Origin of the sequence: Nitrosovibrio sp. Nv17 (assembly GCF_900119085.1) — a bacterium.
Taxonomy (GTDB): Bacteria; Pseudomonadota; Gammaproteobacteria; order Burkholderiales; family Nitrosomonadaceae; genus Nitrosospira.
In genome coordinates, this window is record NZ_FPIQ01000020.1 from 1 (window position 1) to 53,753 (window position 53,753).

Below are 53,753 nucleotides of genomic sequence, written 5' to 3' on the forward strand. Positions count from 1 at the left end.
TGCCACCAGAACCTGGTGCACAAGGAGGTCGCCGAGACCGACCTCAATGCCAGCCTCAAGGAGGGCAAGATGGTGCTCAAGTCCTCCAAGGAGGAGGACGACGACGACGATGAGGACGACGACGACGAGGATTCCTCCAGCAGCCCCTCCCAGGAAGAATCCGACGAGCCCGCAGACGATGAGCAGGAATGAGTGGAGGACAGCTTTTCCGAAGTATTGATCATGAATTCCATGCGGCCTAGCGATGGCCCCGGTTCTGAACGGAATCCGGGGCCATCGCCGTTTGGGCAGAAGCGATTCCGCTCCTCCAGAGCCCCATCTGCATGCGTGCGAGGCCCTCGTTTCTACCTGGACCTGTTCCTGCATGTCACGAAAATGTAATATGGTCATCGTAGTATCGAGCCTCCAAGAAAGGTACTCTTCCCGGAAGGCATTTTTTTGACCGCACACTCTCCTGCAGATACCTCTCATCCCGGGAAGCTTGGGTACAGCTATCGCCGCCACCTGGGCGAGCGCCTCATCGAGGCGATACTGTTCCTGATGGCCTTTGTGTCGGTGATGATCACCCTGGCCATCGTGATGATGCTGGTGAAGGAGTCGGTCGTTTTCTTCGAGCATGTTCCCCTCTGGGACTTCCTGACGGATACCCAGTGGACGCCACTGTTCGACGATGCGCACTACGGGATACTTCCCCTGATCTCCGGCACCGCAGTCAGTTCGGCTGTGGCGCTGCTGGTGGCGATCCCGATGGGCACCATCACCGCCATCTATCTCTCGGAGTTCGCGCCCTTCACGGTGCGTGAGGTCGCCAAGCCGTTCCTGGAGCTGCTGGGTGGCGTGCCGACCGTGGTCTACGGCTATTTCGCGCTGCTGTTCGTCACGCCCCTGTTGCAGGTCATTTTCCCCGAACTGCCCGGCTTCAATCTGCTTTCCGCAGGGCTGGTGATGGGTGTCATGATCATTCCCTACGTCAGCTCGATGGCCGAGGACGCGATGCGTGCGGTACCGATGCACCTGCGCGAGGGGTCCTATGCGATGGGTGCCACCCGGTTGCAGACCGCGCTGCGAGTGGTCATGCCGGCCGCCATCTCGGGCATCGCCGCAGCCTACATCCTCGGTATCTCGCGCGCGGTGGGGGAGACCATGGTCGTGGCGGTGGCGGCGGGCATGCAGCCCAACCTGACCTGGAATCCGATGGAGCCCGCGGCCACCATCACCGCCTACATCGTACAGGTGAGCCTGGGCGACCTGCCGCATGGCAGCATTGGCTATCAGACCATCTTCGCGGCCGGGCTGACGCTGCTCCTGCTGACACTCGCGTTCAACGTGATCGGCCATCTGCTGCGCAAACGCTACCGTGAAATCTACTGAACGGACCGCGATGAAGCCGCCATGCTTGTGTTGCCCGATCCCGCTGCCTGAACCGCGATCTTGTTGTCATGCGATTCGCTCCATGGATGCGATCGATGCAGAATGAAAAGGATCTGAGCGTCATCCGTGCCATCATCGCGCGCCACAAGATGCTGGACGTGGTGTTCATGACCGTCGGGGTGTTCGTTCTGATGGTCGCGATACTGACATTCATGGCGCTGTTCTCGCACATGCTGGTCGAGGGAATGCCACGCCTCTCCTGGGATTTCTTCAGTTCTTTTCCGTCGCGCCGGCCCGAGTCGGCGGGCATCCTGTCGGCATGGGTGGGAACCACGCTTGTCATGGTGGTGACGGCGTTTGCCGCTGTACCCATGGGAATCGGGGCCGGCATCTACCTGGAGGAATATGCGGCCAAGAATCTCCTGACCGAGATCATCGAAGTCAATGTGACCAATCTTGCCGGCGTGCCGTCCATCATCTACGGATTGCTGGCGCTCAGCCTGTTCGTGCACCAACTGGAATTCGGGCAGAGCATTCTCTCGGCGGGCCTTGCGCTGGCATTGCTGATACTCCCGATCGTGATCGTTGCGACACGGGAGGCCATCCGCGCGATTCCCGTCACCATCCGCGAGGGCGCGTATGCCCTGGGAGCAACCCGATGGCAGACCGTGTCCGACCACATTCTTCCCTATTCTGCAGCGGGCATCCTGACGGGGGTCATCATCGGTCTGGCGCGCGCGATCGGAGAAACGGCGCCCATCATCACCATCGGGGCGCTGACGTTCATCGCGTTCCTGCCACCATCCCCGATCAAGGCAGAGTTTCCCTATCTGTCGATGGAGTGGCTGATGGCGCCGTTCACGGTGATGCCGATCCAGATGTTCAACTGGGTTTCCCGACCGGAGGAGGCGTTCCAGGTCAACGCGGCGGCGGCAGGACTGGTGCTGGTGATGATGACGCTCACCATGAATGCCCTGGCCATCTATCTGCGTTACCGCATGCGCAAGAACATCAAATGGTAGAGGGGCTGGTACGAAACCACACGACTCCCGACGTTGCGCCGATTCCACGCAAGTCCGAAGTCAGGGATCTGAGCTTCTATTACGGGGCATTCAGCGCGCTCAAGAACATCAACATGGTGCTGCACGAGAAGCAGGTCACTGCGCTGATCGGACCTTCCGGCTGTGGGAAGTCCACCTATCTGCGCTGCTTCAACCGCATGCACGACCTTTATCCGGGAAATCGCTATGTGGGCGAGATCATTCTCTATCCGGACAATGTCAACATCCTGTCGCGTACCGTGGACCCGATCGAGGTACGCATGCGCGTCAGCATGGTGTTCCAGAAACCCAATCCCTTTCCGAAATCCATCTATGAGAACGTGGCGTACGGCCTGCGGGTGCGAGGGGTGCGGCAGCGCGCAGTGCTCGACGAGAAGGTGGAGGAGGCGCTGCGCGACGCCGCCCTGTGGGATGAGGTGAAGGATCGCCTGAATCACCTCGCTTACAATCTGTCGGGTGGTCAGCAGCAGCGCCTGTGCATCGCGCGGGCGCTGGCCACCGATCCCGAGATACTCCTGTTCGACGAACCGACCTCGGCGCTCGATCCCATCGCCACCGCGAGCATCGAAGAACTCATTGCAGATCTTAAAGACAGGGTCACCATCCTTATCGTCACCCACAACATGCAGCAGGCGGCGCGCGTATCCGACTATACCGCCTACATGTACCTGGGTGAAATCATCGAGTTCGACGTGACCGATACGATCTTCATCAAACCCAAGAACAAGCAGACGGAAGACTATATCACCGGCCGTTTCGGTTGAGGGAATCCCGATTCCACGCCTGGAGGGACCGCGGCCGGGAGTGCCGGCCTCCTGTCACCCGTCACTCCTCGCGGAGCCTCCGGCCCGCATCGTCGGTCCCGGTATCCAGTGCGCGCTTCCAGCGTATGCATAACGGTTATTCCCGGCGTTGGCCGGGCCGATCTTGCAGGTCTTCATCCAGGCGCGTACTGCCCGCCTTTTGGATTGACCGGCTACCCATTCACAGGTAACATTCGCTGCTTTCCATGATAAAGGCAGTAGCGATGACTGTGCGTCGGAAACTGGTTGCAGGCAACTGGAAAATGCACGGCGGCATTGCGCAGAACCGGGAATTGCTGGCTGCGATCGTTGCCGGGACGAAAACGGTACAAGATGCCGATTTCGCGGTGTGCGTACCCTACCCCTACCTGTTCCAGGCGCAGTCCCTGTTGCGCGACACGTCTATCCAGTGGGGCGCCCAGAACGTCAGCCAGCATGAGAAGGGTGCATACACCGGTGAAGTGTCCACAGCGATGCTGCTGGACTTCGGTTGCCGCTACGCCATCATCGGCCACTCTGAACGGCGTGCGCTGTACGGTGAAAATGATGATACGGTGGCGCTCAAGTTCGCTGCGGCCCTGCAGGCGGGGTTGACGCCCATCCTCTGTCTAGGGGAAACCCTGGATCAGCGCGAAGCCAACGTGACCGAACAGGTCGTGGCGCGGCAGCTGGATGCGGTCATCGAATCGGTCGGCATCGCCGCCTTGTCCAGGGCGGTATTGGCCTACGAACCGGTATGGGCCATCGGTACCGGAAGGACCGCCACGCCAGGCCAGGCCCAGGAGGTGCATGCCTTCCTGCGCGGCAGGATCGCCGCCCATGATGCGGGAGTGGCGGCGCCGGTGAAGATTCTGTATGGCGGCAGCGTCAAGGCGGACAATGCGGCGGAACTGTTCGCCATGCCGGATATCGATGGCGGGCTGGTCGGCGGCGCCTCACTCGTCGCCGACGAGTTCATCGCGATCTGCCGTGCGGCAGGCGCGGGCTCACGCTGACATTGGAGTAGGTGCGTTGGAGACATTCATCTGGATCGTGCACGTGCTGTCGGCGATCGCCGTGATCGTCCTGGTGTTGCTCCAGCATGGCAAGGGTGCCGACATGGGCGCCGCGTTCGGCAGCGGCTCTTCGGGCAGCCTGTTCGGTGCCAGTGGCTCGGCGAACTTCCTGAGCAGGGCCACGGGCATCCTGGCGACGGTGTTCTTCATCACCAGCCTCGGCCTGACCTATCTTTCCAACCAGAAGACGGATGGGGGGGGTGTCATGGACAAGGTGGCACCTGCCCAATCCGTCAAACCGGTAGAGCCGGTACCACCGGTACCGGACGCAGCAGGAGGGTCCAAGGCAGCGGAAATACCGGAGTAGCACGCCCGGTTGAACAATCGACCGGCCCCGCGTTCTAATATGATTGCGCCGGACCGAGACTCAGTTTAAGCCGCCGACGTGGTGGAATTGGTAGACACGCCGTCTTGAGGGGGCGGTGGCGCAAGCTGTGCGAGTTCGAGTCTCGCCGTCGGCACCAGTGATGGAACAAGGTTGGGGTCTGCGTGACGATGGATACGCAGGGCATAAACGGTAGGCAGGTTCTTCGTCCTATATTATTTGATCATACCGATGCTCGAAAACTATTTCCCCATTCTGCTGTTCATTCTGCTTGGCCTCGCCATAGGAGTGGTTCCCATGGCGCTGGGCTGGCTGTGCGCCCCCAATCGTCCCGACAACGAGAAGCTTTCTCCCTACGAATGTGGCTTCGAGGCGTTCGAGGATGCGCGCATGAAATTCGATGTGCGCTACTACCTGGTCGCCATCCTGTTCATTTTGTTCGACCTGGAAATCGCCTTTCTGTTTCCGTGGGCGGTGGTGCTGAACGAAATCGGGACCTTCGGGTTCGTGGCGATGATGGTGTTTCTGGGCATACTGGTCGTCGGTTTCATCTACGAATGGAACAAGGGTGCCCTGGAATGGGATTGATGCGATGAGCACAGGCGGCGTGATGGAAAAGGGCTTCGTCACCACGGGCCTGGACAACGTGATCAACTGGGGTCGCACCGGATCCATGTGGCCGATGACCTTCGGTCTGGCGTGTTGCGCGGTGGAGATGATGCAGGCGGGTGCCTCGCGCTATGATCTCGACCGCTTCGGTATCGTTTTCCGTCCAAGCCCGCGACAATCGGACGTGATGATCGTCGCCGGCACACTGTGCAACAAGATGGCTCCGGCATTGCGCAAGGTCTATGATCAGATGGCCGAGCCGCGCTGGGTCATTTCCATGGGTTCCTGCGCCAATGGCGGCGGCTACTACCATTATTCCTACTCCGTCGTTCGCGGCTGCGATCGCATCGTGCCCGTCGACATCTACGTGCCCGGCTGTCCCCCCACGGCGGAAGCGCTGCTCTACGGCATCATCCAGCTCCAGAACAAGATCCACCGCACCAATACCATTGCCCGCTAGTTCCGCCATGTCTTCCTCCCGTCTGGAAACGCTCTCTCTTTGCCTGAAAAACGTGCTGGACGAACGGATCGTCAGCCTGGACGAGCGGCTGGCCGAACTGACGCTGACCCTGGATTCGGCACACGCGCTGGAATCGTTGCGAGTGCTGAGGGACCATCCCGACCTGGCCCTGGACATGCTCGTCGATCTCTGTGGCGTGGACTATCTGACATACGGCAGATACGACGTCGACGATTTTCCAGCAAACGCGGCGGGCAAGCGCTTTGCCGTGGTGTATCACCTGCTTTCCATCGTGCACAATCATCGCCTGCGGGTCCGGGTGTTCGCGCCGGATGACGAATTCCCGGTGCTGGAGTCGGTGATCGGCGTATGGCCTGCCGTCAACTGGTTCGAGCGCGAGGCGTTCGATCTCTTCGGCATCGTCTTTACCGGCCATCCCGATCTGCGGCGCATTCTCACGGACTATGGTTTCATCGGCAATCCGTTCCGCAAGGATTTTCCGCTCAGCGGCAACGTCGAAATGCGCTACGATCCAGACCAGCAGCGAGTGATCTACCAGCCTGTCACCATCGAACCGCGCCAGATCACGCCGCGCGTGATTCGTGAAGAGCATTATGGGGACAGCGAATGACAGTTTCGCGACAGGCATTCGTCTGATATGGCCGAGATACGCAACTACACCATGAATTTCGGTCCGCAGCACCCGGCGGCGCACGGAGTGCTGCGCCTGGTGCTGGAACTCGACGGCGAAGTGGTGCAGCGTGCCGATCCGCACATCGGCCTGCTGCATCGCGCCACCGAGAAATTGGCGGAGAACAAGACCTACATCCAGTCGGTGCCGTACATGGATCGCCTGGACTACGTTTCCATGATGGTCAACGAGCATGCGTACGTGATGGCCATCGAAAAGCTGCTGCAGATCGAAGTGCCCGTGCGTGCGCAGTACATCCGCGTGATGTTCGACGAGATCACGCGCATCCTCAACCACCTGCTATGGCTGGGCGCGCACGCGCTGGACGTGGGCGCGATGACCGTGTTCCTCTACGCCTTTCGCGATCGTGAAGATCTGATGGATTGCTACGAAGCGGTCTCGGGCGCCAGGATGCATGCCGCCTACTACCGGCCGGGAGGCGTCTATCGCGACCTGCCCGACTCGATGCCGCAGTATCAGGCGTCGAAGGTACGCAACGAGAAGAGCGTGGAAATTCTCAATGAGAACCGCAGCGGCTCGCTGCTGGATTTCATCGAGGATTTCACGAATCGTTTTCCCGGCTACGTGGACGAGTACGAGACCCTGCTGACCGATAACCGCATCTGGAAGCAGCGGCTGGTGGGGATCGGCGTGGTCTCGCCCGAGCGCGCCAAGGCGCTGGGTTTCACCGGTCCGATGCTGCGCGGTTCCGGCGTCGAGTGGGACCTGCGCAAGAAGCAGCCCTACGAGGTGTACGACCGGGTGGATTTCGACATACCGGTCGGCGTCAACGGCGATTGCTACGACCGTTACCTTGTGCGGATAGAGGAGTTCCGCCAGTCGACCCGGATCATCCGGCAGTGTGTCGACTGGCTGCGGCAGAACCCGGGGCCGGTCATCGTCGACAACTTCAAGGTCGCCCCGCCGCCCCGGGTGAACATGAAGCAGAACATGGAGGAGTTGATCCACCACTTCAAGCTGTTCACGGAAGGGATACATGTCCCGCCGGGCGAGACCTACGTTGCGGTCGAGCACCCGAAGGGGGAGTTCGGCATCTACCTGATATCGGACGGCGCCAACATGCCCTACCGGCTCAAGATCCGGGCGCCGGGCTTCGCGCACCTGGCCGCACTGGACGAGATGTCGCGGGGGCACATGATCGCCGACGTGGTGGCCATCATCGGTACCCAGGACATCGTGTTCGGCGAGATAGATCGATGATGATCGATATCGACAGGCAGGAGAGCACGGAGGCAGGCGTGCTGAGTCCGGAATCCATGAAGAAGATAGACCATGAACTTACCAAGTATCCGGCCAGCCAGAAGCAGTCGGCGGTGATGTCGGCGCTGGCCATTGCCCAGGATGAGAAGGGATGGCTGGCCAACGAGACCATGGACTTCATTGCCCATTATCTGGGCATGCCGCCGATCGCGGTGTACGAGGTGGCGACGTTCTACAACATGTACAACCTCAAGCCGCTGGGCAGATACAAGATCACCGTCTGCACCAACCTGCCCTGTGCGTTGTCCGGGGGGAACGACGCGGCCGCGTACATCAAGCAGAAGCTGGGCATCGGCTTCAACGAGACCACTCCCGACGGGCGGTTCACCCTGAAGGAGGGCGAATGCATGGGCGCGTGCGGCGACGCCCCCGTTCTCCTGGTGAACAACAAGCGCATGTGCAGCTTCATGTCCAACGACAGGATAGACCGGTTGCTGGAGGATCTTGAATGACCGGGTTCCCACTGGTGTTGACGGCGGGGGTGGATCCCTCCGATCCGGACAACTGGCGGCTCAGAAGCTACGAGCAGCGGGAGGGATACGCCGCCTTGAGGAAGATCCTTTCCGAACGCATCCCGCCGGAACAGATCATCGAGGAGGTCAAGAAATCCGCCCTGCGCGGACGTGGGGGCGCCGGCTTCCCTACCGGCCTGAAGTGGAGCTTCATGCCCAAGCAATACGAGGGCGACAAGTACCTGGTGTGCAATTCCGACGAAGGCGAGCCCGGGACCTTCAAGGATCGGGACATCATGCGCCACAACCCGCACATCCTGATAGAGGGCATGCTGATCGGCGCCTATGCCATGGGCATCAAGACGGGCTACAACTACATCCACGGCGAGATCTGGGACGTCTACGAACGCATGGAGGAGGCGGTGGACGAGGCCCGGGCGGCGGGGTACCTGGGCGATGACATCCTCGGTTCCGGCTTCGGCTTCCAGCTGTACAACCATCACGGCTACGGCGCCTACATATGCGGCGAGGAGACCGCGCTGCTGGAGTCCATCGAGGGAAAGAAGGGCCAACCGCGCTTCAAGCCCCCGTTTCCGGCGAGCTTCGGACTCTATGGAAAGCCCACCACCATCAACAACACCGAGACGTTTTCCTCGGTACCCTGGATCATACGCAACGGCGGCGAGAAATTTCTACAGCTGGGCAGGCCCAACAACGGCGGCACCAAGCTGTTCTCGGTGTCCGGCCACGTCAATCGGCCCGGCAACTACGAGATTCCCCTGGGCACGCCGTTCGCCACCCTGCTGGAGATGGCGGGCGGCATGCGCGGCGGACGCAGGCTGAAAGGATGCATCCCGGGCGGGTCGTCGATGCCGGTATTGCCCGGGGACGTCATGATGCAGACCGACATGGACTACGACTCCATCGCCAAGGCCGGCTCCATGCTGGGTTCCGGCGCGGTCATCGTCATGGATGAGACCACCTGCATGGTGCGGGCGCTGGAGCGCCTGTCGTACTTCTATTTCGAGGAATCCTGCGGCCAGTGCACCCCCTGCCGCGAGGGAACCGGCTGGCTCTATCGCGTGGTACACCGGATCGAGACCGGCAAGGGGCGCATGGAGGATCTGGATCTTCTCAACAACGTCGCCGACAACATCCAGGGGCGCACCATCTGCGCGCTGGGCGACGCCGCCGCCATGCCGGTGCGCGCCATGATCCAGCATTTCCGGGATGAGTTCGCCTACCATATCGAGCACAAGCGATGCATGGTATAGCGGACAGGGCGGGAACGAGACTGGCTGGCCAACAGCCGGGAGCTAGGATTCGATGATCAATTTCGAAATCGACGGAAAACCGGTATCCGTGGCCAAGAATGGCACCGTCATGGACGGCGCCAACAAGCTGGGGATATACATTCCGCATTTCTGCTATCACAAGAAGCTGTCCATCGCCGCCAATTGCCGCATGTGCCTGGTGCAGGTGGAGAAGGCTCCCAAACCCTTGCCCGCGTGCGCCACACCGGCCATGGAGGGGATGAAGGTCTCCACCCATTCCGGGCAGGCGGTGACGGCGCAGAAGGGCGTCATGGAATTCCTGCTGATCAACCATCCGCTCGACTGCCCAATCTGCGACCAGGGCGGTGAGTGCCAGCTCCAGGATTTGGCGGTGGGCTACGGTGCGAGCGCATCACGCTACCAGGAAGCCAAGCGGGTGGTGACGAACAAGAACCTGGGGCCGCTGATCTCCACCGACATGACGCGCTGCATCCACTGCACCCGCTGCGTGCGTTTCGGCCAGGAGATCGCCGGCATCATGGAGCTGGGCATGGCCGGGCGGGGCGAACATTCGGAAATCCTGTCGTTCGTCGGCAGCACCGTGGATTCGGAACTCTCCGGCAACATGATCGACCTGTGCCCGGTCGGTGCCCTGGTCAGCAAGCCTTTCCGCTACTCGGCCCGCACCTGGGAGCTGTCCCGCAGAAAATCGGTGAGCCCGCACTGCGGGTTGGGCTCCAACCTGGTGGTGCAGGTGAAGCAGAATCGCGTCATGCGCGTGCTGCCGCGGGAGCGGGAAGAGATCAATGAATGCTGGTTGGCGGACAAGGACCGCTTTTCCTACGAGGGGCTCAACTCCGAGGAGCGGCTCCGGACGCCGATGATCCGGCGTGACGGCGAGTGGCAGACGTGCGACTGGCAGTCCGCACTGGAGTTCGTCGCCAACGGCCTGCAGTCGGTGAAGGCACGGCACGGCGCCGCCGGGATCGGAGCACTGGCCTCGCCCTACAGTACGCTCGAGGAACTCTACCTGCTGCAGAAGCTTGCGCGCGGACTGGGCAGCGGGAACGTGGATCATCGCCTGCGCCAGTCCGATTTCCGCATTGATCGCCACCTGCAGGGGGCGCCATGGCTGGGCATGGCGGTTGCCGATATTTCCAGCCTGAAATCCGCGCTGGTGGTCGGCAGCACGCTGCGCAAGGACCATCCTCTCATCGCCCAGCGCCTGCGCCAGACGGTCAAGCAGGGTGCGCGGCTGAGCATCATCAATCCGGTGGACGATGATCTCCTGACGAAGATCGCCCATCGGGCCATTGTCGCACCCGATGCCATGGCGGGCGTCCTGGCGCAGGTCCTGAAAGCGGCCGCCGCGCTGAAGGGCGTGGAAGTCGCCGACGGCGTACGTCCGGTGGTGGACGCTACCGAGGTCACAGACACGGCACGGGCCATGGCCGAGAGCCTCGTCGCGCATCGGCCTGCCGCGATCCTGCTCGGCAACATGGCGCAGCACCATCCGCACTATACGGACATGCTTGCGCTGGCGCGGCATCTGGCGGGTATCGTCGAGGCGCGGCTCGGCGTGCTGGGAGAAGCCGCCAACAGCGTCGGCGCCTATCTGGCGGGAGCCACTCCAAATGCCATCGGCATGGTCGGTACGCAGTCGCGAGAGGCGGAGGCGGGCGGCATGAATGCCGCCCGGATGCTGGGCCTGGATGCTGCCACGGGCACCGGTCAGCCGTGTCAGGGCTATCTGCTGCTGAACCTGGAGCCCGAGCTCGACAGCCACAATCCACAGCGAGCGATGCAAGTTCTCGCCGGGGCGGAACTCGTCGTCGTCATGAGCGCGTATCGGAGCCCTACCCTCCTCGAGGGCGGGTATGCCGACGTGCTGCTGCCGATTGCCCCCTTCACGGAAACCTCCGGCACCTTCGTCAGCACCGAAGGGCGGGTGCAGAGTTTCAATGGCGTGGTCGCTCCTCTGGGTGATGCGCGTCCGGCATGGAAGGTGTTGCGCGTGCTGGGCAGCATGCTGGGCCTGGAAGGGTTCGGCTACGATACGCCGGAGCAGGTGCGTGCCGACATCCTGCCGGTCGATGGCGACGTGAGCGCCTGTCTGAACAACGATCTGACCGGTTTCGCCGTGGAAGGGGCCGTGGAATCCGGCGGGGCCGGCACCGGTCTGCGGCGCATCGGCGAAGTGCCGATCTACCAGGCCGACCCCATCGTGCGCCGGGCCGAATCGCTGCAGCGTACCCATGACGCCGCCGCGCCGGTGGCCTGGATGTCGGGGCCGCTGATGGTCTCGCTGGGCATCGAGGCGGGTGAGCATGTGCGGGTACGGCAGGGGAGCGGCGAGGTGGTGCTGCCGGCCGCCCGCGACGACGGGTTGCCGGCCGGGTGCGTGCGGGTGGCCTGCGCGCATTCCTCGACCGCGGGGCTGGGCGGCATGTTCGGCGAGATCACGGTGGAGCGGCGGTGATGCGGCGAACCGGGACAGTCTGATGGAATACGCGCAACAATTGTTCGAGGGTGCATTCGGCCCGGAGTGGGGTCCCGCCCTCTTCGTCCTGACCAAGAACACGCTGCTGATCATCGCCATCGTGCTGCCGCTGATGCTGGCGGTGGCCTACCTCACCTTTGCCGAAAGGAAGATCATCGCCTACATGCAATTGCGCGTCGGTCCGAATCGCGTAACCTTCTTCGGCATCCCCTGGCTGGGCGGCTGGGGCCAGCCGATCGCGGACGCGGTCAAGGCCCTGATGAAGGAAATCATCATTCCCAGCGGAGCGAACAAGCTCCTGTTCGTGCTTGCGCCGGTGCTGACCTTCGCCCCTGCGCTCGCGGCCTGGGCAGTGGTGCCGTTCTCGCCCGAGGTGGTGCTGGCCGACATCAACGCGGGGCTGCTCTACATACTGGCCATGACCTCGATGGGCGTCTATGGGGTCATCATCGCGGGCTGGGCCTCCAACTCCAAATACGCCTTCCTCGGTGCCATGCGCTCCGCTGCTCAGGTGGTATCCTACGAGCTGGCGATGGGGTTTGCGCTGGTGTGCGTGTTGATGATGTCGCACAGCCTCAATCTGAGCGATATCGTCAGGGGCCAGCAGGGCGGAAGCTTCATCAACTGGTACCTCATTCCACTCTTTCCCATGTTCCTGGTGTATTTCATTTCCGGCGTGGCCGAGACCAACCGCGCTCCGTTCGACGTGGCGGAGGGCGAGTCCGAGATCGTGGCGGGATTCCACGTCGAGTATTCGGGCATGGCGTTCACCGTGTTTTTTCTCGCGGAATACTCGAACATGATCCTGGTGGCAACGCTCGCCAGCATCATCTTTCTCGGCGGATGGCTGCCACCCATCGACATGGCGCCCTTCAACATGATTCCGGGGTTCATCTGGCTGGTGACGAAGATCGCATTCCTGCTGTTCTGTTTCCTCTGGTTCCGCGCCACCTTTCCCCGCTACCGCTATGACCAGATCATGCGTCTGGGGTGGAAGGTCTTCATTCCCATCACTCTCGTCTGGATCCTGGTGGTGGGCCTGGTCATGCAGCTTCCGCCGTCGCTGCGGGAGGCGTTCCCGCTCAACCTGTGGTTTCACTGAGACAGGAGAGAATCATGAATCGGATCAAGGATTTTTTTCGCACCTTCCTGTTGTTCGAACTCGTCAAGGGAATGATGCTGACCGGACGATACATGTTCGCGCGCAAGATCACGGTGTATTTTCCCGAGGAGAAGACTCCCCAGTCCCCCCGCTTCCGCGGGCTCCATGCGTTGCGGCGCTATCCCAACGGGGAGGAACGCTGCATCGCGTGCAAGCTGTGCGAGGCGGTGTGCCCCGCGCTCGCGATCACCATCGAATCCGAGCAGCGCGAGGATGGCACCCGCCGCACCACGCGCTACGACATCGATCTGACGAAATGCATATTCTGCGGCTTTTGCGAGGAATCGTGCCCGGTCGACTCCATCGTCGAGACACGTATCCTCGAGTATCACGGCGAGAAGCGCGGCGACCTGGTCTACACCAAGCAGATGCTGCTGGCGGTGGGGGACCGCTACGAGGAGCAGATCGCGGCAGACCGGGCGGCGGACGCGCGCTACCGATGAACCCGGCCGACGACCACGCATGAGTTTCCAGGACGCCACATTCTATTTCTTCTCCGCGATACTGGTGCTGTCCGGGCTCGGCGTCATCACGGCCCGCAACCCGGTGCATTCGGCATTGCTGCTGGTGCTGGCGTTCTTCGCCTCCGCCGGGCTGTGGCTGCTGCTGGAGGCGGAGTTCCTCGCGATCACGCTGGTGCTGGTGTACGTCGGAGCGGTGATGGTGTTGTTCCTGTTCGTCGTCATGATGCTCGACATCAATCTCGCCCGTCTGCGGGAAGGATTCTGGAAGTGGTTTCCGGTGGGGGCCTTCCTCGGGATCGTGATGGCGGCCCAGATGGCGTTCGTGATGATGGGGGATCGCGAAGGTGCCGGCGGCGCGGCGCCCCCGGCACCACGCCCGGCCGATTACAGCAACACCAAGGAACTGGGTCGATTGATCTATACCGAGTACGTCTATGCCTTCGAACTCGCGGCAGTATTGCTGTTGGTGGCCATCGTTGCGGCCATCGCGCTGACCCTGCGGCGGCGCAGCGGCATCCGCAGCCCGGATGTTTCCCGGCAGGTGGCGGTCAGACGCGGGGATCGCGTGAGGATGGTTTCGATGCCGTCCGAGAAGAAAGAATAAACCGGAAGAAGAAAAAAACAAGAAGCGGCCACGGGCCGTTCCTGACGTTGTCTTGAAAAAAGGGGCATGAAGCTTGGTTTCACTTTCCCATTACCTCGTCATTGGCGCGATCCTGTTCGCCATCAGCATCGTCGGAATTTTCCTCAACAGGAAGAACGTGATCATCCTGCTGATGGCGATAGAGCTGATGCTCCTGGCGGTGAACATGAACTTCGTCGCATTCTCGCACTATCTGCAAGATACGGCGGGGCAGATCTTCGTCTTCTTCATCCTGACCGTGGCCGCGGCCGAATCCGCCATAGGGCTGGCGATACTCGTGGTGCTGTTCCGCAGCCTGCACACGATCAACGTGGACGATCTGGACAAGCTCAAGGGGTAATTCATGCCATTTTCACGTCTTGAACCGGCAATGGGCGCCAGGAAGGGGAGCGGGTGCCAATGACCGACATGCAGACGCTCTATCTCCTGATCCCGCTCGCGCCGCTGGCGGGAGCGCTGATCGCGGGGCTGCTCGGCCGCGTGATCGGCACCACCTGGAGCCACCGTGCCACCATCGCGCTGATGATGGCGTGCGTGGCTGCCTCCATCACCGTCTTCATGGACGTGCTGGAGGGCAACGTCTACAACGGCAGCGTCTATACCTGGGCCGTCTCAGGCGGCATGCACTTCGAGGTCGGATTCCTGATCGACCGGCTCTCGGCCATGATGATGGTGGTCGTGAGCGGCGTATCGCTGATGGTGCACGTGTACACCATCGGCTACATGCATGGAGATCCCGGATACCAGCGCTTCTTCAGCTACATCTCGCTGTTCACTTTCTCGATGCTGATGCTGGTGATGTCGAACAACTTCCTTCAGCTGTTCTTCGGCTGGGAAGCGGTCGGGCTGGTTTCCTATCTTCTGATCGGCTTCTGGTATACCCGCCCCACGGCGGTGTACGCCAACCTGAAGGCGTTCCTGGTCAACCGCGTCGGCGACTTCGGCTTCCTGCTGGGCATCGGGCTGGTGCTGCTCCATGCCGGCACGCTGGATTACGCCGAAGTCTTCACGCAGGCGCCGCGGCTTGCGACCGAGACCATCGACATCATCCCCGGCGCGCCCTGGGCGCTGCTGTCGGTGACGTGCATCCTGCTGTTCGTGGGTGCGATGGGCAAGTCCGCCCAGTTCCCGCTGCACGTCTGGCTGCCGGACTCGATGGAGGGCCCCACACCCATCTCCGCCCTGATCCACGCCGCCACCATGGTGACGGCCGGGATATTCATGGTAGCCCGCATGTCGCCACTGTTCGAGCTGAGCGAGACCGCGCTCTCGTTCATCCTGGTGATCGGCGGCATCACCACGCTCTTCATGGCGCTGGTGGCGATCGTGCAGAACGACATCAAGCGCGTGGTGGCCTACTCGACCCTGTCGCAGCTGGGCTACATGACCGTGGCCCTGGGGGCGTCGGCCTACTCGGCGGGTGTTTTCCATCTCATGACCCATGCCTTCTTCAAGGCGGTGTTGTTCCTCGGTGCGGGCTCCGTGATCATCGCCATGCACCACGAACAGGACATGCGCAAGATGGGCGGGCTCAAGCGCTACATGCCCGTCACCTACTGGACCATGTTCATCGCCGCGCTGGCAAGCGCGGGCGTGCCTGGCTTCGCCGGCTTCTTTTCCAAGGACGCCATCATCGAGGCCCTGCATTTCGCCGCCATCCCGGGCGCCGGCTTCGCCTATTTCTGCGCGGTGACCACCGTGTTCGTCACCGCCTTCTACACCTTCCGCCTGGTGTTCATGACATTCCACGGCGAGCCGCGCATGGACCACCACACGCAGGAGCACCTGCACGAGTCGCCCTGGGTGGTGACGCTGCCGCTCGTCGTGCTGGCGATTCCCTCCATCGCCGCGGGCTGGCTGATCGGCCCGATGCTGTTCGGCGGCTATTTCGGCGAGGCCATCCGGATCCTGCCCGAGCACGAGGCCATCGCCAGCATGGCGGCGGAATTCCACGGCGTCGCGGGAATGATGGCGCATGCGCTGTCCACCCTGCCGTTCTGGCTGTCGATGGCCGGCATCTTCGCCGCCTGGTACCTGTACCGGGTGAACACCGAGCTGCCCGGCAGGATCAGCCGGGCCGCCGGACCGCTCTACACGCTGCTGGATCGCAAGTACTTCATCGACGAGTTCTACTCGTGGCTGTTCGCGGGCGGCGCGCGGGCGCTCGGCGGCGGGCTGTGGAAGATCGGCGATGTCAAGCTTATCGACGGACTCATCGTCAATGGCGCCGCGCGATCGGTGGCCAGGGTCGCGGCGCTGGTGCGCCGCCTCCAGTCCGGCTTCATCTACCACTATGCATTCACCATGATCGTGGGCGTATTCGTGCTGATGAGCCTGTGGCTGTACGGCTCATGATGCGCGAGAAAGGGAAACCGGCACGATCGGGCATCGGCCCGCGTATCGCACGCTGCTCAACGGATAGAATGGAATAGACATGCTGTTTGGCCTTCCCCTGCTCAGTCTCGTCATCTGGCTGCCGATCCTCGCCGGCATCGGCGTGCTCGCCACCGGCGGCGACCGCAACGCCCAGGTCGCGCGCTGGTGCGCGTTGGCTGGCTCGATAGCGGGCCTGTTGGTGGCCATCCCGCTCTATACCCGGTTCGATCCGCTGTCGAGCGCCATGCAGTTCGAGGAGCGCAGCGCCTGGATCGAATATTTCAACATCCACTACCACCTCGGTGTGGATGGCATCGCCATGCCGTTGATCCTGCTCAACTGTTTCACCACGCCGCTGGTGGTAATCGCGGGATGGCAGGTGATCACCCAGCGGGTATCGCAGTACATGGGCGCGTTCCTGATCATGTCGGGCATCGTCAACGGGGTGTTCTCGTCGCTGGACGCGATCCTGTTCTACGTGTTCTGGGAAGCTTCGCTGATCCCCATGTTCCTCATCATCGGGGTGTGGGGCGGTCCCAACCGCGTGTACGCCGCGATCAAGTTCTTCCTGTACACGCTGCTGGGATCGCTGCTGATGCTGGTGGCGTTCATCTACCTCTACCAGATGTCCGGTGGCAGCTTTTCCATCCAGGACTACCATCACCTGCCGCTGCCGCTGACGCCGCAGATCCTTATCTTTGTCGCCTTCCTGCTGGCCTTCGCGGTGAAGGTGCCGATGTGGCCGGTGCACACCTGGCTGCCGGACGCCCACGTGGAGGCGCCCACCGGCGGTTCGGTGGTGCTGGCGGCGATCCTGCTGAAGATGGGGGGGTACGGCTTCCTGCGCTTCTCGCTGCCGATCGTGCCCGACGCCAGCCACCAGCTCGCCACCCTGATGATCGCGCTGTCGCTGGTGGCCGTGGTTTACATCGGCCTGGTCGCGCTGGTGCAGGCGGACATGAAGAAACTCATCGCCTATTCGTCGGTGGCACACATGGGCTTCGTCACGCTCGGCTTCTTCCTCTTCAACGCCCTCGGGCTGGAGGGCGCGATCGTGCAGATGATTTCGCACGGCTTCATATCCGGCGCGATGTTCCTGTGCGTGGGGGTACTCTACGACCGTCTGCACTCCCGCCAGATCGCCGATTACGGCGGTGTGGCCAACAGAATGCCGGTATTCGCGGCATTCTTCATGCTGTTCGGCATGGCGAATTCCGGGCTGCCGGGGACCAGCGGCTTCGTAGGGGAGTTCATCATCATCATGGCGGCCATCCAGGTCGACTTCTGGTACGGGTTCCTGGCTGCCACGTCGCTGATCACGGGCGCGGCCTATACGTTGTGGATGTACAAGCGGGTAGTGTTCGGGGAGGTGGCGAGCCCGGCCGTGGAGGCGCTGGACGACGTCAACGGACGCGAGATCGCGATCCTGGCGATCCTCGCGGCGGCGGTGCTGGGGATGGGCCTCTGCCCGGCGCCCTTCACGGAGGTGATGCACGCCACGGTGGATGAACTGCTGGCGCACGTCGCCCGCAGCAAACTGTAGCGCGAATGAAACGGAACCTGCCCAAATGAATTTCGTCTCTCCTGATTTCGCTCCCGCCTACCCGGAGATCTTCCTCCTGGCGATGGTATGCGTGGTGTTGCTGGCGGACCTCGCCTGGGGCGAGAAGAAGCCCTACGTCGCCTACCTGCTGTCGCAGATCACGCTCTTCGGCTGCGCGCTGATCACCTTCGGCACTTCCGTGCCCGGGATCGCGCACACGTTCTCCGGCATGTTCGTGGACGATACCATGGCGGACATCCTCAAGATGCTGGTGTACATCACGGTTTCCACCACCCTGGTGTATTCGCGCGGCTACATCGCCATGCGCGGCATGCTCAGTGGCGAATTCTTCGGCCTGGCGCTGTTCGCGACCCTGGGCATGATGGTCATGATCTCTGCCAGTCATTTCCTGACGCTCTACCTGGGGCTGGAGCTCCTGTCGCTGTCCCTCTACGCCATGGTGGCGCTGCGCCGCGACGCACCGGCAGCCACCGAGGCGGCCATCAAGTTCTTCGTGCTGGGCGCATTGGCTTCCGGCTTCCTGCTCTACGGCATGTCCATGGTGTACGGCGCGACCGGGTCGCTCGAGGTCGGGCGCATCACCGAAGCGATCCAGGCCGGCGTACCAAGCCACGCGGTACTGGTGGTGGGACTGGTCTTCCTCGTCGCCGGCATCAGTTTCAAGCTGAGCGCTGCGCCGTTCCACATGTGGGTGCCGGACGTCTACCAGGGGGCGCCCACCGCCGTGGTGCTGTTCATCGGCGCAGCCCCGAAGCTTGCCGCATTCGGCTTCGTCATGCGCCTGCTGGTGGAAGGCATGGGAGCCATGTCGGCCGACTGGCAGGGCATGCTCGTGATCCTGTCGGTGATGTCCATGATGATCGGCAACCTTGCCGCCATCGTCCAGAGCAACATCAAACGCATGCTGGCGTACTCCACCATCTCGCACATGGGGTTCGTGCTTCTGGGCTTCATCGCGGCCGACGGCGACGGCTACAGTGCATCCATGTTCTACGTGGTGGTCTACGTGCTGATGACGCTGGGGACCTTCGGCATCGTCATGCTGTTGTCGCGCCAAGGGTTCGAGGCCGACAGGCTCGATGACTACAGGGGGCTCAACCGGCGCAGCCCATGGTATGCGTTCATCATGCTGTTGCTGATGTTTTCCATGGCGGGCATTCCCCCCACCGTGGGCATCTATGCCAAGCTCTCGGTACTGCAGGCGGTGCTCGGTGCGGGCTACATCTGGCTGGCGGTGGTGGCGGTGCTGTTCTCGCTGGTGGGAGCGTTCTACTACCTGCGCATCGTCAAGCTGATGTACTTCGACGAGCCTGAAACCGATACGCCCATCCTGCCGGAGGGCGACGTCAAGCTCCTGATCAGCGCGAACGGCCTGGCGATCCTTGCATTCGGCTTCTTTCCCCAGACGCTGATGGCGCTGTGCGCCTATGCCATCCGGCAGTCGGTGTAGCGGAACGGGCGCCGTGGCGACTACCCATCTACGCCGTGGCGTTCTTGCTTACAGAGGCGGTTCGTCTATCAGGGCGACCTGCTCGCGCAGCTCCAGGATGCGGTCCTGCCAGTAGCGCTGGGTATTGAACCAGGGAAATGCCTGCGGGAAGGCGGGATCGTCCCAGCGCTGCGCGAGCCACGCCGCGTAGTGGATCAGGCGCAGGGTGCGCAGCGCTTCCACTAGGTGCAGCTCGCGGTCGTCGAAATCGCAGAAGTCCTCGTATCCCGCCAGTATCTCGGCCAGCTGCCGCGTCCGGTCCGCGCGTTCTCCCGACAGCAGCATCCACAGGTCCTGTACCGCCGGTCCCATGCGGCTGTCGTCGAAATCGACAAAATGCGGGCCGTCGTCCGTCCACAGCACGTTGCCCACGTGGCAGTCGCCGTGCAGGCGCAGGGGGCGCACTTCGCCCGCGCGCATGAAGCAGCGGCGCACGCCGTCCAGCGCCTGGTCCGCCACGCTGCGATATGCTGCATCCAGATCCGCCGGAATGAAGCCGTGCGCCAGCAGGTAGTCGCGCGGCTGTTCGCCGAAGCCGGCGATGTCCAGCGAGGGACGTGCACGAAACGGCCCGAGCGCGCCGATGGCGTGGATGCGCCCGAGAAACCGGCCCATCCATTCCAGCGTGCCGGGGTCTTCCAGCTCGGGCGCACGACCGCCATGCCTTGGAAAAACGGCGAAGCGGAAGCCCGCGAAGCGATGCAGTGTGATGTTCCCCGGCGCCAGTGGCGCGACGACGGGAATTTCGCGCTCGGCCAGTTCCCGCACGAAGGCGTGCTCTTCGAGGATGGCATCGTCCGACCAGCGCCCCGGCCGATAGAATTTCACCACCAGCGGCGCACCCTCTTCCATGCCGACCTGATAGACGCGGTTCTCGTAGCTGTTGAGGGCCAGCAGCCGGCCATCGCTGCGGAAGCCGACGCTCTCGAGCGCGCCCAGCACGCTGTCGGGAGGAAGAGCGGAAAAATGCAGCGAAGAGGGATGGCTTGTCGCGCTCCCCGCATTATCCAAGATGGAGCCTTTCCCGCTGTCTACGATTTTCTATAGCTGATCCGATAGATCACCCCCGCGTGGTCGTCCGAGACCAGCAGCGCGCCGTCGGGCATGACCAGCACGTCCACGGGCCGGCCCCAGACTTTCTCTTCCTCCAGCCAGCCCTCGGCGAAGATTTCCTGCTTGACGACCTTGCTGTTCCTGAGCTGTATCCGCTGCAGGCGATAGCCGGTTTTCTTGCGGCGATTCCAGGAGCCATGCTCGGCGACGATGATGTTGTGGCGGTACTCGGGCGGGAACATGGCGCCGGTGTAGAAGCGCATCCCCAGGGGTGCGACGTGTGCCTCGAACAGGGCGGCGGGAGGCGCGAGCTTGCCGCAGTCGCGCTTGGCGCCGTACTTGGGGTCGAGGATATCGACGCCATGGCAGTAGGGGTAGCCGAAGTGCAGTCCCTGCCTGGGGGCGTGGTTGAGTTCGTCGGGCGGAAGGTTGTCTCCCATCCAGTCGCGTCCGTTGTCCGTGAACCAGAGCTCTCCGGTTTCGGGGTGCCAGTCGAAACCCACCGTATTCCTCACGCCCCGGGCGTAGATCTCATGGCCGCTGCCGTCCGGGCGGATGCGCGAGATCAGCGCGTAGCGGTCGGGGTCGGGTTCGCAGATGTTGCAGGGCGCTCCCACCGGCGCGTAGAGCAGGCCGTCGGGGCCGAAGGCGATGAATTTTCCGCCGTGGTGCTTCTCGTTGGGATAGTCACTGGCCACGACCACCGGCTTGCCCGGCTGGTCGAGCCTTTCCTCGATACGGTCGTAGCGCAGGATGCGTTCGATCGCGGAGACGTAGAGTGCACCGTCGCGGAACGCCACCCCCAAGGGCGTGTTGAGCCCCTTCGCCAGGGTCCGTACCTGGCGTGTTTCGCCATGATCGGTGATGGCGTAGACGTTGCCCGCCGCCATCGACCCGGCGAATACCGTACCGTTGCTGCCCAGCGCAAGCCCGCGCGCATTGGGAACCTGAGCCCATATTTCAATGGAGAAGCCGGCGGGCAGCCTAATCTTTTCCAGCGGCAGGGCCGGGTCCGATTGCTGTGCGGCGGACAGCGAGGCATGGCAGAATACGGCGCAAAGGATGGCGAAGAGGAGGGTTTTCAGGTGGGACATGAGTGGAACTCCAGGCGGTTGTGGCACTTCAGCATTCATTCGGACAGGAAACGTTTCGGGAGACAGCAAGACCGGATGGCTTGAAAAACGACGATCCATCCCCATTAATCCTCGTGATTTCATCAAGGAGAAACCCCATGCACGCGACATCCACCCCTGAAACCAAGGAGCATCTCAGCTTCCAGACAGAAGTCAAGCAACTGCTCAACCTGATGATTCATTCCTTGTATAGTAACAAGGAAATTTTCCTGCGGGAACTGATCTCCAATGCATCGGATGCGGCCGACAAGCTGCGCTTCGAGGGATTGACCGACGGCGCGCTGTACGAATCCGATTCGGATCTGAAGATACGCGTCGGCTACGACGCCGCGGCGCGTACCATCACGATCGCCGATAATGGCATCGGCATGTCGCGCCAGGAGGTGATCGATCATATCGGCACCATTGCCAAGTCTGGCACACGCGAGTTCTTCGGTTCCCTGACCGGCGATCAGGCCAAGGATGCCCACCTGATCGGCCAGTTTGGCGTGGGCTTCTATTCGGCCTTCATCGTCGCCGACCGGGTCACGCTCACCACGCGCCGGGCGGGGCTGACGCCCGAGCATGGTGTGCGCTGGGAATCGGAGGGCGAGGGGGACTATACCCTCGAGACGGTGGAGAAGCCGGGCCGCGGCACCGAGATCGTCCTGCATCTTCGGGAGGGTGAGGACGAACTGCTCAGCGGCTGGCGTCTGCGGTCCATCATCCGCAAGTACTCCGATCACATCACGCTGCCCATCGTGATGAAGAAGGAAGAGTGGTCGCAGGAGAAGAACGAGAACACGATCACCGACGAGGGCGAGACCGTCAATCAGGCCAGCGCGCTCTGGGTGCGGCCCAAGAACGAGATCACACCGGAGCAGTACGAGGAATTCTACAAGCATGTCGCTCACGACTTCGGGCCGCCGCTGGCCCACGTGCATGCACGGGTGGAGGGCAAGCAGGAATATACGCAGCTGCTTTATATTCCCGCACGCGCGCCGTTCGATCTGTACGACCGGGAGCCGCGCCACGGCATCAAGCTTTACGTGAGGCGAGTGTTCATCATGGACGATGCCAGGCAGCTGCTGCCGAACTATCTGCGCTTCGTGCGCGGGGTGATCGATTCCAACGATCTGCCGTTGAACATCTCCCGTGAGATCCTGCAGGAATCCCGGGATGTCGAAGCGATACGCGCGGGTGCGGTGAAGAAGATCCTCGGCCTGCTCGATGACCTGAGCGGAAGCGAGCAGCAAGAGGATCAGGCCAAGTTCAAGACGTTCTGGAAGGAGTTCGGGCAGGTACTGAAGGAAGGCGTTGCGGAAGACTATGCCAACCGGGAACGCATCGCCAGGCTGCTGCGCTTCGTCTCCACCCATGTCGATACGGACGAGCAGACCGTGTCGCTGGCCGACTATGTGGAGCGCATGAAGGAAGGACAGGAAAAGATCTACTATGTGACCGCCGACAGCCTCAAGGCGGCCCGGAGCAGTCCGCATCTGGAGATATTCCGCAAGAAGGGCATCGAGGTGCTGCTGCTGTCCGAACGGGTGGACGAGTGGCTGGTGGCGAATCTGACCGAATTCGACGGCAAGCCGCTGCAGTCCGTGGCCAAGGGCAGCCTCGACCTCGGCAAGCTGGAGGATGAGACGGAAAAGAAGGAGCAGGAAAAGGAGGCGGACGACCACAAGGAGCTGACCGAGAAGATCAAGGAGGCGCTCGGTGAGCAGGTGAGGGAAGTGCGAGTCACGCTGCGCCTGACGGAATCGCCTGCCTGTCTGGTGGTCGACAGCCATGACATGAGCGGCAACCTGGAGCGCCTGCTCAAGTCCGCCGGGCAGAAGGTGGCGCCCACCAAGCCCATCCTGGAGATCAATCCCCATCACCCCATGATACGGCGCCTGAAGCTGGAGGATGCCCGTTTCGCCGACTGGAGCCATATCCTGTTCGACCAGGCGTTGCTGGCCGAGGGAGGGCAGCTCGAGGACCCGGCAAGTTTCGTCAGGCGCGTGAACGACCTGCTTTCGTCGGGCGCATTCCAGGAAGGCTGAGCCCCCGTTCGCTGTCCAGACGAATGAAGGGGCCGGGGCCGGATTCTTCTCGGGAAATCCGGCCCCGGTGGCGTTTCCGCAAGCGGGGCCGGCTCGACGTTCAGCGACAGGCATCGGACATACCTTGCCGATGCAATGTGTCATAATATTCCGAGAATATGAGCCCTTGTGAACGGAACCAACAGCCATCTTTGCTCATGCGGAGCATCCGGAGATCCATCCGGATCGGAAGGCCATTCGCGATTGCGCCACCTGCAAGGTCGTCGACGGAACCGTGCGATGCCGAGTGGCACGGTCTAATCAAGCCATAGGGCAGTCGATGCATCCATCACTCCGCTCCTGCATCATATTGATTCTTGCCGCTCCCTTCACTGCCTTTCCAGCCCAGGATTTACCCGTCTTCGGGCCCGGCTCGATGGAATCCGGATCCGGCGAACTGCCGCCGCCCGAGCTGCCGGTGGCCGGGGAGGAGCCCCTGGTTCCGGCGCCCGAGGGGCGCCTTGCCTCGCCGGAATCCGGCGTCGGTGACATCGGGGTGCCTGCAGCCCGCAGGGGTGGGATCGGTACGATGCCGGCACTGAACATGCCTTCGATCAACCTCGGCAGCGCCATACCCGCCGATGGGCTGTCCATCGAGGATCTGCAGCGGCTGGGGCTGGAGGCGAACGGCCTGGTGCGTGCGGCCCAATCCCAAGTGGACATGGCGGAATCCGGTGTGGTAGGGGCGGCCGCCTATCCCAACCCGCAGGTGAGCGTGATCGGCGGCCCTCAGCATCCACGCATCCCGGCCGCGAATCCGGCGACGAATACGCGGCAGGTCACGGTCACCCAGACCATCGAGAATCCATTCATGCGCAGTGCCCGGATCGGCTCGGCCGAGGCGGGGGTGAAGGCAAGCGAGGCCAACCATCACCAGGTGAGGGCGGACTTGGCGGCACAATTGCGGGTGCGCGCCTACGAATTGCTGCTGCACCAGGAAATCGCTCGCATGGAGGCCGGGATTTTCGAACTGATGGAGGAGGTGCGGCGGCGCATCGGTGTGGCGGTGGGCGTAGGGGAGACCGCGCGTTTCGAGCTGGTGCGGGCCGAGGCCGAGGTGCTGAACGCAGCCAGCCGCAAGGAAGCGGCGGAGCTGAGCGCGCAGCGTGCGCGCGTGGCCCTGATGCAGTTGACCGCGGGTGCCCTGAGGCAAGGGTTCGTCATCCGTGCTTCTTTGTTCGATCCGGTCGATCTGCCGCCACTGGAGGAACTGCGGGCGCAGGTGCCCGCCGTCAACCCCGACGTGCTGCGGCTGCAGGCGGAGTGGGATCGGGCGCGCCTGCGGATCGATCAGGAACGGGCTTCCATCCTGCCGTCGCTGGACATCGCGTACAGCAATTATCAGGATGCCCAATATACCGACAACCGGGCCGGCTTCAACGTCAGGATTCCCCTGTTCTACCGCCGCCGTGGCGAGATCGACGCGGCCGTGGCGGATACCGCCCGGGCGTGGGAGACGCTGGAATTTCGCCGCTACGAGATCGGGCAACTCCTCGAGTCCGCCTGGCAGTCCCTGCAGATTGCGAGGCGCCGGGTGGAGATGTTCGAGGGCGGCATCATCAAGGAAGCCGAAAATGCGCTGCAGATCGCCCAGTCGGCGTACCGGTTCGGCGAGCGTCCCCTGATCGACGTACTCGATACCCAGCGCATCCTGCGGGGTATCCTGATGGATTCCCTGCAGGCACGCTTCGATCTGCAGACGGCTGCGGCCGAGATCGACCGCTTGCGTGCATACTATCCCAGGGAGCAGGGGAGTTCGGAATGAGAAAAAAAATGTTAGTCATCGGCATGGTCATCCTGTCCACATGCGTAGCCGCGGGTTGCGGGAACAAGGAAACCGCGGCGCCTCCGAACGAGGCCCATCAGGAGCAGGAGGACGTGAACAGCATCACCCTTCGTCCGGAAGTGGTGCCGCGCATCAAGATCGGCCAGCCCATGATGGTCGCCCTGGCGGACAAGCTGCAGGTGCCCAGCCAGGTGGAAGTGGACGAGGAGCGCCTGGTGCGCATCGGATCCTATGTCACCGGACGGATCGTGGAGCTGTACGTCATGCTGGGGGACAGCGTCAGTGCGGGCCAGCCGCTGGCGCGGCTCACCAGCCCGGAGCTGACGCAGGCGCAGCTCGCCTACCTGCGCGCCCATTCCCGTACCGCGCTGACCCAGAAAGCGGCCGATCGCGCGCACCATCTGCTGGAGGCGGACGTGATCGCGCTCGCCGAAGTGGAACGGCGCGAATCCGAACTGGAGGTTGCCCGTGCCGAACTTGAGGCGGCCAAGGATCAGCTGCGCCTGCTGGGGGTGGACAGCACCGCGCTGAGGGAGCTCACGGACAACGGCAACATCCTGCCGTCGGTCACCATCAAGGCATCCAGGAGCGGCACCGTGATCTCGCGCAACGTGATCATCGGCCAGGTGGTGCAACCGGCGGATACGCTGTTCGGTGTCGCCGATCTTTCTTCCGTTTGGGTGGTGGGGGACGTACCGGAGCAGATCGCGCGCAATGTGCAGGTGAACCAGCACGTGCAGATTCACGTTCCGGCGCTGGGGAACGTGAGCTTCGACGGTTTGATCGTATTCGTGGCCGACACCGTCAATCCGCTGACCCGGACCGTGATGGTGCGCAGCATGGTGGAGAATCCGGAGCGCAGCCTCAAACCCGACATGCTGGCAACCATGCACGTCACCGATACCGCCCACCAGAGCCTGGTGGTGCCGGAAACCGCGGTAGTGCGCGAAGCCAATCTCGACTACGTCTTCCTGGCTCAGGGAAACAACCGGTTCCAGCGGGTGCCGGTCGAACTGGGGCCCGAGGTGGCCGATATGCGGCCGGTGCACAAGGGTATCACCCAGGAGCAGAAGATCGTGGTGGACGGCGCCTTCCACCTCGACAACGAGCGCAAGCTCGCCGAACTGGAGTAGGGCGTGCTGGCTGCGATCGTGCGCGTCATGCTCAAGCAGCGCCTGCTAGTCGTAGTGGTGGCGCTGAGCCTGTGCGTCGCAGGCCTGTTCGCTGCGCGCAACCTGTCGATCGACGCCTTTCCGGATGTCACCAACATACAGGTGCAGGTCGCGACGGTCGCGATAGGGCGCAGTCCGGAGGAGATCGAACGGCTGGTCACGGTGCCGGTGGAGATCGCCATGACCGGCCTGCCGGGGCTGGTGGAGATGCGCTCGCTCAACAAGAGCGGCCTGTCACTCATCACGCTGGTGTTCACCGACGAGACCGATGTCTATTTTGCCCGTCAACTGGTGATGGAGCGCCTGATCGAGGTCTCTTCCCGGCTGATACCCGGCATCACCCCGGTCCTCGGCCCGGTGTCGACCGGCCTGGGAGAGGTCTACCAATACACGCTCGATCACCCCGATGACGGCGAACGCGCGCTGAGCGTGGATGAATTGACCATGCGGCGCACGATACAGGATTGGGTGGTGCGTCCGATGCTGCGTTCGATCCAGGGCGTGGCGGAGGTCAATTCCATCGGCGGCCACGTCAAGGAATACCATGTGCTGGTCGATCCCAACCGCCTGCGTCACTACGACCTGACCCTCGCGGCGGTCGATCGGGCGCTGGCGAGCAACAACGCAAATGCCAGCGGCAATATTCTGCCGCTGCATTCCGAGCAATATCTGATCCGCGGTGTCGGCCTGATCCGGACGCTGGATGACATCCGCGACATCGTGCTCAAGGAGTGGGACGGCATCCCGGTGTTCGTCCGCGACGTCGCCGAGGTGAGGTTCGGTGGCGAGGTGAGGCAGGGGGCCAGCATCAAGAACGGCCATACCGAATCGGTGACCGGCATCGTGATGATGCTGCGCGGCGGCAATGCCAAGGAAATCGTGGGGCGGGTCAAGGAGAAGGTGGCCGACATCAACGAACGCGGCCTGCTGCCCGGCGGGCTCCAGATCGTGCCGTTCTACGATCGTACCGACCTGGTGGATGCGGCGATGTGGACCGTCAGCAAGGTGCTGATCGAAGGCATCATCCTGGTGGTGGTGGTGCTGTTCATCTTTCTCGGCGACGTCCGCTCCAGCCTGATCGTCGTGGCGACCCTCGTCATTACCCCGCTGATCACCTTCATGGTAATGAACCATCAGGGAATTTCCGCCAACCTGATGTCGCTGGGCGGGCTTGCGATCGCGATCGGCCTGATGGTCGACTCCACCGTGGTCGTGGTGGAAAACGTCTACCACCGCCTCGGGCATCCAAAAGATGCCGCGGGATCGAAGCTGCAGATCGTGCTGGATGCAGTAGCCGAGGTGGGCACGCCCGTGATCTTCGGCATTTCCATCATCATACTCGTGTTTCTGCCGCTGATGACGCTGCAGGGCATGGAGGGCAAGACCTTCAGTCCGCTCGCATTCACCATCGCCATCGCGCTGGCAGTATCGCTGGTGGTCTCCCTGACGCTGTCCCCGGTGTTGTGCGCCTACATCCTCAAGGGCGGGGCGGACCACGACACGAGAATCATCGCCTTTCTCAAGAGGCGTTACCGCGGCCTGTTGGATATCGCGTTGGCGCGGGAGAAAATGACCGTGCTGGTCGCCATGCTGTTGCTGATCCTGTCCTTCGCCCTGTTCCCCCTCCTGGGCAAGTCGTTCATTCCGACCATGCAGGAAGGTGCGGTGACGCCGGTGATCATCTGGGTGCCTTCGATTTCTCTGGATGAGGCGATCAATCTGGAGACGGAGGCAATGAAGCTGATCGCCAGGATACCGGGAGTGGAGTCGGTGGTGTCGAAGATGGGGCGAGGGGATTCACCTGCGGATCCGGCCTCCCAGAACGAATCCGATCCCATCGCGACACTTGATCTCGAGGGATCCGGGCGTACCCAGCAGGAGATCGAGGAGGATATCCGCAAGGCGCTGACCGTGCTGCCCGGCGTCAACATCGTGCTGTCGCAGCCGATCGCGCAGCGGGTGGACGAGATGGTGACCGGCGTCCGGTCACAGGTCGCGGTCAAGATCTTCGGCGATGACCTGGAGGAACTGCGCCGGCTGTCGGAGCAGGTGGCGCGCATCATCAAGTCGGTACGCGGTGCGCGGGACATCCGTATCGAGCGTCTGTCGGGCCAGCAGGAGCTGACGATCGACATCGACCGGCGCGCCATCGCGCGCCATGGTCTCAACGTTTCCGACGTGAACGAATTGGTCTCGACGGCCATCGGCGGCAAGGCGGTGACCCAGGTGTTCGAGGGCGAGCGCCGCTTCACCCTGCTGCTGCGCCTGCCCGAGCACTTCCGGCACGACGTGGAGGCGATTCGCGATCTGCTGCTGCGTCCCCCGGGGAGCGTGACACCCGACGGCATGACGGCACGTGGAGGCGTACTGGTGCCCCTGAGCGCCGTGGCCGATATCAGGGTCGTGGACGGGCCCGCGATCGTCTCCCGCGAATACGCCAAGCGCCGCGTGGTCGTGGGTGCCAACGTGCACGACCGCGATCTGGGCGGGTTCGTCGCCGAGTTGCAGGCGCGTACCGCCAAAGAAGTGAAGCTTCCCGCGGGGTACTACTTCGTGTGGGGCGGGCAGTTCGAGAATATGGAGCGTGCCATGGAGACCCTGTCCATCATCGTGCCCATCACCATACTGGCGATATTTTTTCTGTTGTTTCTTTTGTTCAATTCAGTCAAGCTTGCGGGGCTCATCATTCTGGTACTGCCGTTCGCATCCATCGGCGGCGTCATCGGCCTGTTCATGACGGGAGAGTATCTGTCGGTGCCGGCCTCGGTGGGTTTCATCGCCCTGTGGGGAATCGCGGTGCTCAACGGCGTGGTGCTGATTTCGTACGTCCGCAAGCTGCGCGAGGAAGGAGCCAGCGTCGCCGATGCAGTGGTCAAGGGCTGCGAACAGCGCTTCCGGCCGGTCCTGATGACCGCGACGGTGGCCATGCTGGGGCTGGTGCCGTTTCTGTTCGCGACCGGGCCGGGATCGGAGGTGCAGCGTCCGCTCGCCATCGTGGTGATCGGCGGCCTGATCACCTCCACGCTGCTGACGCTGGTGGTGCTGCCCACCTTGTATCGCTGGTTCGATACGGAGCCGGCGAGGGTCGAGCTGTAGCCGCCGTGACATCCTGGGGTGCGATGTCCGGAGCCGGGCCATTGCAGGAATACATCATCTAGACGACATGTCCATCTCATCATCCTCCGCCAGCGAAAAAGCCAGGATCCTGGCCGAGGCGCTGCCCTACATCCAGCGGTTCCACGGCAAGACCATCGTCATCAAATACGGCGGTAATGCGATGGTGGACGAAAGACTGAAGCAGGGGTTCGCGCGCGATGTCGTGCTGTTGAAGCTGGTCGGCATGAATCCGGTGATCATCCATGGCGGCGGCCCGCAGATCAACGACATGCTGGCGCGGGTCGGCAAGCAGGGGCAGTTCATCCAGGGTATGCGTGTCACCGATCCGGAAACCATGGACATGGTGGAGATGGTGCTCGGCGGCCTGGTCAACAAGGAAATCGTCAACCTCATCAACCATCACGGCGGCCGAGCGGTGGGGCTGAGCGGGAAGGACGGGGGATTCATCCGTGCAAAAAAAATGTTCATGCAGGATCGCGAGAGGGCGGGCGAATGGATCGACATCGGCCAGGTCGGTGAGATCGAGCACATCGATCCCGCGCTTATCAGGCTGCTCGAGACGCATGATTTCATTCCTGTCATCGCGCCCATCGGCGTCGGCGGGCAGGGCGAGTCCTACAACATCAACGCCGATCTGGTGGCGGGCAGGCTCGCCAGCGTGCTGGGTGCCGAGAAGCTGGTGCTGCTCACCAATACGCCAGGCGTGCTGGATCGGGAAGGAAATCTGCTGACCGGGCTGACTGCGCAGCGCGTGGACGAGCTGTTCGCGGATGGCACCATCTCGGGCGGCATGCTGCCCAAGATCGATTCGGCGCTGGAGGCGGTCAGGAATGGCGCCAAGGCCTGTCACATCATCGACGGGCGGGTGGAGCACGGGTTGCTGCTGGAGGTGCTGACCGATGCCGGCGTCGGTACGCTCATCAGGGCGGATTGATGCGGGCGATGGATGCGTGGCGGCGACCGGCTGGATGATGCATGTCGACCCGACGCGGTGAGCGCAGGGAGGAGATTCTGAGGGTGCTGGCCCGACTCCTGGAGGAATCCCGGCCGGTCAGGATCACCACTGCCATGCTGGCGCTCGAGCTGGGCGTTTCCGAGGCGGCGCTCTATCGGCACTTCGCCAGCAAGGCGCAGATGTTCGAGGGCCTGATCGAGTTCATCGAGCTTACGCTGTTCGGCTTGATCAACAGGCTGGAGATGGAGGAGCCGAGCGCTGCCTTACGCGTCGAGAAAATGCTGTCGCTGCTGCTCGGGTTTGCGCAGAAGAACCCCGGCATGACGCGGGTATTGACCGGTGAGGCACTGATCAACGAGGACCCCCGCCTGCAGCGGCGAATCGACCAGTTGCACGACCGTATCGAAACGACCCTGAAGCAGGCATTGCGCTTTGCCGTCGGCGAGGAGCACGGGCCGGAGGACATCGATGTCGCTGCGAACGCCAACATAATGATGTGTTATGTGGTGGGACGCTGGCATCAGTTCGTCAGGAGCGGCTTCAGGCGCAAGCCGCTGGAATACTGGGAAGCGCAGCGCAGGGAGCTGCGGGTTCAGGCGTAGGCCGCCGGCTGCGGGGTGGCGGAGCAGGCCCCGCAGGATGTATCCTTGTTCAGCCGGATGGTGCGCCAGGTCATCGCCAGGCCGTCGAGCAGCAGCAGGCGGTGGTTGAGGCTCTGTCCCATATCAAGCAGGATTTTCAGGGTCTCGGCAGCCTGGGTGCAACCGATGATTCCCGCCAGCGGGGCGAACACGCCCATTACCGCGCAGCGCGTGTCGTGATCCTCTCCTTCGGCGGGAAACAGGCAGTGGTAGCAGGGGCTGTCTGCGCGACGCAGGTCGAATACCGCGACCTGCCCATCGAATCGCACCACCGCGCCCGAGACCAGCGGCTTTCTCCGGGCGATGCAGACCCGGTTGATCGCATGCCGGGTAGAGAAGTTGTCGCTCGCGTCCACCACCACGTCCGCATCGGTGACGTATGGGAGCAGCCGGTTTTCATCCATGCGCCCATCCACCGCGATGACGCCCACTTCCGGATTGAGGTCCGCCAGGGCGAACCTGATGGAATCCGGCTTGGGCTGGCCGATGCGACTGGTCGCGTGTCCGATCTGGCGCTGCAGGTTGGTCAGGTCGACCGTGTCGCCGTCGCAGATGGTCAGCCTGCCGACGCCGCTGGCGGCAAGGTAGAGGGCGGCGGGGGAACCCAGCCCCCCGGCACCGACGATGAGCACGTGCGACCGAGCCAGGGTTTCCTGCCCCTCGATTCCGATCTGGGGCAGCAGGATGTGGCGGCTGTAGCGCAGCAGCTGGCTGTCGGTCAGGCCGGCCATGGCATGCCGGGGAGGTGGCTCAGTTGGCCGCCTTGGCGGCGCGCGGGGCCGTATCCGCTGCCGGGGTGTCGTGCTTGAAGTAGTTCATCGCCTGGATCAGCAGCGTATCCTCGCTGGAGCCGAATTCCGCCGGGGGCGCGACCTTCTTTTCCTTGTCGTCACCCTCAGGCTTGGGAGCCTTGGCGGCGGGCTTGGGCTCGAGCTTGGGTTTCTCGGTCTTTTCCGGTTCCCCCTTGCCATTGGAGAGGTGCCGATCCAGATCTGCTTCGCGCAGGCGCTCTACCTCGTCCCTGGCGGATTCGTCCAGAATGTCCGGCGTGATGCCCTTGGCCTGGATGGATTGCCCATGGGGGGTATAGTAGCGCGCAGTGGTGAGCTTGATCGCGGTATTGTTGCCCAGTGGCAGAATGGTCTGCACCGAGCCCTTGCCGAACGTCTGCGTTCCCATGACGACAGACCGCTTGTGATCCTGCAAGGCACCCGCCACGATTTCCGAGGCGGAGGCCGAACCTCCGTTCACCAGGGTCACCATCGGTATCGTCTTGATTTCCGGCGGCAGGCGCTTCAGGTAGTCGTTGCGCGTATTGCGCAGATAGAATTCGGGGCTGGCCTTCAGTTCCATCTTGGCGTCATCCGTGCGGCCGTCGGTGTAGACCACCAGCGACTCGGGCGGAAGGAAGGCGGCCGAGACCGCCACCGCGCCATTGAGCAGGCCGCCCGGGTCGTTGCGCAGGTCCAGCACCAGTCCTTTCATTGGCACGGGACTCTCCTTGAAGAGCTTTTCCAGCGCCTTGGCGAGGTTCTCGCCGGTCTGTTCCTGAAATTGCGTGATGCGCACGTAAGCGTATCCCGGTTCGATCATCTTCGACTTGACGCTCTGGATCTTGATGATGGCGCGTATCAGCGGGAATATCAGCGGCTTGGGCTCCCCCTTGCGCATGACGCTTAGGGTGATGGGGGTATCGGGCTTGCCGCGCATGCGCTTGATTGCATCGGTGAGCGAGAGGCCCTTGACTGCGGTGTCGTCCAGCTTGATGATGAGGTCGCCGGGCTTGATGCCCGCGCGAAACGCGGGCGTGTCCTCGATCGGCGAGATGACCTTGACAAATCCGTCTTCCATGCTGACCTCGATTCCCAGTCCGCCGAACTCGCCCTGGGTCCCGATCTGCAGTTCCTTGAACGCATCCGAATCGAGGTAGGCGGAGTGCGGGTCGAGACCGGTCAGCATGCCGTTGATGGCTTCGGTGATGAGTTTTTTATCCTCCACCGGTTCCACGTAGTCGCTCTTGATGCGGCCGAATACCTCACTGAAGGCACGCAGCTCCTCGATGGGCAGCGGACGCAATACCTCCGTCGCCTCCTTCTCGGCGACTGCCGAGAAATTGAGACCCAGCATTATGCCCGCCGTGGCCCCGAGCACCAGCAGGCCCAATTGCCGCATCGTATTGCCCATTAAGCTATCTCCACACGTGTCGATTTCCAGAGCCGTTCATTTTATTCTGACCCAATTCAGCGGGTCAAACGGCTTGCCCTGATGGCGCAATTCAAAGTATAAACCGGAATCCGCGTTGTCGCCGCTGTTTCCTACCGTTGCGATGGTGTCGCCACTGCGCACGTTGTCGCCCACCTGCTTGCGGATGGCGTCGTTGTTGCCGTACAGACTCATGTAGCTGCCGCCGTGATCCACGATCATGAGGTTGCCGAATCCCCTGAGCCAGTCGGCGAAGACGACCCGCCCGCTGGCGACGGACCTGACTTCCGTTCCTGCGGCGGAGCGAATGAAGAGGCCCTTCCAGGTGAGTCCTCCATCCGCTCGGGAACCGCCGAACCGATTGGTGACCTCGCCGCGTACCGGCAGGCTCAGGCGGCCTTTCAGCGCTGCAAAGGGGTTGCCATCGGTGGAGGCGTCCGGCAGCCTGTCGTTGCTCAAGGGTTCGGTGCGGGATCCGGAACGCGGGGCGGCACGATTCTTGGCGGCAAGTTTTTTTGCGATCTCCTGAACCAGGCGCGAAAGACGTTCCTCGTCGCGTTTGAGGGCGCCGATTTCGCGTTTCTGCTTCTCGATCTTCGCCGATATCTGGGTCAACAGAATCTTGTGCTCAGTTTTCTTCAGTTCCAGTTCCTTGCGGTGAATGGCTTGTCTGGCCTCGATCGTGGCGATCTCCCGGCTTTTCTCCTGGCTTTCGCGGGCAAGCGCGTCGAGGCGCCGGGAATTCGCCTGCAAGGTATCGATGTCCTCCAGTCGGGCGCGTACGAGGTAGCCATGGTAGTGCAGATGGCGCGCGATCCGGTTGGGATCCTGGTGATTGAGCAACAGGCTCAGATATTCCCTTTCACCCCCCCCGCTGACGTATTGCCGGTGCAGCGATGCCGTCAGCCGGGATCGCTGTATTCCGATCTCGCCGGTGACCTGCGCAAATTGGGCTTGCAGCTGGCCGAGCCTGCCGTCGGCCTCGCTTCGGGCCTGAGCGAGGGTGGCGAGTTTCCGGTTGATCGCATCGATGGCCTGCTCCGAAGTGTGCAACGCCGTCGCCGTTTCCGACTTGGAGGTCTCCGTGGTGGCCAGTTCCTTCTGCAGCGTTTCGATACGGCCGCGCACCTGCTTCAAATCCTTGTCAGGCTTGGGTGCGGCGTCGAGCGGGGCGGACAGGATCAGCAGGCAGGCGGAGATCAGCGTACCGGATCCGTGCAGCCATGTGTGGAGGCTTGTCAAGAGAGGGACACGAATTGTTGTCTGGACAGGTATGGAAGCTCCATCGCAAGGGAATTCCGCCGTGCCGTGCGGAACCGGTAAGGCCCTGGGATGCCCTGTCCATCGGATGCGGTATCCGCCCCGAGTCTTACGGCAGGGAGGAGATCTTCCCCTGGTTCGCCACGGCTTGCATGGCCTGCTCGATTTGGGTCCGATCCCCGAGATAGTAGTGGCGGATCGGTTTCAGGTCGTCGTCCAGTTCGTACACCAGAGGGACTCCCGTCGGGATGTTAAGTTCCAGAACGGCTTGCTCGGAGAGTCCGTCGAGATACTTGACGAGTGCGCGCAGCGAATTGCCGTGTGCCGTGATGAGAACGCGCCGGTCGCTGCGAACCTGCGGCGCGATGGTATCCTTCCAGTAGGGAAGAAGCCGCGCCACGGTGTCTTCGAGGCACTCGGTCAGGGGAATGTCGCACGTGTCCAGCGCCGCGTAGCGGCGGTCGAGCCCGGGATCGCGATCATCTCCCGGCATCAGGGCGGGGGGACGGATGCCGTAGCTGCGGCGCCAGATGCGCACCTGCTCCTCGCCGTACCTGAGTGCCGTTTCCGTCTTGTTCAGCCCCTGCAGTGCACCATAGTGCCGTTCGTTCAGGCGCCACGAGAGGTTGACCGGGATCCACATCAGGTCCATGCCGTCCAGTGCGATCCACAGCGTCCGGATGGCGCGTTTCAAAACCGACGTATAGGCGACATCGAATGTGAATCCCTCGTCCCTCAGCATGCGGCCGGCAGTTCTTGCCTCCTCGAGGCCGCGGGGTGTCAGATCCACATCGGTCCAGCCGGTAAAACGATTCTCCTGATTCCAGGTGCTTTCCCCATGACGCAGGAGAACGAGTTTCTTCATATGATCCGGTATAAAGATGAGGCTTTCCCGTGGAACAAGCCGCGATACCGTGCTATTTTATTATAATTCCGCCAGGGCACACAGCGTAAAGAATGAATAGGCGGCCGCCCGACGTCTGTCGGGTGGCGGCATCGGGTTCCTGCCGTCATCCGCCTGAACGGGGTGCCGCCCAAAAGAAAATGGATGAGAACAAGGGTATCCGTCTGTATAATGCGGAGTTCCAGTCTGCGGAAGAGTCGAGATTTTCGCGGATATGATCGAATGCAGTGTCGGATTCGGTGGCCGGTTTTCCATCCACCCGAACTGCCGTCATGAGGAATGGAGGATCCTTGCGCCGTACCATGGAAATCGGGCGACATCGCAAGTCGCTGCATCGTGTGACAGGCCACTCGTTCCCAGGATCGCAGGGAGTGCCGCTGCCATGAGCCGGCGGATCGCGCTGGTCACGGGGGCGTCCAGCGGCATCGGGAAAGCCACCGCGATGCTGCTGGCGGAAAGCGGATACCATGTGTTCGCGGCGGCACGGCGTATCGACAGGCTGGAGCAGATACGTTCCGAGTATATCGAACCGGTGGAGCTGGACGTTCTCGATGAGGATGCCATACGCGGTGTAGTGCAGCACATCGTGTCGTCCCGGGGACGGATCGACGTGCTGGTGAACAACGCCGGGTACGGCCTGATGGGGACGCTGGAGTGCGTGCCGATGGATGCGGCGCATCGTCAATTCGAGGTCAACGTCTTCGGCTACGCCCGTTTCATGCAGGCGGTACTGCCGCATATGCGGACGCAGAAATCGGGATGCATCGTGAATATCACGTCGATCCTGGGAAAGATCTCCATCCCCGGCTTCGGCTGGTATGCGGCTTCCAAGCACGCCATCGAGGCATTGACCGAGGCCGTGCGCGGGGAGGTGATGGAATTCGGGATCAAGGTGGTGCTCATCGCTCCGGGGTTGATCCGGACCGAGTTCATGTCCAAGCAGCAGGCGCTGCTTGAAACCGTCGAGCATCCGTCCGCCTATCGCAAGGTCATAATGGGCCTGCGCCGTCTGCTGGCTGGAGAATCCCGTGCGCCAGGACCTGCAATCATCGCCCGGGCGGTGCTCGACGCTGTGACCAGTCCGAATCCGCCGGTACGGCATGCATTGCCGCTGGACTCCAAGGCGGCGGTGGTGGCGAGGTGGCTCATGGGGCCACGGATATTCTCCTGGGCGATCCGGCGACAGATGAAGTTCTGAGTGGGCGCCCCATTCCGCGGGACACGCCGCCGTCGCATCAGTCCTCCGAAGGTTCCCGGGTGGATACGAACAGGTCCCATCCGGAGATGAACAGTGCCGCGATGACGGGACCGATGACGAAACCGTTCAGGCCGAATATGACCATGCCCCCGAGTGTCGAAATCAGCACCACGTAGTCGGGAAGCTGGGTATCCTTGCCGACCAGGATGGGTCGCAGGACATTGTCCACCATGCCGATCACCAGCACGCCGAAGACGATGAGCGTGATACCCTGCCACAGTGCCCCGGTCAGCAGGAAATAGATCGCCACGGGCGCCCAGATCAGACCCGCTCCCACCGCCGGCAGCAGGGACAGGAAAGCCATCACGAAACCCCACAGCAGCGCTCCCTGTATGCCGAGAAAGGAAAATATCGCGCCACCCAGGGTGCCCTGTACCGCAGCCACGGCGATATTGCCCTTGACCGTCGCGCGGACCACGGTGGTGAATTTGTTGAGAAGGTGCCGCTTGTGCTCCGCACTCAGCGGGATCGCCCGCCTGATCTTTTCGGACAGGATGGCGCCATCCCTCAGCAGGAAGAACAGCAGATACAGCATGATCCCGAAGCTGATCAGAAACTCGAACGTATTCTGTCCCATGTTGAGTGCCTGGGTGGCGATGATCTGGCTGCCCTGCAAGGCTCCGCTCGACAATGCATCCTTGATGCCGGGCAGATCGGCGAGCCCGGCGCCGTCGAGGAGTTCGACCGTCCATGACGGCAGTGCGCCCGTGACCTGCTGGAGATAGGCATCGAAGTTCAGTTCTCCCGATTGAATGCGCTGGTAGATGAGCAATCCTTCCCGCAACAGGGATGCCACGATCAGCACGGTCGGCAGAATCACCATGATCAGGCACAGCAGCAGCGTGGTGAGTGCAGCCAGCGTACGGCGGTTGCGCAGCAGGGTCACCAGCCGCCGATAGAGGGGAGTGAACAGGATCGCCAGGACCGACCCCCAGAATACGGCGCCGTAAAAGGGCAGCAGTATCCACACGAATGCGGCGGAGACGGCCGCCAGCAGCAGCAGGAAGATTTTTTTCTGAAGCTCCGGGGAGTTCATGTGGCGTCGAGGTCTCGGTCGGGGCACGGGTACGGACGCGCGGCCCCCGCACGTGGTGCGAACGACGCCGCCATGCCATTGTTTGCCGGGACGCCGCTGCCGTCAACCCCCGCCCGGGGAAAGTGGCGGACGACGACCGTCAGGCATCCCGAGCGGGGGGCCGCAGCGCGTCCAGTCCCGCCTGCGCGACGCGCGCATCCTCGTGCGATCTGACGCCGCTGACGCCCACCGCGCCGAGGTACTGTCCCTGCACCTCGATGGGCAGGCCACCCTCGATCGGCAGGGTGCCGGGCAGGCCGAGGTAACGCAGGCGTCCCGCAGCGACGTGCTCCTCCCATACGCGGGTGGGGCGGCGGAAGGCGATGGCGGCGCGGGCCTTGTGTATCGCCACCTCGACGCTGCCGAACTGGGCGTGGTCGAGGCGTGAGAGATGCATCAGGTGACCTCCGTCATCGACGATGGCGATCACCACCGGCCAGCCGTTGTTCAGCGCCTCCGCCTCGGCGGCGTCGGCGATCCTCCTGGCATCCTCAAGGGTCAGGGCGAGTCGGGTTTCCATGGTGTCTCCGGCAAACGACCGCCGGCGCGCGGCACCGGGGGTGGCGGATATGGATCAGGGACCTGCGGCGCCCGCCGGTCGGGACCGTGGGCGGGCGCAGGGATGCGTGCGCTATATCAGCGGCACGATCAGCAGTGCCACGATGTTCATGATCTTGATGAGCGGGTTGATCGCCGGACCGGCGGTATCCTTGTAGGGATCGCCTACGGTGTCGCCGGTGACGGCGGCCTTGTGTGCTTCCGATCCCTTGCCGCCGAAGTGTCCGTCCTCGATGTGCTTCTTGGCGTTGTCCCAGGCGCCACCGCCCGCGGTCATGGAGATTGCCACGAAGATGCCGGTGATGATGGCGCCGATCAGCACGCCGCCCAGCGCCACCGGTCCCAGCAGCAGGCCCACCAGCAGGGGTACCGCCACCGGCAGCAGCGAAGGCAGGATCATTTCCTTGATCGCGGCCCGGGTCACCATGTCCACGGCCCGGGAGTAGTCCGGCTTGGCCGTGCCCTCCATGATGCCGGGGATTTCCTTGAACTGGCGGCGTACCTCCACCACAACCGAGCCGGCGGCGCGGCCGACCGCCTCCATCGCCATGGCGCCGAACAGGTAGGGTACCATGCCGCCCAGAAACAGGCCGATGATCACCATGTGGTCGGACAGATCGAAATCGACGCTCTTGCCGCCGCTGGCGAGCGCATGGGTGTAGTCGGCGAACAGCACCAGCGCCGCCAGTCCGGCGGAGCCGATGGCGTAGCCTTTGGTGACCGCCTTGGTGGTGTTGCCCACTGCATCCAGCGGATCGGTGATGTTGCGCACCTCGGAAGGCAGGCCGGACATTTCCGCAATGCCGCCAGCATTGTCGGTGATGGGGCCGTAGGCGTCCAGCGCCACGATGATGCCTGCCATCGACAGCATCGAGGTGGCAGCGATGGCGACTCCGTAGAGTCCGGCAAGCTCATGGGTTCCCCAGATCGACAAGCAGACCACGATCACCGGCGCGGCAGTGGATTTCATGGAGACGCCCAGGCCCGCGATGACGTTGGTGCCGTGGCCGGTGCTGGAGGCCTCGGCGATGTGCCGGACCGGTGTGTACTCGGTGGAGGTGTAGTACTCGGTGATCCACACCATGGCCGCGGTCAGGAACAGACCTACGAGGCCCGCCAGATAGATGTTCGTGGAGGTTACCAGCTTGCCCTCGATGGTGACACCGTCGCCCAGCATGATGGTCGTGATGGGATAGTAGGACACCGCCGCCAGGATACCGGCCACGGCCAGACCGCGGTAGAGTGCGTTCATGATCTTTCCGCCTTCGCGCGCCTTGACGAAGTAGCAGCCGATGATGGAGGCGACGATGGAGACGCCTCCCAGCACCAGCGGGTAGAGCACCGCGGTGGGGCCTGCCCCGGTGATCAGCAGTCCGCCCAGCAGCATGGTCGCAATGATGGTGACGGCATAGGTCTCGAACAGATCCGCTGCCATGCCGGCGCAGTCGCCGACGTTGTCTCCCACGTTGTCGGCGATGACCGCGGGATTGCGGGGATCATCCTCCGGGATGCCGGCCTCGACCTTGCCCACCAGATCGGCGCCGACGTCGGCGCCCTTGGTGAAGATGCCGCCGCCCAGTCGGGCGAAGATGGAAATCAGCGAACTGCCGAAGGCGACGCCCACCAGTGCATGGGTCGCCTCCGATTCGGTCGCGCCCATGCCGAGCAGGACGGCAAAATAGCCCGCCACGCCTAGCAGTCCCAGACCCACCACCAGCATGCCCGTGATCGCGCCGCCCTTGAAGGCAACGTCCAGCGCCGCGTTCAGGCCCTGTGTAGCCGCTTGCGCGGTGCGTACGTTGGCGCGCACGGAGACGTTCATGCCGATGTATCCGGTCAATCCCGACAGGAAAGCGCCCAGTGCGAAGCCGACTGCGGTCTGCCAGCCCAGTGCCACGAAGATGGCCATCAGCAGGATGGCGCCCACGATGCCGATCGTGGTGTATTGTCGATTCAGATACGCGGAAGCACCCTGTTGGATCGCCGTGGCAATATCGCGCATGCGCTCGTTGCCAGCGGGCAGGCTCACGATCCATCTGATCGAGACGATTCCATACACCAGTGCCGCCATCGCGCAACCTATTGCGATGATTAAACCATTAGCCATTGCACTCTCCAGTTAATAAAGTCAGACCGAATTGAAACAGATTGCGTACAAAAAATTCCATGGGCTCGATTGACGCCTGCTCATGGAACCGGCACGGCCGATCGTCGTGCCATCCCCGGCGCGTCTGCCGCCAGCACGGACTCAGATCGTGAAGTCCTCCAGCTTCCTGGGAACGGCGACGTTCTTCAGGCGCACGTACTGGGGCAGGCCATCCCTGTAGGGAGGATAGTCCTCTCCCTTGATGAGGGGGGCGAGGTATTCCCGGCATTTTTCCGTGATGCCGAATCCATCCTTGCTGATGAATCCCTTGGGCATCATCTTCTCGACGTTGGCGACCTTGCTGAGCTGCGCCATGCCCACCTTCCACCGGTAGGGTTTGCTGGAAACGCGCACGATCGTGGGCATGACGGAATTATGGCCCTTGACGGCGAACTCCACCGCTGCCTTGCCCATTGCATAGGCCTGTTCCACGTCTGTCTTCGAGGCAATGTGACGTGCGGCGCGCTGCAGGTAGTCGGCCACACCCCAGTGGTACTTGAGTCCCAGGCCGTCCCTGATGATGCCTGCCACCACAGGCGCGACGCCGCCGAGCTGCGCGTGGCCGAAGGCATCGCGTATGCCCTGGTCGGAGAGGAACTTGCCGTCCGCCCCCTTCACACCTTCGGACACCACGACCGAGCAATAGCCGAACTGCTTGACATATCCATCAACCTTGGCGAGAAATTTCTCCCTGTCGAACGCGACTTCCGGAAACAGGATGACGATGGGAATCTCCCGGTCCTTGCTCGATGCCAGGCCACCTGCCGCCGCTATCCATCCCGCATGACGCCCCATGACCTCCAGCACGAATACCTTGGTCGACGTTTTCGACATGCTGGCGACATCGAAGCTCGCCTCCAGCGCGGAGACCGCGATGTACTTCGCTACGGAACCAAAGCCCGGGCAGCAGTCGGTGATGGGGAGATCGTTGTCCACAGTCTTGGGAACGTGGATGGCCTGCACCGGGTAGCCGAGCGTACCTGCCAGTTTGGATACCTTGAGGCAGGTATCGGCGGAGTCGCCACCACCATTGTAGAAGAAATAGCCAATATTATGCGTACGGAATACCTCGATCAGGCGTTCATACTCGCGCCGGTTCTGATCCAGACTCTTCAGCTTGTAGCGGCATGAACCGAATGCGCCCGAAGGGGTGTGGCGCAGTGCCCGGATCGCTGCGATGGGATCCTTTCCGGTGTCGATCAGATCTTCGGTCAAGGCGCCGATGATGCCATTACGGCCCGCATAGATTCTGCCTATCCTGTCCCTGTGCTGCCGGGCCGTCTCGATGACGCCCGCTGCGGATGCGTTGATTACCGCGGTGACGCCGCCCGATTGAGCGTAGAAAGCGTTTTTTGCTGCCATGGTTCTCTCCTGATTGTTGAGCTTGAATCCGATGCCTGGATAGGACCGTACGTACGGTCCGTCACGAATGGAATAGGAAGCCGGCCTCGTTCTTCCGGAATGGTCCGCCACCCCCATGGAACGGATATTGCACGGCCATGCCAGGCGCGGATCGTGCAATCGGTTTCTCATGCGTGCCCGCCTGCCGGACAGGTACGCAGGGATGCGAATCGTTTTCGTTGACAGTCATGCTGCCGGTTTCATTGGGCACGGTCGTTTACCGGATTCGGCCGGGGTTACCGGCGGGCTGCGCTCCACGACGGGTTCGCGTCTGGCGATCCCCTGTTTGTCGAGGCGCACAACATGCCACCTCGGCAGGGCGGTCCACGCCTTGCCGATGGCTACAGGCTTCACTTGCGAATTGGAGCGGCGGGCATCGGTGCGGCGCAGTCCGCCGGGAATCGGGATTGATGCTGCTTCGGTGATTCCGCTTCAGTGAGTGAGTGCCGCGAAAATGGCATCGCGGATACTTTCAACCGATCCAACTCCTGCTATTCTTGCATACTTGGGGGCGCCCGCTTCACCGCCGGCCGACCATCCCGAATAATATTCTATCAATGGTTTGGTCTGTTGGTGATAGATTTCGAGCCGCTTCCTCACGGTTTCTTCCCTGTCGTCGTCGCGCTGAATCAGCGCCTCGCCCGTCACGTCATCCTGGCCCTCGACCTTGGGCGGATTGAACGCCACATGATAGACCCGACCGGAAGGCTGGTGCACGCGGCGTCCCGACAGGCGTCTGATGATCTCCTCGTCGGGAACATCGATCTCGACGACGTGCGTCACCGTCACGCCCGCGGCCTTCAGCGCGTCGGCCTGGGGAAGGGTGCGCGGAAATCCGTCGAACAGCACGCCTTCCCGGCAATCGGGTTGGGCGATACGCTCCCTGACGAGGTCGATGATGATGTCGTCGGGAACCAGGCTGCCCGAATCCATGACGCGCTTGGCCATCGTGCCCAGGGCGGTGCCCGCGCGCACCGCAGTGCGCAGCATGTCGCCGGTCGAAATCTGCGGGATGCCGAACCGCTCCCGGATGTAATTGGCCTGCGTGCCTTTTCCCGCCCCGGGACCACCCAGCAGAACGATGATGATCGTCACCCCTTTTCCATATGTGAAGACTGCGCCGGTATGCGAAAAGATGGAGAACACCTTTCCAACTCCGGCGATTATACGCAGTAAAGCGCAAAACGAGAAGCATTTGCCTCGATCCTCGGCCGCTACCGGATGCGTGATCGCCGTCCGCCAGGACGGATCGGTCAGCCCAGCTTGCGCAACTGTTCGCCGAGCTTTTCCAGCATGGTGCTGAAGGTGGCAAGCCGTTCTCTTTCCTGTTCCACCACGCTCGCCGGTGCGCGCGCCACGAAATCGGGATTGGCAAGCTTGCGGGATGCCTTTTCGGCCTCACCCTCAATGCGGCGGATTTCCCGGGTGAGGCGCATGCGTTCGGCATCGACATCCACATCGATCTTCAGCATCAGTCTGAATTCGCCGACGATCGCCACCGGGGCATCGGCGTGCGGCAGCCCGTTTTCAGGCAAATCCACGTGCGAAAGCCTCGCCAGCGCCGTCAGGTAGGGAGAGTGGGCGGCCAGCACCTGGCGTTCACCGGTCGCCAGCAGCGGCACCTTGAGCGCGGGGGAGAGGTTCATCTCCCCGCGCAGAGTGCGGCATGCGCGCACCAGTTCCTTGAGTTCGCCGATGCGCCGGGTGGCACCATCGTCGATGCGGGCAGGATCGATCCTCGGATAGGGCTGCAGCATGATGCTTGCCCCCTGCCTGCCCGCCAAGGGCGAGACATACTGCCATAGCTCCTCGGTAATGAAGGGAATGATGGGGTGGGCAAGCCGCAGGGCCGCTTCCAGCACGCGGGCCAGAGTCAGCCGGGTCGCTCGGCGCGCCGCGACGCTGCCGGTGCCCAGTTGTACCTTGGCGAACTCCAGGTACCAGTCGCAGTACTCGTCCCATATGAATTCATAGATCTCGCGTGCGGCGATATCGAAGCGATAGTCCCCAAAGGCTCGTTCCACTGTCCGCTCCGCCTGTTGCAGGCGGCTGACGATCCATTTGTCCGCATCGGAGTGCCCTGCCGCGTGGACGTCGGTCGGTTCCGCGTTTGCATCGGTACAGTTCATCAGCACATACCGGGCGGCGTTCCACAGCTTGTTGCAGAAATTCCGGTAGCCTTCGCAGCGCTGCATGTCGAACTTGATGTCGCGGCCGTGCGAGGCGAGGCTGGCGAAGGTGAAACGCAGTGCGTCGGTTCCGAATGCAGGGATGCCGTCCGGGAATTGCCTGCGGGTGGTCCGTTCGATGGAGGCCGCCTGGGCAGGATTCATCAGTCCGATGGTGCGCTTGGCGAGCAGATCCGGCAGCGCGATGCCGTCGATCAGATCCAGCGGATCCAGCACGTTTCCCTTGGATTTGCTCATCTTCTGGCCTTCGGCATCGCGGATCAGGCCGGTCACGTAGACTTCGCGGAAGGGAACCTTGCCGGTGAAGTGCAGCGACATCATCACCATGCGCGCCACCCAGAAAAAGATGATGTCGAAACCGGTGACGAGCACCGAGGTGGGCAGGAAGGTATCCAGCTCCGGCGTCCTTTCAGGCCATCCCAGCGTGGAGAAGGGCCACAGCGCGGACGAGAACCAGGTATCGAGCACGTCCTCGTCCTGCGTGAGGGCGCGTCCGTCAGCCAGCCGCCGCGCTTCTTCCAGGTCATGTGCGACGAATACGTTGCCATCCTCGTCGTACCATGCGGGAATCCGATGGCCCCACCAGAGCTGCCGCGAAATGCACCAGTCCTGGATATTCTCGAGCCACTGGTTGTAGACGTGCGTCCAATTTCCGGGCGTGAACCGGACCTCGCCGCGCGCCACCGCGTCCAGGCCGCGCCGCGCCAGCCCCGCCATCGCCACGTACCACTGGTCGGTCAGCATCGGTTCGATGACGGCATGCGTACGATCGCCCCTGGGCACCATGAGCGTGTGTGGCTGTGTCCGAAGCAGCAGGCCCTGTTGCTCCAGGGCGGCGACGATCTTCCTGCGTGCGTCGAAGCGGTCGAGCCCGCGGTACTCGGCGGGAGCGGCATCCCCTATCCTGCCATCCAGCGTCAGGATGCACAGCGGGGCCAGGCCGTGGCGCTGGCCCACGTGATAGTCGTTGAAGTCGTGGGCGGGGGTGATCTTCACACAGCCCGTGCCGAAGTCGGGATCGACGTGAGGGTCGGCGATGATGGGGATGCTGCGCCCGCACAGCGGCAGGTGGACGCGCCGGCCGACGAGCTCCCGGTAGCGGGGATCGTCCGGATGCACGGCGACCGCCATGTCGCCCAGCAGGGTTTCGGGGCGCGTGGTGGCGACCACCAGTCCATCGGACTCCGCCGTGCCGGACCGCCCCTCGGTGCCGTCAAAGGGATAGAGGATATGCCAGAGATGGCCGGCTTCCTCGGTCGAGATGACCTCCAGGTCGGAGACGGCGGTCTGCAGTACGGGATCCCAGTTGACCAGACGTTTGCCGCGGTAGATGAGGCCTTCGCGGTGGAGTTGGACGAAAACGCTGGTCACGGCGTGGGACAGGGCGGGGTCCATGGTGAAACGCTCGCGCGACCAGTCGCACGAGGTCCCCAGCCGCCGCATCTGGCGGGTGATGGTGGAGCCGGACTCGGCCTTCCACTGCCATACGCGATCGAGAAACCCGTCCCGTCCCAGATCGTGCCGGCTGACGTTTTCCTGGTCGAGTTGCCGCTCCACCACGATCTGGGTGGCGATGCCGGCATGATCCGTCCCCGGTTGCCACAAGGTATTGTTCCCCCGCATGCGATGGTAGCGTATCAGCGCATCCATCAGGGTGTGCTGGAAGGCATGTCCCATGTGCAGGGTGCCGGTCACGTTGGGAGGCGGCAGCATGATGCAGTAGGCCGGAGCGGCGGTGCCGGATGTCCCGGGAGGCGGGGGTTCGAAGTAACCGGAGGATTCCCAGCGGGAATACCAGCGTTCCTCTATGGATCGGGGTTCGAAGCTTTTTTCGAGTTCCATGGATTGGGGGCTTTTCGAGAGGGTTGCCGGCCGGGTACGGACCCCGATCCTTGCAATCGAGGAAGGGGCGTGGCGGAGAATCAAAGGCCGAAAAGATGGGACTCCAGCGCGTGGACCAGCGCTTGGCGGCTGCCGGCGTCAAGATCGGCGTTTGCATCCCCGAGCGCGGCATCCACGATTTCTTCCAGCAGGGCGGTGATGTCGGCCTGCGGGGACAGCGTCGCGGGAGCGGGTGACAACTGCTCCGAGAGGATCGGCACGCCATCCTCGGCCGGGGGTGGCACGTCTGCCGGGACGGCCGAAGCGGCTGGATCCGGCGTCGGGCAGGATCCATGCCGATGGCTGCGCAGCAGCGCATCGAGTCTTTCCAGAATTTCGTCGTAGCCGATCTGTGGCGGAGTCTGCCGGTCGTCTGTCATGGATCAGGAAACTATATGCGAAGAAGCATGGCGAGGACGGACGCGTCACTCGGTACCGAGTTGGTGATGACGGATCTCATATCCCCGGTCCTTGTAGAAGCGATAGCGTTTTCTTGCCGCCTGCAGGTCTTCCGGGGCGGCCCCGGCAATTTCGACGAGCCGTTGGAAACGGCTGAAGAAGGGCGGATGTTCGCCGTCCAGGTTGACGAGCGCATCACCATGCGGCAAGTCGTCGTCGCAATGGCTGCCGAGTATGAGCGGCGTGACCGCGGCAAGCTTGCTGCCTATGCGGCAGTGCGGGACGAAGTCGGTAGGGGAAAAGGTCCACAGCAGCTTGTCGATCTGATCGAGGGTGGCGTTGTCGGAACTGTAGACCATCAGACGGAGCCCCTGCCGTATCCCCTTGGCGGCCAAGCGGCAGGTGACCAGCAGCCTGTCACCGCCGCCGGAGTAGAAATCGATTTCGGTCACGGCGGATCAGGGTCGGTCTTCACCCGCCCGGTCGATCAGGAATCGGGTGAGCAGTGGTACCGGGCGTCCCGTTGCGCCCTTTTCCTTGCCTGATTTCCAGGCGGTGCCTGCGATATCCAGGTGAGCCCAGCGGTACTTCCTGGTGAAACGCGACAGAAAGCAAGCCGCGGTGATGGTTCCCCCTGCCCGGCCGCCAATGTTGGCGACATCGGCAAAATTGCTTTTCAGTTGTTCCTGGTAATCATCCCATAGCGGCAGGCGCCAAGCGGGGTCGGCAGCCTGTGTGGAAGCCTGCAGCAGTTCCGTTGCCAGTTCCTCGTCGTTGCTGAGCAGACCCGAGGCCACGTGCCCCAGCGCGATCACACAGGCACCCGTGAGGGTGGCGACGTCGATGACGACGGCGGGGTCGTAGCGCTCGGCATACGTCAGCGCATCACACAGGATGAGGCGTCCCTCGGCGTCGGTGTTCAGAATTTCGATGGTCTGCCCCGACAGGCTGGTGACGACGTCACCCGGTTTGGTAGCGTTGCCGCCGGGCATGTTCTCGGTGGTGGGAATGATGCACACGACATTGAGAGGGAGCTTAATGCGTGCAATGGCTGCAAGGGTTCCCAGCACACTGGCTGCTCCGCACATGTCGTATTTCATCTCATCCATTTCTGCTGCGGGCTTCAGGGAAATGCCCCCGGTATCGAAGGTGACGCCCTTGCCCACCAGCACGACCGGTTTCTGTTTTTTTGTCCCGCCCCAGTATTCGAGCACGATCAGCTTGGCCGGTTGCCGGCTGCCGCGTGCCACGGCCAGCAACGCTCCCATGCCGAGCTTTTCCATGGCCTTCTCATCCACGACCGCAGCCTTGAGCCGATGGTTCCGGGCGATGGCCTTTGCCTGTTCGGCCAGGTAGGTCGGAGTGCAGATGTTGGGCGCCAGATTGCCGAGATCGCGCGCCAGGCTGATGCCCTCGGCCGTGGCCAATCCCTGTTGCAGGGCTTGCCTGCTTTCGGCAACCTCGGCGCGGCTGGCGGCGGCCAGCACGACCTCGCGCAGACGCGTCGGAGTGGCATCCTGCTGAGTCTTGAGACGATCGAAGCGATAGGTGCTTTCTGCTGCGATGATGGCTGCCTGCGATACCTTCCAGGCAGCGTCGCGATTTCCGATCGGTACCGTCGTCAGGAAAAGGGCGGCCTCGGTCGTTCCCGTTTCCTGCAATGCCTTGAAGACGGCGCCCACCGCGTCGCGATAGACCTTGCCTTCCACAGCACGTTCTTCCTTGCCGAGCCCCGCCAGCAGCACGCGCTTGCACGAGGTGCCGGGCACATCATGCAGCACCACGGTCGAACCCGTCTTTCCGCTCATATCCCCGCTGCGCAGGATGGCGCTCAGGTAGCCACCGGATGCCTCGTCCAGCGCACGCGCGGCTTCGGTCAATCCTCCCGCCTCGAAGACCCCCGCCACCACGCAGGCATCACGTCGTTTTACCGGATCCATGTGCTTTATGCTGAATTTCAATCTGTACTCCTCAAGTCGGGTCCATCCCCCTGGGTGATGGATGAATGCAGGCGACGACGGGGCAATTATCGCCGGTCTGCGCGGAAAAAGTCAAAGCGGTCCACGGGCGGTAGACGATGCACGAAGGGCCCGGATCACACGGATGGATCGGGTTGCAGCGGGGAGTGTGTGAACTTGATGGAGCACTTGGAATGGTTTAGTGTACCCGATTTCAGGATGGGAGCAGGCGATCGCGCCATGAGTCAGCACAGAAGGATCGCCCCGGCGGGAGCGGTGAGGATTTACCAGGCGAAGCTTGCGACAGCGTTCGCCGTCATCGGCATCCGTACCGAGGAAGACTGGCTGACCGATGTCGATTATCTTCCCCTGGACACCCCCCCGCTTGCGCCACAAACTCCGCTGGCCCGGGAAGTGTGCGACCAGTTGCTGGCGTATTTGGCCGATCCGGAATTCGCATTCGACCTGTTGCTGCACATCGGCGGCACTGTCCATCAGCGTCGGGTATGGGGCGCCATCCAGGACATCCCTGCCGGCGCCACCCGCAGCTATGCCGATCTCGCCGCACAGCTGCATTCCGCTCCGCGCGCGGTCGGGCAAGCGTGCGGCGCAAACCGGCTTCCCATCATCATTCCGTGCCATCGCGTCATCGCCAAGAATGGCGGACTGGGAGGCTTCATGAACGCGAGCGATGGGGTGCCGCTGGCCATCAAGCGCTGGTTGTTGCGTCATGAGGGCGTCTGAGCCGAATGCAAGACTGCTCGATGAATTTTCCGATGCCCTGTGGCTGGAAGATGGTCTGTCGCGCCGCACGCTGGAGAGCTATCGCAGCGATCTGATGCAGTTCGGGCGATGGCTTGGAGAAAGAAAAGAAAAGGACGGGGAGCCTGCGTCGTTGACGGCAGCCACTCGAGCCGATCTGCTGGCGTTCCTTGCCCATGGGGTTGCGGCCAAGGTCAGGGCGAGCACCACTCGTCGTGAGCTTTCCAGCTTGAAGCGATTTTACCGCTTCCTGCTGCGCCAGGGCGTGATCGGTAATGACCCGAGCCTCGACATCGAGGCGCCGAGGCTGCCACGCAGTTTGCCGGCCGGCCTGACTGAAGCGGCGGTGGAGACGCTCCTGCACGCGCCAGACGTGAAGCAACCGCTCGGGCTGCGCGACCGTGCCATGCTCGAGGTTCTGTACGCCAGTGGATTGCGGGTATCCGAACTGGTGGATCTCGCCGTTGCCCAGGTCAGTCTCGACATGGGCGTCGTGCGCGTGATGGGCAAGGGGGCGAAAGAGCGTCTGGTGCCACTGGGCGAGGAGGCGCTGGAATGGGTCGCACGTTATGTCGGTGAAGCGCGTCCAGGATTGCTGAACGGAAGGCGCGCCGATGCGCTGTTCGTTACTGCCCGGGGGGGGGCCATGACGCGCCAGGGGTTCTGGTATGTGGTCAAACGTCATGCATGCCGGGCCGGCATCGATGCAGCGTTGTCGCCTCACACTTTACGTCATGCGTTTGCCACTCATCTGCTCAACCATGGTGCCGACCTGCGCGTCGTGCAACTGCTGTTGGGACACGCCGACATCTCCACCACGCAGATATACACCCATGTGGCGCGCGAACGACTCAAGCGGCTGCACGCCCAGCATCATCCGCGCGGATAGAAGCGCATGCGCCGGACCAGATCCGTGCCCGGTCCGCTAAAAGATGCAGATGCGAGGTGCGCGTTCATCCCCCGGGATCGGGGTCGCGTACCGGTATGCGCCAGACGAATATCGCAAGAACGACACCCAGGATTGCCAGCATGACCTGGTGCCAGGTGGATGACATGACCAGGATGGAACTGCTGAACGACAGCGCCAGCAGCAGGTAGACCCAGCGCTTGACGGGGCGTCGGATGCTGCGGTGCTCGATCCATTCGCGGATGATGGGGCCGGCAACACGATTGGCCACGAGGCGCTCATGAAAGCGCGGCGAGCTGCGCGCGAAGCAGGCCGCGGCGAGCAGCAGGAAGGGCGTGGTGGGCAGTATCGGCAGTACGATCCCCACGATGCCCAGTGCTACGGCAGCCAATCCTGTCGCTAGGTACAGGGCGCGTATCAGACGCGAATCGTGAAGCCGCAGGTCGCCGGCCCCTGCTTCCTGCCTTTCCTCGCTCATGTGTTTTCCCGTGTGGGTCATTTTCGACCGTCGATATCGTGGCCGAACCGGCGGGTGATGGATGAACGCATGTCCAAGTCGAGGCAACCGACGGGTCGACGGGTGATTTTCCTCGGGTACAACAGCCTGCCAAGGAATATAATAGCCTATGTCGGCACATGGGGTATCCGTGATGAATGGTCTTATCTGGAAGGATGTCATGTTGAAAATATCGATGCTCTCCCGGGTCTCCGGGAAGATCGCAGCCCGGATGGGTGCGCTGATGGGCTTGGGCGTGTGGCTGGCGGCTCTTTCCGTGGCGTCGGTGGCGTATGCCGAAACCCATCAGGGGGGCGTGACCAGAGGGCCTGAGCTGATCAAGAAGGATGTGGCGATGGGAACCGGCGAGGAGGCGGTCATCGGCAAGGTGGCTGAGGTTCATTATACAGGATGGCTCTATGACGCCAGTGCGCCCGAACACAAGGGAAAGCAATTCGACAGTTCCCGCAGCCGTGGCGTGCCTTTCTCGTTTCTGCTGGGTGCAGGGCGGGTGATAAAGGGATGGGATCGGGGAGTGACCGGCATGAAGGTGGGAGGGCGACGCATCCTGGTCGTGCCCCCGGGGATGGCCTATGGCGCGCAAGGCGCGGGCAAGGTGATCCCGCCCGATGCAACACTGATCTTCGATGTGGAACTGCTGGGTTTGAGCGAAGGGTCCACTCATTGAGTCTTGCGGCAATTCGCGAGGTCCTGATGGAAGTGATCGCTGTGGCCTGACCGCATGTTTTTGCGGTCCGGGATTTCGGGTTCCTGTTGGAGATTATTTTCGGGGAGCGTCTCGAATTTCAGAAATGCGCATTGACTTGCCCGCGTAAAACATACACAATTAACGGTTTAGTTTGGAGGGGTTCCCGAGCGGTCAAAGGGATCAGACTGTAAATCTGACGGCTCTGCCTTCGAAGGTTCGAATCCTTCCCCCTCCACCGGATCGGAGGCTGACGGTGCCGGTGCGGCCTCTTCGTCCTGGCAGTGAAGGACGAAGAGGCCGGGTGGGGGCCAGGAAAACGGGATGCGTATCAGGGTCTTGAAGTAGATGCCGGGGTGATTCCTGCGGGTGTGGGGGCCGGGAGCGCACCGGCGCAGGGGTGAGGGATTCGGCTGCTTCTGCTGGGGTTGATTGTCGGGCATCGCGGGTGTAGCTCAATGGTAGAGCAGAAGCCTTCCAAGCTTACGACGAGGGTTCGATTCCCTTCACCCGCTCCAGCTTCAGGGTGTTTTGCTGCGTTTTTGGTGCCGGTGTCGGATGGTGTCCATAGCATGGACGTAAAGAGGGCCTTGATTGCCGCTTCGTGCTTCACGAGAGCCGGGATGCGCGCGAGGGGGTGTTCATAGAATATTTTTTACCGTCTCGTCAGACGGGGTGATGCGAAGCAAGGATATGTCGCGCCGGGCTGTCTATCCCCGCTCCCGGCTTCACGGGAGGGGCTGCATCATCCCGTGTCCGGTAGACGCATGTTCCGTTTTCCTCCGATCGAGTTGGAAGTCGTTGTTGCAGGCAGAAGCGGTGCTGCCCATGTAGCTCAGTGGCAGAGCACTCCCTTGGTAAGGGAGAGGTCGCCAGTTCAATCCTGGCCATGGGCTCCATGGTATGAATTTTGAAGACATCTGTACAAGGGACGCTTTGAAAAGGGCACAACATGGCAAAGAGCAAATTTGAGCGGACGAAGCCGCACATCAATGTTGGGACGATCGGGCACGTGGATCATGGGAAGACGACATTGACGGCGGCGGTGACGATGGTGTTGTCGAAGAAGTTTGGTGGTGAGGCGAAGAGTTACGCGCAGATTGATTCGGCGCCGGAGGAGAAGGCGCGGGGGATCACGATCAACACATCGCACGTGGAATACGAGACGCAGACGCGGCACTATGCGCACGTTGACTGTCCTGGTCACGCGGACTATGTGAAGAACATGATCACGGGTGCGGCGCAGATGGATGGAGCGATTTTGGTGGTATCGGCGGCGGACGGGCCGATGCCGCAGACGCGGGAGCACATATTGCTGGCGCGTCAGGTTGGGGTGCCCTACATTGTCGTATACATGAACAAGGCGGACATGGTGGACGATGCGGAGCTTCTGGAGCTGGTGGAGATGGAAGTGCGGGAGTTGCTGTCGAAGTACAGTTTTCCTGGGGACGACACGCCGATCGTGATTGGTTCGGCGTTGAAGGCGCTGGAAGGGGATCAGAGCGAGATCGGGGAGCCGTCGATTCACAAGCTGGCGGATGCGCTGGACAGTTACATACCGGAGCCGGTACGGGCGGTGGACGGAGCGTTTCTGATGCCGGTGGAGGATGTTTTTTCGATTTCCGGGCGAGGGACGGTGGTGACGGGGCGGGTGGAGCGCGGCGTGGTCAAGGTGGGCGAGGAGATCGAGATCGTGGGTCTGAGGCCGACGCTGAAGACGGTGTGCACGGGTGTGGAGATGTTTCGCAAGCTTCTGGATCAGGGGCAGGCGGGGGACAACGTGGGCGTGCTGCTGCGGGGGACCAAGCGCGAGGAAGTGGAGCGTGGGCAGGTGCTGGCCAAGCCTGGGAGCATCACGCCGCACACCAAGTTCACGGCGGAGATCTACGTGCTGAGCAAGGAGGAGGGTGGGCGTCACACGCCGTTCTTCCAGGGATACCGTCCGCAGTTCTATTTCAGGACGACGGACGTGACGGGGGCGATCGAGTTGCCGTCGGGGACGGAGATGGTGATGCCTGGGGACAACGTTTCGGTGACGGTGAACCTGATTGCGCCGATCGCGATGGCGGAGGGGCTGCGCTTTGCCATCCGCGAGGGCGGCAGGACCGTCGGCGCCGGCGTCGTCGCCAAAATCATCGAGTGAGA

46 protein-coding genes, 4 tRNA genes and 1 pseudogene are annotated in these 53,753 nt (G+C 62.6%); 35 read left to right on the forward strand and 16 right to left on the reverse strand.

The annotated features are described in order from the left end of the window. The 21 genes and pseudogenes from BT108_RS10655 to nuoN form a co-directional block, all read left to right on the forward strand. Positions 1 to 192: pseudogene (locus BT108_RS10655) on the forward strand (cytochrome C); the annotation flags it as partial. A 246-nt stretch (positions 193 to 438) separates the two neighbouring features. Continuing rightward, the gene (gene pstC / locus BT108_RS10660; RefSeq protein ID WP_072294517.1) at positions 439 to 1,371 is read left to right on the forward strand and encodes a phosphate ABC transporter permease subunit PstC; all 933 of its coding nucleotides are present in this window, start codon (positions 439 to 441) and stop codon (positions 1,369 to 1,371) included. A gap of 95 nt (positions 1,372 to 1,466) precedes the next feature. Next, positions 1,467 to 2,393: a phosphate ABC transporter permease PstA gene (gene pstA / locus BT108_RS10665; protein WP_072294518.1), complete on the forward strand. Its 927-nt coding sequence runs from the start codon at positions 1,467 to 1,469 to the stop codon at positions 2,391 to 2,393. Then, on the forward strand, positions 2,387 to 3,196 hold the full coding sequence (pstB, locus tag BT108_RS10670) for a phosphate ABC transporter ATP-binding protein PstB (RefSeq protein WP_072294519.1): 810 nt from the start codon (positions 2,387 to 2,389) through the stop codon (positions 3,194 to 3,196). Before pstA ends, pstB begins: the two co-directional genes overlap by 7 nt. Before the next feature lie 269 nt (positions 3,197 to 3,465). Next, the gene (tpiA, locus tag BT108_RS10675; RefSeq protein ID WP_072294554.1) at positions 3,466 to 4,230 is read left to right on the forward strand and encodes a triose-phosphate isomerase; all 765 of its coding nucleotides are present in this window, start codon (positions 3,466 to 3,468) and stop codon (positions 4,228 to 4,230) included. Between the two features lie 16 nt (positions 4,231 to 4,246). After that, positions 4,247 to 4,597, forward strand: a complete 351-nt coding sequence (secG, locus tag BT108_RS10680) for a preprotein translocase subunit SecG (protein ID WP_177257306.1) — start codon at positions 4,247 to 4,249, stop codon at positions 4,595 to 4,597. Between the two features lie 72 nt (positions 4,598 to 4,669). Further along, a tRNA-Leu gene (locus BT108_RS10685) sits at positions 4,670 to 4,754 on the forward strand. A gap of 92 nt (positions 4,755 to 4,846) precedes the next feature. Then, complete coding sequence (locus tag BT108_RS10690; protein WP_072294520.1) at positions 4,847 to 5,203, forward strand: NADH-quinone oxidoreductase subunit A; 357 nt, start codon at positions 4,847 to 4,849, stop codon at positions 5,201 to 5,203. Between the two features lie 4 nt (positions 5,204 to 5,207). Next, positions 5,208 to 5,684, forward strand: coding sequence for a NuoB/complex I 20 kDa subunit family protein (locus BT108_RS10695; RefSeq protein ID WP_072294521.1), 477 nt, complete (start codon positions 5,208 to 5,210; stop codon positions 5,682 to 5,684). Between the two features lie 7 nt (positions 5,685 to 5,691). Then, the gene (locus BT108_RS10700; RefSeq protein WP_072294522.1) at positions 5,692 to 6,315 is read left to right on the forward strand and encodes an NADH-quinone oxidoreductase subunit C; all 624 of its coding nucleotides are present in this window, start codon (positions 5,692 to 5,694) and stop codon (positions 6,313 to 6,315) included. A gap of 27 nt (positions 6,316 to 6,342) precedes the next feature. Next, on the forward strand, positions 6,343 to 7,596 hold the full coding sequence (locus BT108_RS10705; protein ID WP_072294523.1) for an NADH-quinone oxidoreductase subunit D: 1,254 nt from the start codon (positions 6,343 to 6,345) through the stop codon (positions 7,594 to 7,596). 38 nt (positions 7,597 to 7,634) lie between these two features. Next, a complete protein-coding gene (gene nuoE, locus BT108_RS10710) occupies positions 7,635 to 8,108 on the forward strand; it encodes an NADH-quinone oxidoreductase subunit NuoE (RefSeq protein WP_072294556.1) in 474 nt (157 codons plus the stop codon). Beyond that, on the forward strand, positions 8,105 to 9,382 hold the full coding sequence (gene nuoF, locus BT108_RS10715) for an NADH-quinone oxidoreductase subunit NuoF (protein WP_072294524.1): 1,278 nt from the start codon (positions 8,105 to 8,107) through the stop codon (positions 9,380 to 9,382). The genes nuoE and nuoF overlap by 4 nt, the downstream gene beginning before the upstream one ends. Before the next feature lie 52 nt (positions 9,383 to 9,434). Then, positions 9,435 to 11,861, forward strand: coding sequence for an NADH-quinone oxidoreductase subunit NuoG (nuoG, locus tag BT108_RS10720; protein ID WP_072294525.1), 2,427 nt, complete (start codon positions 9,435 to 9,437; stop codon positions 11,859 to 11,861). A 22-nt stretch (positions 11,862 to 11,883) separates the two neighbouring features. Beyond that, entirely contained in the window at positions 11,884 to 12,984 is a 1,101-nt protein-coding gene (gene nuoH / locus BT108_RS10725; protein WP_072294526.1) for an NADH-quinone oxidoreductase subunit NuoH, read from the forward strand. Positions 12,985 to 12,998: 14 nt separating this feature from the next. Next, positions 12,999 to 13,487 (forward strand): NADH-quinone oxidoreductase subunit NuoI, encoded by a 489-nt coding sequence (gene nuoI, locus BT108_RS10730; RefSeq protein ID WP_072294527.1) that lies wholly within the window; start codon positions 12,999 to 13,001, stop codon positions 13,485 to 13,487. A 19-nt stretch (positions 13,488 to 13,506) separates the two neighbouring features. Further along, a complete protein-coding gene (locus BT108_RS10735; protein WP_072294528.1) occupies positions 13,507 to 14,112 on the forward strand; it encodes an NADH-quinone oxidoreductase subunit J in 606 nt (201 codons plus the stop codon). A gap of 73 nt (positions 14,113 to 14,185) precedes the next feature. Next, the gene (nuoK, locus tag BT108_RS10740) at positions 14,186 to 14,491 is read left to right on the forward strand and encodes an NADH-quinone oxidoreductase subunit NuoK (RefSeq protein WP_072294529.1); all 306 of its coding nucleotides are present in this window, start codon (positions 14,186 to 14,188) and stop codon (positions 14,489 to 14,491) included. Between the two features lie 59 nt (positions 14,492 to 14,550). Continuing rightward, a complete protein-coding gene (nuoL, locus tag BT108_RS10745) occupies positions 14,551 to 16,506 on the forward strand; it encodes an NADH-quinone oxidoreductase subunit L (protein WP_083566399.1) in 1,956 nt (651 codons plus the stop codon). A 79-nt stretch (positions 16,507 to 16,585) separates the two neighbouring features. Next, positions 16,586 to 18,070 carry an NADH-quinone oxidoreductase subunit M gene (locus BT108_RS10750; protein WP_072294530.1) on the forward strand — a complete coding sequence of 495 codons (1,485 nt, stop codon included), beginning with the start codon at positions 16,586 to 16,588 and terminating at the stop codon, positions 18,068 to 18,070. A gap of 25 nt (positions 18,071 to 18,095) precedes the next feature. Then, a complete protein-coding gene (nuoN, locus tag BT108_RS10755) occupies positions 18,096 to 19,541 on the forward strand; it encodes an NADH-quinone oxidoreductase subunit NuoN (RefSeq protein WP_072294531.1) in 1,446 nt (481 codons plus the stop codon). A gap of 48 nt (positions 19,542 to 19,589) precedes the next feature. Here the strand turns inward: nuoN and BT108_RS10760 are convergent, their stop codons facing one another. Next, a complete protein-coding gene (locus tag BT108_RS10760) occupies positions 19,590 to 20,591 on the reverse strand; it encodes a serine/threonine protein kinase (RefSeq protein WP_177257307.1) in 1,002 nt (333 codons plus the stop codon). Positions 20,592 to 20,611: 20 nt separating this feature from the next. Further along, positions 20,612 to 21,727, reverse strand: a complete 1,116-nt coding sequence (locus BT108_RS10765; protein ID WP_072294532.1) for a PQQ-dependent sugar dehydrogenase — start codon at positions 21,725 to 21,727, stop codon at positions 20,612 to 20,614. Between the two features lie 137 nt (positions 21,728 to 21,864). On the opposite strand from BT108_RS10765, the gene htpG reads away from it, so the two are divergent. From htpG to slmA, 6 genes are all read left to right on the forward strand, one after another. Continuing rightward, on the forward strand, positions 21,865 to 23,796 hold the full coding sequence (htpG, locus tag BT108_RS10770; protein ID WP_072294533.1) for a molecular chaperone HtpG: 1,932 nt from the start codon (positions 21,865 to 21,867) through the stop codon (positions 23,794 to 23,796). A 415-nt stretch (positions 23,797 to 24,211) separates the two neighbouring features. Next, positions 24,212 to 25,600 (forward strand): TolC family protein, encoded by a 1,389-nt coding sequence (locus BT108_RS10775; RefSeq protein ID WP_255369704.1) that lies wholly within the window; start codon positions 24,212 to 24,214, stop codon positions 25,598 to 25,600. Further along, positions 25,597 to 26,754, forward strand: a complete 1,158-nt coding sequence (locus tag BT108_RS10780; protein ID WP_072294535.1) for an efflux RND transporter periplasmic adaptor subunit — start codon at positions 25,597 to 25,599, stop codon at positions 26,752 to 26,754. Before BT108_RS10775 ends, BT108_RS10780 begins: the two co-directional genes overlap by 4 nt. A gap of 3 nt (positions 26,755 to 26,757) precedes the next feature. Beyond that, positions 26,758 to 29,889, forward strand: coding sequence for an efflux RND transporter permease subunit (locus tag BT108_RS10785; RefSeq protein WP_072294536.1), 3,132 nt, complete (start codon positions 26,758 to 26,760; stop codon positions 29,887 to 29,889). A gap of 67 nt (positions 29,890 to 29,956) precedes the next feature. Next, positions 29,957 to 30,844 carry an acetylglutamate kinase gene (gene argB / locus BT108_RS10790; protein WP_072294537.1) on the forward strand — a complete coding sequence of 296 codons (888 nt, stop codon included), beginning with the start codon at positions 29,957 to 29,959 and terminating at the stop codon, positions 30,842 to 30,844. A gap of 41 nt (positions 30,845 to 30,885) precedes the next feature. Continuing rightward, positions 30,886 to 31,467, forward strand: coding sequence for a nucleoid occlusion factor SlmA (gene slmA, locus BT108_RS10795; RefSeq protein WP_072294538.1), 582 nt, complete (start codon positions 30,886 to 30,888; stop codon positions 31,465 to 31,467). Here the strand turns inward: slmA and BT108_RS10800 are convergent. The 4 genes from BT108_RS10800 to gpmA all read right to left on the reverse strand — a co-directional run bounded on the left by BT108_RS10800 (position 31,458) and on the right by gpmA (position 35,833). Next, a complete protein-coding gene (locus tag BT108_RS10800) occupies positions 31,458 to 32,228 on the reverse strand; it encodes a HesA/MoeB/ThiF family protein (RefSeq protein WP_072294559.1) in 771 nt (256 codons plus the stop codon). The two genes, slmA and BT108_RS10800, sit on opposite strands and share 10 nt — an antisense overlap. A gap of 28 nt (positions 32,229 to 32,256) precedes the next feature. Next, positions 32,257 to 33,690, reverse strand: coding sequence for a S41 family peptidase (locus BT108_RS10805; protein WP_072294539.1), 1,434 nt, complete (start codon positions 33,688 to 33,690; stop codon positions 32,257 to 32,259). 36 nt (positions 33,691 to 33,726) lie between these two features. Then, positions 33,727 to 34,950, reverse strand: coding sequence for a murein hydrolase activator EnvC family protein (locus BT108_RS10810; protein WP_072294540.1), 1,224 nt, complete (start codon positions 34,948 to 34,950; stop codon positions 33,727 to 33,729). Positions 34,951 to 35,077: 127 nt separating this feature from the next. Then, entirely contained in the window at positions 35,078 to 35,833 is a 756-nt protein-coding gene (gene gpmA, locus BT108_RS10815) for a 2,3-diphosphoglycerate-dependent phosphoglycerate mutase (RefSeq protein WP_072294541.1), read from the reverse strand. Positions 35,834 to 36,254: 421 nt separating this feature from the next. Between gpmA and BT108_RS10820 the strand changes: the two genes are divergently transcribed. Next, the gene (locus tag BT108_RS10820) at positions 36,255 to 37,070 is read left to right on the forward strand and encodes an SDR family NAD(P)-dependent oxidoreductase (RefSeq protein ID WP_072294542.1); all 816 of its coding nucleotides are present in this window, start codon (positions 36,255 to 36,257) and stop codon (positions 37,068 to 37,070) included. 37 nt (positions 37,071 to 37,107) lie between these two features. Here the strand turns inward: BT108_RS10820 and BT108_RS10825 are convergent, their stop codons facing one another. The 9 genes from BT108_RS10825 to BT108_RS10865 form a co-directional block, all read right to left on the reverse strand. Next, entirely contained in the window at positions 37,108 to 38,166 is a 1,059-nt protein-coding gene (locus tag BT108_RS10825; protein ID WP_072294543.1) for an AI-2E family transporter, read from the reverse strand. 139 nt (positions 38,167 to 38,305) lie between these two features. Next, positions 38,306 to 38,725, reverse strand: coding sequence for a GlcG/HbpS family heme-binding protein (locus BT108_RS10830; protein ID WP_072294544.1), 420 nt, complete (start codon positions 38,723 to 38,725; stop codon positions 38,306 to 38,308). Positions 38,726 to 38,836: 111 nt separating this feature from the next. Next, complete coding sequence (locus BT108_RS10835) at positions 38,837 to 40,870, reverse strand: sodium-translocating pyrophosphatase (RefSeq protein WP_072294545.1); 2,034 nt, start codon at positions 40,868 to 40,870, stop codon at positions 38,837 to 38,839. Between the two features lie 141 nt (positions 40,871 to 41,011). After that, entirely contained in the window at positions 41,012 to 42,271 is a 1,260-nt protein-coding gene (locus BT108_RS10840; RefSeq protein ID WP_072294560.1) for a 6-phosphofructokinase, read from the reverse strand. 471 nt (positions 42,272 to 42,742) lie between these two features. Continuing rightward, on the reverse strand, positions 42,743 to 43,399 hold the full coding sequence (gene adk, locus BT108_RS10845) for an adenylate kinase (RefSeq protein WP_072294561.1): 657 nt from the start codon (positions 43,397 to 43,399) through the stop codon (positions 42,743 to 42,745). Between the two features lie 164 nt (positions 43,400 to 43,563). After that, positions 43,564 to 46,341 carry a valine--tRNA ligase gene (locus tag BT108_RS10850; protein WP_072294546.1) on the reverse strand — a complete coding sequence of 926 codons (2,778 nt, stop codon included), beginning with the start codon at positions 46,339 to 46,341 and terminating at the stop codon, positions 43,564 to 43,566. A gap of 80 nt (positions 46,342 to 46,421) precedes the next feature. After that, positions 46,422 to 46,760 carry a hypothetical protein gene (locus tag BT108_RS10855; RefSeq protein WP_072294547.1) on the reverse strand — a complete coding sequence of 113 codons (339 nt, stop codon included), beginning with the start codon at positions 46,758 to 46,760 and terminating at the stop codon, positions 46,422 to 46,424. A gap of 45 nt (positions 46,761 to 46,805) precedes the next feature. Then, entirely contained in the window at positions 46,806 to 47,231 is a 426-nt protein-coding gene (locus tag BT108_RS10860; RefSeq protein WP_072294548.1) for a DNA polymerase III subunit chi, read from the reverse strand. Between the two features lie 6 nt (positions 47,232 to 47,237). Continuing rightward, entirely contained in the window at positions 47,238 to 48,740 is a 1,503-nt protein-coding gene (locus BT108_RS10865; protein ID WP_072294549.1) for a leucyl aminopeptidase, read from the reverse strand. Positions 48,741 to 48,977: 237 nt separating this feature from the next. Between BT108_RS10865 and BT108_RS10870 the strand changes: the two genes are divergently transcribed. After that, positions 48,978 to 49,481, forward strand: a complete 504-nt coding sequence (locus BT108_RS10870; protein ID WP_072294550.1) for a methylated-DNA--[protein]-cysteine S-methyltransferase — start codon at positions 48,978 to 48,980, stop codon at positions 49,479 to 49,481. Then, positions 49,468 to 50,388: a site-specific tyrosine recombinase XerD gene (xerD, locus tag BT108_RS10875; protein ID WP_072294551.1), complete on the forward strand. Its 921-nt coding sequence runs from the start codon at positions 49,468 to 49,470 to the stop codon at positions 50,386 to 50,388. Before BT108_RS10870 ends, xerD begins: the two co-directional genes overlap by 14 nt. A 64-nt stretch (positions 50,389 to 50,452) precedes the next feature. Here the strand turns inward: xerD and BT108_RS10880 are convergent, their stop codons facing one another. Beyond that, the gene (locus BT108_RS10880) at positions 50,453 to 50,884 is read right to left on the reverse strand and encodes a YbaN family protein (protein ID WP_072294552.1); all 432 of its coding nucleotides are present in this window, start codon (positions 50,882 to 50,884) and stop codon (positions 50,453 to 50,455) included. A 199-nt stretch (positions 50,885 to 51,083) separates the two neighbouring features. Here BT108_RS10880 and BT108_RS10885 point away from each other — a divergent pair, with 199 nt between their 5' ends. The 5 genes from BT108_RS10885 to tuf all read left to right on the forward strand — a co-directional run bounded on the left by BT108_RS10885 (position 51,084) and on the right by tuf (position 53,751). Next, positions 51,084 to 51,590: an FKBP-type peptidyl-prolyl cis-trans isomerase gene (locus BT108_RS10885; RefSeq protein ID WP_255369705.1), complete on the forward strand. Its 507-nt coding sequence runs from the start codon at positions 51,084 to 51,086 to the stop codon at positions 51,588 to 51,590. A 174-nt stretch (positions 51,591 to 51,764) separates the two neighbouring features. After that, positions 51,765 to 51,846 (forward strand) — tRNA-Tyr (locus tag BT108_RS10890). Between the two features lie 206 nt (positions 51,847 to 52,052). Beyond that, a tRNA-Gly gene (locus BT108_RS10895) sits at positions 52,053 to 52,126 on the forward strand. Positions 52,127 to 52,432: 306 nt separating this feature from the next. Then, positions 52,433 to 52,507, forward strand: a tRNA-Thr gene (locus tag BT108_RS10900). 53 nt (positions 52,508 to 52,560) lie between these two features. Then, positions 52,561 to 53,751 (forward strand): elongation factor Tu, encoded by a 1,191-nt coding sequence (gene tuf / locus BT108_RS10905; RefSeq protein ID WP_072294553.1) that lies wholly within the window; start codon positions 52,561 to 52,563, stop codon positions 53,749 to 53,751. Positions 53,752 to 53,753 lie beyond the last annotated feature (2 nt).

Excerpts from the sequence above, each read along its gene's own strand:
- pstA (WP_072294518.1), top strand. The coding sequence starts at position 1,467 with ATGCAGAATGAAAAGGATCTGAGCGTCATCCGTGCCATCATCGCGCGC.
- slmA (WP_072294538.1), top strand. The coding sequence starts at position 30,886 with ATGTCGACCCGACGCGGTGAGCGCAGGGAGGAGATTCTGAGGGTGCTG.
- nuoN (WP_072294531.1), top strand. The coding sequence starts at position 18,096 with ATGAATTTCGTCTCTCCTGATTTCGCTCCCGCCTACCCGGAGATCTTC.
- BT108_RS10700 (WP_072294522.1), top strand. The coding sequence starts at position 5,692 with ATGTCTTCCTCCCGTCTGGAAACGCTCTCTCTTTGCCTGAAAAACGTG.
- BT108_RS10750 (WP_072294530.1), top strand. The coding sequence starts at position 16,586 with ATGCTGTTTGGCCTTCCCCTGCTCAGTCTCGTCATCTGGCTGCCGATC.
- BT108_RS10765 (WP_072294532.1), bottom strand. The coding sequence starts at position 21,727 with ATGTCCCACCTGAAAACCCTCCTCTTCGCCATCCTTTGCGCCGTATTC.
- tuf (WP_072294553.1), top strand. The coding sequence starts at position 52,561 with ATGGCAAAGAGCAAATTTGAGCGGACGAAGCCGCACATCAATGTTGGG.
- nuoI (WP_072294527.1), top strand. The coding sequence starts at position 12,999 with ATGAATCGGATCAAGGATTTTTTTCGCACCTTCCTGTTGTTCGAACTC.
- htpG (WP_072294533.1), top strand. The coding sequence starts at position 21,865 with ATGCACGCGACATCCACCCCTGAAACCAAGGAGCATCTCAGCTTCCAG.
- BT108_RS10880 (WP_072294552.1), bottom strand. The coding sequence starts at position 50,884 with ATGAGCGAGGAAAGGCAGGAAGCAGGGGCCGGCGACCTGCGGCTTCAC.
- BT108_RS10735 (WP_072294528.1), top strand. The coding sequence starts at position 13,507 with ATGAGTTTCCAGGACGCCACATTCTATTTCTTCTCCGCGATACTGGTG.
- xerD (WP_072294551.1), top strand. The coding sequence starts at position 49,468 with ATGAGGGCGTCTGAGCCGAATGCAAGACTGCTCGATGAATTTTCCGAT.
- BT108_RS10835 (WP_072294545.1), bottom strand. The coding sequence starts at position 40,870 with ATGGCTAATGGTTTAATCATCGCAATAGGTTGCGCGATGGCGGCACTG.
- BT108_RS10870 (WP_072294550.1), top strand. The coding sequence starts at position 48,978 with ATGAGTCAGCACAGAAGGATCGCCCCGGCGGGAGCGGTGAGGATTTAC.
- BT108_RS10780 (WP_072294535.1), top strand. The coding sequence starts at position 25,597 with ATGAGAAAAAAAATGTTAGTCATCGGCATGGTCATCCTGTCCACATGC.
- BT108_RS10885 (WP_255369705.1), top strand. The coding sequence starts at position 51,084 with ATGTTGAAAATATCGATGCTCTCCCGGGTCTCCGGGAAGATCGCAGCC.
- nuoG (WP_072294525.1), top strand. The coding sequence starts at position 9,435 with ATGATCAATTTCGAAATCGACGGAAAACCGGTATCCGTGGCCAAGAAT.
- BT108_RS10830 (WP_072294544.1), bottom strand. The coding sequence starts at position 38,725 with ATGGAAACCCGACTCGCCCTGACCCTTGAGGATGCCAGGAGGATCGCC.
- BT108_RS10805 (WP_072294539.1), bottom strand. The coding sequence starts at position 33,690 with ATGGGCAATACGATGCGGCAATTGGGCCTGCTGGTGCTCGGGGCCACG.
- BT108_RS10855 (WP_072294547.1), bottom strand. The coding sequence starts at position 46,760 with ATGACAGACGACCGGCAGACTCCGCCACAGATCGGCTACGACGAAATT.
- BT108_RS10695 (WP_072294521.1), top strand. The coding sequence starts at position 5,208 with ATGAGCACAGGCGGCGTGATGGAAAAGGGCTTCGTCACCACGGGCCTG.
- BT108_RS10840 (WP_072294560.1), bottom strand. The coding sequence starts at position 42,271 with ATGGCAGCAAAAAACGCTTTCTACGCTCAATCGGGCGGCGTCACCGCG.
- BT108_RS10690 (WP_072294520.1), top strand. The coding sequence starts at position 4,847 with ATGCTCGAAAACTATTTCCCCATTCTGCTGTTCATTCTGCTTGGCCTC.
- nuoL (WP_083566399.1), top strand. The coding sequence starts at position 14,551 with ATGACCGACATGCAGACGCTCTATCTCCTGATCCCGCTCGCGCCGCTG.
- nuoH (WP_072294526.1), top strand. The coding sequence starts at position 11,884 with ATGGAATACGCGCAACAATTGTTCGAGGGTGCATTCGGCCCGGAGTGG.
- pstB (WP_072294519.1), top strand. The coding sequence starts at position 2,387 with ATGGTAGAGGGGCTGGTACGAAACCACACGACTCCCGACGTTGCGCCG.
- gpmA (WP_072294541.1), bottom strand. The coding sequence starts at position 35,833 with ATGAAGAAACTCGTTCTCCTGCGTCATGGGGAAAGCACCTGGAATCAG.
- BT108_RS10825 (WP_072294543.1), bottom strand. The coding sequence starts at position 38,166 with ATGAACTCCCCGGAGCTTCAGAAAAAAATCTTCCTGCTGCTGCTGGCG.
- BT108_RS10820 (WP_072294542.1), top strand. The coding sequence starts at position 36,255 with ATGAGCCGGCGGATCGCGCTGGTCACGGGGGCGTCCAGCGGCATCGGG.
- BT108_RS10850 (WP_072294546.1), bottom strand. The coding sequence starts at position 46,341 with ATGGAACTCGAAAAAAGCTTCGAACCCCGATCCATAGAGGAACGCTGG.
- argB (WP_072294537.1), top strand. The coding sequence starts at position 29,957 with ATGTCCATCTCATCATCCTCCGCCAGCGAAAAAGCCAGGATCCTGGCC.
- BT108_RS10775 (WP_255369704.1), top strand. The coding sequence starts at position 24,212 with ATGGAATCCGGATCCGGCGAACTGCCGCCGCCCGAGCTGCCGGTGGCC.
- nuoF (WP_072294524.1), top strand. The coding sequence starts at position 8,105 with ATGACCGGGTTCCCACTGGTGTTGACGGCGGGGGTGGATCCCTCCGAT.
- BT108_RS10705 (WP_072294523.1), top strand. The coding sequence starts at position 6,343 with ATGGCCGAGATACGCAACTACACCATGAATTTCGGTCCGCAGCACCCG.